Origin of the sequence: Actinomadura chibensis NBRC 106107, from assembly GCF_001552135.1 — a bacterium.
GTDB lineage: Bacteria > Actinomycetota > Actinomycetes > Streptosporangiales > Streptosporangiaceae > Spirillospora > Spirillospora chibensis.
Genome location: NZ_BCQP01000051.1, coordinates 57672 through 107341, shown reverse-complemented (window position 1 = coordinate 107341; position 49670 = coordinate 57672). Strand labels below are relative to the sequence as shown.

The following is a 49670-nucleotide window of genomic DNA, read 5'->3' as shown; positions in this document are numbered from 1 at the left end:
GGCGCGTCCCGCCCGCCGGGCGGGCCACGAGCACTGATGGGAGATGACGAGGAGATGAGCAGGAGATGAGCCCATGCTTCGGATGAGGCGACCGACACGAACCAGGGGATGGCAGTCCACGTTCTCCGGCCTGACCGGGCTCGGGCTGATCGCGCCCTTCCTCGTCGTCGCCGCCGTGTTCATCCTCTACCCGTTCGTCGAGCTGCTGCGGACGGCGTTCGGCGAGCCCGACGGGTTCGGCAACTTCGGCGACTTCTTCCACAGCCCGGCCGCGCGCCGGACGCTGTGGACGACCTGCCTCACCTCGCTGATCGTCACGGTGATCGTGGTGGCGGTCGGCGCCGTGCTGGCCTGGTCGCTGCGCGCGACGAAGAGCCGGCTGACCCGGATGGTGATCGCGCTGGCGGTGTTCATGCCGCTGTGGATGGGCGCGGTGATGAAGATCTACGTCTTCACCGTCCTGTTCGAGCGGTTCGGGGTCGTGAACCGGACCCTGACCTGGCTCGGCGTCATCGACGAGCCGATGCACCTGCTGCGCACCCAGTTCGCCGTGGTGGCGGGCATGGTCTACCAGATGCTGCCGTACGCGGTGCTGCCGCTGTACGCGGTGTACGTGACGATCGACCTGAACCTGATCCAGGCGGCGGAGAGCATGGGCGCGTCGCGGACGCGGGCGCTGCGGGACGTCGTGGCCCCGCTGGCGCTGCCCGGCCTGCTCGCCTCCACGGTGATCGTCTACGTGATCTGCATCGGGTACTACCTCACGCCCGTCCTGCTCGGCGGCGCGACGGCGCCGTTCACCGCGAGCCTGATCGCCGACGACATCTTCAACCTGTTCGAGCCCGCGCAGGCCGCGGTCGCCTCGGTGCTGCTGCTGATCGTCGCCGGGCTGGTCATCCTCGGCGGGCTGCGGCTGGTCGGCAAGGAGCGGATGCGGAGGGCCATCGGATGACGACCGACACCCTCTCCTCGTCCGCCGCGCCGGAGGCGCCCGCGCGGGTCGTGCTCGACACGGCCGGACGCCGGGTCCTCGCCCGCGGCATGCGCACCGTCGACCTGGCCGTGCGCGGCCTCGCCGTGTTCTTCCTCGGCGTGCCGATCGTGTGCGTCGTCGTGCTGTCGTTCTCCAACGCCGAGGTGCTCCAGTTCCCGCCGAAGTCGTGGGGGCTGCGCCAGTACCGGTCGTTCCTCGGCTCGGACACCTGGATCGACGCGATGGTGCTGTCGTTCAAGCTGGCGACCGTGTCGGCGGCGATCGCGCTGCTGATCGGCATCCCGGCGGTGTTCGCGCTGCACCGGTCGCGGCTGCGGCTGAAGGGGCTGCTCCAGGCGATCGGGCTGAGCCCGCTGGTGATCCCCGGCGTCGCGTACGCGGTGGCGCTGTACACGCTGTTCGTGCAGTTCAGGCTGACCAGCAACATGGCGGCGCTGGTGCTGACGTACGCGGTGCACGGGCTGCCGTTCGTCCTGCTGATCCTCGGGTCGGCGATGGCGCGGCTGCCCGCCGAGACCGAGCTGGTCGCGATGACGCTCGGCGCGTCCCGGCCGCGCGCGATGGTCGGGATCACGCTGCGGCTGCTGCTGCCCGCGATCGGCGCGTCCTACATCTTCGCGTTCATCACGAGCTTCGACGAGGCGGTACTGATCAACTTCCTCGGCGGCCCCGGGACGGTCACCCTCCCGAAGGCCATCTTCGACAACGTCAAGACGGGACTCGATCCCAACATCACCGCGATCGCGACCCTGCTCATGGCGGGCACCGGTGTCGTCGGCTCGCTCGCATTCCTGCTGCGGAGGAAGGTATGAACGTCAGGGCACGCAAGGAGCCGCGGCCGGAGGTCGCGGCCGAGCCCGCGGCCGGCGCCGCCGCCCCGCCCGCGCGGGCCGGGCTGGAGCTGCGCGGGCTGGTCAAGCGGTTCGGCGGGACGGAGGCGCTGCGCGGCATCGACCTGGTCGCCGACCGGGGCAACTTCGTCACCGTGCTCGGGCCGAGCGGGTCCGGCAAGACGACGATCCTGCGGCTCGTCGCCGGGTTCCTCGCGCCGGACGAGGGCGAGATCCTCATCGACGGCCGGGACGTCACCCGCGTCCCGCCCGCGTCGCGCGAGATCGGGATGGTGTTCCAGAACTACGCGCTGTTCCCGCACATGACGGCCGCCGACAACATCGCCTACGGGCTGAAGATGCGCCGCTGGCCGAAGGCCGACCGCGCGCGCCGGGTGGCCGAGATGCTGGAGCTCGTCGGCCTCGGCGAGCTCGGCGGACGCCTCCCGCGCGAGCTGTCCGGCGGGCAGCAGCAGCGGGTCGCGGTGGCGCGGGCGCTGGCGTTCCGCCCGCAGCTCCTGCTGATGGACGAGCCGCTCGGCGCCCTCGACCGGGAGCTGCGCATGCGCATGGCGGTGGAGCTGCGGCGGCTGCACCAGGAGGCCGCCGCGACGACCGTCTACGTCACGCACGACCGCGAGGAGGCGCTCACCCTCTCGGACTGGATCGTCATCATGCACGACGGGCGCATCGACGCGGTCGGGACGGCCGAGGAGCTGTACACCCGTCCGCGCACCGGGTTCGTCGCGAGCTTCTTCGGCGGGCACAACGTCGCCGAGGCGGTCATGTCCGGGGTCAGCGGCGACCGGGCACGGGTCGCGTTCGCCGGGTGCGACATGGACGTCGTGTGCGGGCAGCCGCTGGAGCGGGCCGAGCGGGTCGGGCTCAGCATCCCCGAGGAGGCGCTGAGCCTCGTTCCGGCGGGGGCCGCGCCCGCCCGCCTTGAGCTGGAGGTGCTCGACGACCTGTACCTCGGCAACTCCGTCCGCGTCACGGTCCGCACGGCCGAGGGCGTGACGCTGCGCGCCACCCTCCCCCGCGACGCGCGCGAGTCGATCCGGCACGGCGGGACGCTGACCGCCTACCTCGACACGACCCAGGTCGCGGCGGTGCCCCATGAGCGGTGACGGCGGCGCGCGCGGTGACGGGACGTACCGCCAGCCCGCGCTGCACGACCTGCTGAACCCGAAGAGCGTGGTGATCGTCGGGCTGTCGGAGCGGCCGGGCTCGACCGGCGGCCGGATCCTCGCGAACCTGCGCCGGTCGGGGTTCGGCGGCGGCGTGTACGGCGTGCATCCGAGCGGGCGGGACGTCGACGGCGTCCCCGTCTACCCGGCGCTGGCCGACGTCCCCGACACCCCGTCGGTGGCGCTGGTCTGCACGCCCGCCGGGACGGTGGCCGACGTCGTCCGGCAGGCGGGCGAGAAGGGCTGCCGGGGCGCGGTCGTGTTCGCCTCGGGGTTCGAGGAGACCGCGGACGGCGCGGCGCGGGCCGCCGAGCTGCGCGAACTCGCCGCGCGGCACGGCATGAGCCTGGTCGGGCCGAACTGCCTGGGCGCGTTCAACCCGGGCCGCGACCTCTGGCTCACCGGCACCGACTTCGGGGCGGGCCTGCGCCCCGGCCCGGTCGCCGTCGTGTCGCAGTCGGGCTCCGGCTGCATCCTGCTCGCGGGCTCCGGACGGCTCGGGTTCTCCTACGTCGTGTCCAGCGGCAACGAGACCGTGACCGGGCTGGCCGACTACCTGGACTACTTCGTCCAGGACCCGTCGACCCGCGCGGTCGGGATCGTGGTCGAGGGCCTCAGCGACGCCGAAGGCGTCCTGGCGGCGGTGCGGAAGGGCCACGGCGACGGCGTCGCCGTGGTCGCGCTGAAGGTCGGCCGGACGGAGCTCGGCGCGCGGAACGTCGCGTCCCACACCGGCGCGATCGCCGGGGACGCGCGGGCCTACGCCGCGTTCTGCCGCCGCGCCGGGATCGTGCCGGTCGCCGACTTCGACGAGCTGACGGAGGCGCTCGTCGCGCTGTCGACCCTGCGCACGCGCCCGAAGGGCAACCGGGTCGCGTTCGTCGGCCTGTCCGGCGGCGAGATCGGCCTGGTCTCCGACATGGCCGCCGACTTCGGCGTCCACCGGGAGGACGGGGCGGTGCGGCTCGCCGACCTCGCGCCGGGCACCCGCGAGGAGCTCGCGGGGATCCTGCCGGACTTCGCGACGATCGCCAACCCGCTCGACGGCACCGGCCAGCTCGTCGGCGACCCCGACCGGTTCGGCCGCCTCGCGGCCGCCGTCGCCGGGGACCCGGGCGTCGACCTCGTCACGGTGATCCTGGACGCGCCGCCCGCGCTGGGCGACCGGCTCGCCACGTCCTACACCCGGCTGCTGGCGACACTGCCCGCCGTCCGGGAGCGCACCGGGACGCCGGTCGTGGTGCTGTCGAACTACGGCGGCGGGCTGCACCCGTTCGCCGCCGAGGCGCTCGCCGGGTCCGACATCCCCGTCGTGCACGGCACCCGCGCCGGGATGGCCGCGATCGCGGCCGTCACGGCCGCCGCCACCCACGCCCCCGTGACCGTGGCGGAGCCGCCGCGTCCCGACCCGGCGACGCTGCGGGACGTGCTGCCCGCGCTGGAGGCGACCGGCCAGGTCCCGCAGGACGTCCTCGCCGAACTGGCCGAACGGTACGACTTGCCGCTGCCGGAGCGGATCGCCGCGGACTCGGCGGACGAGGCGGTCGCGGCGGCGGAGTCGATCGGGTTCCCGGTCGTCGTGAAGACGGCGGCGCCGAAGGTCGTCCACAAGAGCGACGTCGGCGGGGTCGTGGTCGGGCCGTCCACTCCGGCCGAAGTGCGGGACGCGTACGCGGCGGTCACGGCGTCGGTGGCGCGCCACCTCGGCGAGCCCGCCCCGCAGGTCGTCGTGGAGGAGCTGGTCTCCGGCGGGGTGGAGGCGTTCGTCGGCTGCGTGCCCGACCCGGTGTTCGGGCAGGTCATCGCGCTCGGCGCGGGCGGGACGCTGGTCGAGCTCCAGCCCGACCCGGCCCTCGCGCTGCCGCCCGTGTCGCCGGACGACGTCCGCCGCATGGTCGCCGGGACGCCCCTCGCCCGCCTGTTCGCGGGCTACCGCGGCGCCCCGCCCGCCGACGCGGACGCGTTCGCCGACCTCGTCCCGCGCGTCGCGCGGCTCGCCGCCGACCTGCGCGAGGCGGCGGTGGAGATCGACCTGAACCCGGTCGCCGTCCTGCCCCGGGGGCGCGGCGTGCGGGTGCTCGACCTCCGGATCGTCGCCGCCTCGAACACCGTCCGGCTCCCCCGTCCGCAGACTCCGCAGACCCGTTAGGAACGCTCCATCGTGGATTACGCAACGATCCTGTACGAGGTGGACGACGCCGTCGCCACCATCACCCTCAACCGCCCGGAGGTCATGAACGCCCTGTCGGCCGACCTCGAACGGGAACTGCACGACGCGCTGCGCACCGCCGGGGCCGACCCGGACGTCCGCGCGATCGTCCTGACCGGCGCCGGGCGGGCGTTCTGCTCCGGCTACGACATGTCCGCGGTCGAGGGGGCGGCCGACCCGGCGTCCCAGTACCCGGAGGACGTGATCGGCGGGTGGTACGACCGCAACAGCGGCGAGCTCGACCACCTCCGGGAGATCTGGAGCCTGCCGAAGCCGGTGATCGCCGCGGTCAACGGCTGGTGCATGGGCGGCGGGTTCTGGTACAGCCTGGCCTGCGACATCACCATCGCCTCGGCCGACGCGGTGTTCGCGCAGCCCGAGGTGCGGATGACGTCCAGCTCCATCTTCCTGTTCGCCGCGCTGTGCGGGTGGAAGAACGCCAACCGCTACGCGCTCACCGGCGACCACTTCGACGCCGCCGAGGCGCTGCGCATCGGCGTGGTGAACGAGGTCGTCCCGGCCGACGGGCTGCTGGACGCGGCGCGGGCGCTCGGACGGCGCATCGCGCTCGTCCCGGCCGCCTCGGTGCGGCTGAACAAGGCGATCACGATGCAGGGCCTGCGCGCCGCCGGGATCGACAGCGGCCTGCTGCTGAACGGCGCGCTGAACGCGATGGCCCACTCCTCCTACGGGCCGGGCCGCGAACGGCTCAACGCGGCGAAGGCCGAGGGCGGGCTCCGCGCGTTCCTCGACGCCCGCGACGGGCCGTTCCGCCCCGAGCCGTTCGGCCCGCGGGCCGCGAAGCCGCGCGACGCCGAGCCCGGCGAATAGGCGGGCGTTCCCACGTGATCGGAGGAGAGTCGATGGCAAGGACGGCAGGAGCGCGGACGGTCAGGGCGCCCCACGGCGTCGAACTGACCTGCCGGGGCTGGGCGCAGGAGGCCGCCCTGCGCATGCTCATGAACAACCTGGACCCGGACGTCGCCGAACGTCCCGACGACCTCGTCGTCTACGGCGGCAACGGCCGGGCGGCACGGTCCTGGCAGGACTTCGACGCCATCGTCGCCACGCTGCGCGAGCTGGCGGACGACGAGACGATGCTCGTGCAGTCGGGCCGCCCGGTGGCGGTGTTCCGGACGCACGAGTGGGCGCCGCGCGTGCTGATCTCCAACGCGATGATCGTCCCGGAGTGGGCGACGCTGGAGGAGTTCCGCCGCCTGGAGGACGCGGGCCTCACCATGTTCGGCCAGATGACGGCGGGCTCGTGGGCCTACATCGGGTCGCAGGGCATCCTGCAGAGCACGTACGAGACGTTCTCGGCGGTGGCGTCCAAGCGGTTCGGCGGGACGCTCGCCGGGACCCTCACCGTCACGGCGGGGCTCGGCGGGATGGGCGGCGCGCAGCCGCTCGCGATCGCCATGAACGGCGGCGTCGCCCTGTGCCTGGAGGTCGACCAGGACAAGATCGACCGGCGGATGCGGCTCGGCTACCTCGACACCCAGGCCGAGGACCTCGACAGCGCCCTGTCGCTGGCGCTCGCCGCCAGGGAGCAGAAGCGCGCCCTGTCGATCGGGCTGCTCGCCAACGCCGCCGAGGTGCTCCCGCAGATCGTCGCCCGCGACGTCCCGGTCGACATCGCGACCGACCAGACCTCGGCGCACGACCCGCTCCTGTACGCGGTGCCCGACCTGTCTCCGGAGGACGCCGCCGACATGCGCGTCCACGACCCGAAGACCTACGTCCTGCACGCCCGCGCCGCCATGGCCGACCACGTCGAGGCGCTGTGCGCGCTGCTCGACCGGGGCGCGGAGGTGTTCGAGTACGGCAACGGGATCCGCGTCGAGGCCGACCTCGGCGGGTTCAAGCGGGCCCTGGACTTCCCCGGCTTCATCGTCGCCTACATCCGCCCGCTGTTCTGCGAGGCGAAGGGGCACTGCCGGTGGATCGCGCTGTCCGGCGACCCGGCCGACATCGCGACGATCGACGCCGCGATGCTGGAGGAGTTCGCCGACAACCGGTCGGTCACCCGGTGGCTGCGGCTCGCCGCGCGGCACGTCCGCGTGCAGGGGCTGCCCGCGCGGACCTGCATGCTCGGCTACGGGGAGCGCGCCCGGGCGGGCAAGCTGATCAACGACCTGGTCCGGGACGGCAAGGTCAGCGCGCCGGTCGCGATCGGGCGCGAGCACCTCGACTCGGGCTCGGTCGCGTCCCCGTACCGGGAGACCGAGGCCATGATCGACGGCAGCGACGCCATCGCCGACTGGCCGGTGCTGAACGCGATGCTGAACACCGCGAGCGGCGCGACCTGGGTGGGCGTGCAGCACGGCGGCGGGACGGGCGTCGGGCGGTCCGTCCACACCGGGATGGTCGTCGTCGCCGACGGGACGCCGCAGGCCGCGCTCCGCGTCGACCGGGTGATGACCAACGACCCGGGCTCGGGCGTCGTCCGCCACGCCGACGCGGGATACCAGCGGGCCGTCGAGTTCGCCGCCGAGCAGGGCATCCGCATGCCGAGCCTGGACGCCGCCGCGGCCCGCGAGGGCCACGGCACTGGAGAGGGGACCTGATGGACACCGCGCCCCTGAGCGACATCCGCGTGCTGGAGTTCGGGCACTACATCGCCGGGCCGTTCTGCGGCCAGATCCTCGCCGACCAGGGCGCGGACGTGATCAAGGTGGAGCCGCCGGAGGGCGACGCCAGCCGGGGCACCGAGACCCTGTCGTACAACGACGTCTACTTCCACGCGCTGAACCGCAACAAGCGCAGCGTCATGCTCGACCTGAAGACCGGCGCCGGGCAGGAGGCCCTCGTCACCCTGCTCCGCTCGGCGGACGTCGTGGTCACCAACTACGCGGTCGGCATCCCCGAACGGCTCGGCTTCGGGTACGAGCGGGTCAAGGAGGTCAATCCGGGGCTGGTGTACGTCCACGCCAGCGGGTTCGGCAACGACAGCCCGTACGCCAAGCGCCCGGCGTTCGACGGGATCATCCAGGCGATGTCGGGGCTCGTCCACCTCACCGGGGAGCCGGACGGGACGCCGATGCAGGCGGGCCTGTTCGTCCCCGACCACGTGACCGGCCTCTACGCGGCGCTCGCGGTGATGTTCGGGCTGAGCAGGCGGCGCGGCACGGGCGAGGGCTCGTTCACCGACCTGAGCATGCTCGACAGCATGATGTCGCTGCTCGGCCCGTGCCTGGCGGAGGTGCTCCAGCTCGGCGTCAGCCCGACGCGGGTCGGCAGCAAGGTGCGCCGGTCCTACGCCGGGACGTACCCGGCGGCGGACGGCCACGTCTACATGGCGCCGATGACCCTGCGGATGTGGACGGCCCTCGCGGGCGTCGTGGACGCCCCGGAGCTGCTCCCCTACTTCACCGGGACCGCCGCCGACACCCGCCTCGAGCACCGCGCCGACCTCGACCGCGTGATCGAGGCGTGGACCGGCGCGCACACGGTGGACGAGATCGTCGCGCGGATGGGCGAGGTCGGCGTCCCGTGCAGCCCGATCTTCAGCGTGGAGCGGCTGGTGGACGACCCGCACGTGCGGCATCGCCGCATGGTGCGGTCGATCCCGCTGGAGAGCGGTCCGGGCGAGGTGTTCGTGCCGGGGTCGCCGCTGCCGGTGGTCGAGAAGGCGTTCGCGGCCGGACCGCCGTCGATCGGCGAGCACACCGCGGAGATCCTCGACCCCGACCCGTCCGGGGCGACGTGACGGGGGCCGCCTGACCGGGTCAGACGTCGATGGTGCGCGGGCGGGCGTCCGGGTTGTCGGCGAGCCAGGGCAGCGTGACGCTGTTGCGCTGCACGACCGGCTTGTACAGCTCGTGGTAGGTGCGGTGCAGGATGTCGATCTCGTTCGCCGAGACCGCGGACGTGCGCCAGCGCAGCACCCGGTAGGAGTCGGTCGCGTGGCCGGACAGCGCGACGATCGTGATCCCCTCGCCGGGCTGCCAGGTCGGCGACGCGAGCGTGATCGCGAACCCGGCGGCGACGAACCCGACCGTGCTGCCGATGTCCATGCCCGCGTAGCGGAAGCGGGGCGTGTACCCGGCGGCCTCGCAGGCGGCGCGGAGCATGGCGGTGCCGCCGTCGTCGCCGCCCTGCGGCGGGATCCACGTCTCCCCGGCGAGGTCGGTCAGCGAGACGCGGCTCCGGCGGGCGAGCGGGTGGGAGGAGGCGAGCGCTATCCCGCAGGGCTCGACCGTGATCACCCGCTCGGTCGTCCCCGGCGGGCACGGCGGCGCGTGGTGGTCGGCGACGCGTCCCATGAACACGACGTCTACCAGGTCGTTGGCGAGCAACTGCGTCAGCACCGCGCCCGAGTAGTCGAGGCTCGCCGTCACCCCGCGGTGCGGCAGTTCGGTCTCCAGGCTGCGCAGCCATTCGCCCAGCAGGATGTGCGGATGGGTGCCGAGCCGGATGCCGGACCGGGAGCCGCCGCCCGGCAGCGTCGCCAGCAGGTCGTCCATGTCGGCGAGGACGCCGCGCGCCCGCGCGAGGACGTGGCGTCCGAGCGGGGTCGGCGTGATGCCCGCCGCGCCGCGCACGAAGAGGGGCCCGCCGAACGCCTTCTCGATCCGCCGCAACTGGTTGCTCAGCGTCGGCTGGGACACGCCGAGGGTGGCCGCCGCGCGGGTGATGCTGCCCGTCTCGGCCAACTGGGTGAGCACCCGTAAATGCCGCAACTCAACTTGCATAGCCGGGAAGTTATGCCTGTTTGGGGGGAGCCGCAAGAGCGTTCCCGATGCCATTCTTCTCTGCGTCGGGCACCACGACGCACCACCCGGTGCGGGCTTCCGGACCTGGAGATCTCGTGCACCGCCTCCTCCGCGCCGGCTCGCACGGCGGACCGCTCCCGTCCGCGGTGGCCTCCGCGTCGACGTGCCCCGGGCCGTCCCGCCTCCCCGCGGGGCGGCCCGCCCGGCGGCAGGCGCGCCGCGGGGACGCTCTCGTCCGGGACGGCTCTCCCGTGGGTCCCGGACGAGAGGAGGCCCGGCCTTCCTCGGCGGGGGAGGCTGCCGGGCCCGCGCCGGTGCCGCACCGGCCGTGCCCCAGGCCGCCGGTGCGGTGCCGGCCCACTCCGGCCCCCGGCTCCCTCGCGGCGGCACCCCCGCCGGACTAGCCCGGCGGCAGCGCCACGCTCGCCTCCGCCGTGTGCACCATGAACGTGAGCGACTCCTGGAAGTAGAGCTGGACGCGCTCGGCGTCATGCGCGAGGTAGCCGATCGACAGGTCCTGGCCGAGGCGCAGTTCGAAGTCGCCGCCGCGGGTGGACACGAGGAGCGCGCCGTCCAGCGCGGGCGCCCAGATGATCCGCCCTTCCGGGACGAGCCGGACGAGGTGGTCCCACACCGGGTACCCGTGGTCGGTGCTCTCCGCGACCGCCGTGTACGAGGCGGCCGACAGCAGCAGGTCGTACGGCCCGCCGACGCCCTGCTCGCGCAGCGCCGTGCCCGCCCGCGCCACCGCCGCGGGCAGGTCGCGGACGTCGGCGGGCAGCGGCAGCGGGCTGTTGGAGCTGCTCGGCGCGAGCCCGGCGATGCCCGCGTCCGCCCAGCCGTGCAGGGCCGCGCGGTCCTCGGCGAACGCGATCTTCTTCGCGGCGTCCTTGACCGGCTGCCAGTCGGCGTCCTTCGCGCCGCGCTCGACCGAGTCCACGGCGCGCCGCTCCACCGAGAACGGCACCCGCAGCTCGATCAGGTGCTGCGCCTCCCGCCGGGACGCCAGCACCCCGTCGGCGGGCGGGTCCAGCGGGCGGACGTGCCCGGTGCCGACGGCGGCGAGCGTCGGACCGTCCGGTCCGGTCACGTCCACGACCCGGCGTCCCGCGACATAGCTCGTGAAGGTGCGCCGCGCCTCCGCCTCAAGGTCGGCCCACGCCGCGTCCGAGATCGGGGCCAGCTCGCGGTGGAGATTGTTCATGGTGCGGTGCTCCTGTTCAGGCTGCCGATGTGAAGGGAGTCGTCGCCGACCGGTGGCGGGGCGGGCTCGGCCTCGGGCGCGGGCGCCGGGACGTCGGCGGCGAGCACGCCGCGCGCGGGCGGGTCGTCGAGGAAGTCCGCCGTGGGAACGAAGAAGAGGGAGCCGGTCACCGCCGTGGAGAAGTCGAGAATGCGGTCGTAATTGCCTGGAGGGTTGCCGATGAACATGTTGCGGAGCATCCGCTCGGTCACGTCGGGCGTGGCGGAATAGCCGATGAAATAGGTGCCGAACTCGGCCGAGCCGAACGTCCCGAACGGGCGGTTGTCGCGGACGATCTTCCGCTCCGTGCCGTCCGGGTCGACGATCGTGGTCTGCGCGACGTGCGAGTTCGTCGGCTTGACGGCGTCGGGCATCTCGATGTCGGACAGCTTCGTCCGGCCGATGACGCGCTCCTGCTCCTCGACCGGCAGCGCGTCCCACGCCTTGAGGTCGTGCAGGTACTTCTGGACGATGACGTAGCTCCCGCCCGCGAACCCCGGGTCCTCGTCGCCGACGCACACCGCCGCCTCGGCCGCCGCGCCGTCCGGGTTCTCGGTGCCGTCGACGAAGCCGAGCAGGTCGCGCTCGTCGAAGTACTTGAAGCCGTGGACCTCGTCGGCCACGTCGGCCCAGCCGTCCAGCCGCTCCATCAGCCGGGCGGCCAGCTCGAAGCACAGGTCCATCCGGCAGGCCCGCAGGTGGAACAGCAGGTCGCCGGGGGTGGACACGGCGGTGTGCGTCGCGCCGGCCAGTTCCCGGAACGGATGCAGCCCGGCGGGGCGGGGACCGTCGAACATCCGGTCCCAGAGCCCGGAGCCGATCCCGGTCACGCAGCTCAGCTCGCCGTCCGGGACGCGGAAGCCGACCGAGCGGGTCAGCCCCGCGATGTCGGCGAACAGCTCCCGGACGGCCTCCTCCGCGCCCGCCCGCACCGTCACGACGAGGAAGATCGCCGCCTGCGCGGGCGGCATCAGCACCCGCTGCGACTCGCCGCGTCCCGCCACCGGTCACCTCCGTCCCCCGCGTCCCGCTGGACGCCCCCAGGGGAGATGCCCCGTCGGAGATCGTCCGCAACATGATCGCGGAAAACCGTGCGGCGGCACTGGGGCAAAACGGCGGGGTCAGGACGGTGGAGGCTCGTCCAGCCGGGCGACGAGGGCGCGCAGGGCCGCTATCTCCAGGTCGAGTTCCTTGGCCCCCGCACCGGTCAGCGTCACCCAGGTGCGCGGGCGCCGCCCGTGGTAGCCCTTGTGGATCTCGATGTAACCGGCCTCCTCCAAGGTGCGCAGGTGGCGGGACAGGTTCCCGTCGCTGAGCGACAGCGCGTCGCGGAGATAGCCGAACTCCGCCCGGTCCACCTCGCGGAGGACGGCGAGGATGCCGAGCCTGCTCCGGTGGTGGACGGTGTCGTTCAGCCCCTGCGTCGGATGGGGAGCGCCCTCGCTCATGCCCTGGAAGCCTTTCGCCTGCGTGCGGCCGTGCGTAGTTGCAGTATGGCGGCCCCGGCGAGCAGCACCGACGTGAGGATCAGCAGGTTGTAGCCGGGGGCCATGAGCTGGTCGATCGAACCGCCCTGCGGCGGGATGATCCAGGACGGCTGCTCGCCGAGCGGATACATGCTCATCGTCGCCGCCAGCACCCCGTACAGGACGGCGACGACGCCGGTGCCCCAACTGCGTTCGACCCACGCCAGCCCGAGCAGGCCGAGGGCGATGGCGAGCAGCGGGCTGAGGGCCATCATCGGCGGATGGTCCACCAGGTTCCCGTGGTACTCGTCGGGACCGTCCTCCCGGAGGACGAGCAGGAGCACCATGAGGCCCATCAGCCCGGCGCCCGCGTACAGCCAGGGCCGCCAGCGCAGCGCCAGGCCGATGTTCTCGGCGCGCCGCCGGTACCACAGCGCGCAGCCCGCGTAGCACAGCGGCGCCACGACCAGCCAGAACAGGATCGACAGGGCGGCGGACCAGTCGGCCCAGTAGAGCCCGGCGTAGCCGCTGACCGGGCCGGGGTCGACCGCGAAGCCCCCGCCCGCGTCCCCCCGGACGAAGAACGGGTCGCGGTTGAAGTCGAGCGTCCCGCCCTCCGGCGGCATGTGGAAGAACGGGTGCCGGTAGAGCAGCGCCGAGGCGAGGGTGAGCGCGGCGAACACGACGAGCGGGACCGCCGCGCCGTGGACCCGCGCCCGGGTGAGCCGCCGCAGCCGTCCGATCTCGTCGAGCACGGCGGCAGGGGATTCCTGCATGTCTTCTCCGATTCTCTTGGCTATGGAGATTACTTTGCGGTTGCGAGTACTCTCCTGTCAAGAGTCCGGGTGAGCGCCGCGCCCGGGCATGCGAAACCCCCGCAGTCAGGGGCCTGCGGGGGTTCGCGTGCGGAAGGGGGGCGCCGGTCAGCCGAGGGCGATGGCGTTCAGGTACCAGCTCGTGTGGGGGAGCCACTGCTCGCCCCAGCGCCAGTCGTCGTCCTTGCCGGTCTTGGCGTAGCCCTCGTCCCAGGCGATGCCGCTGCCGTCCACGTTCTTGCCGGTGATGCCGTTGACGATCCCGCCCGCCGTCTGGAGGAACTGCCACGACCCGAGCCAGAGGTACTGCGGATTGTTGCGCCCGGAGCCGTCCAGCATGCAGACGTCGTAGGGGTTGACGCCGAGGATCCAGTTGAGCTGGTCCGCCGCGTACGAGCGCAGCTTCGCGGCGAACGCGCGGTCGGCGGAGAACTGCCGCGCGGCGAGGCGGGCCGCGGTCGCGAGCGAGGCGATGCGCGCGTTCTCGCCCTGCCACCACTGGTCCTTCGTCCGCGGGGTCACGTTGTGCGGGAAGAAGAACCGGCTGGCCCGGGTGCCGGTCGCGTCCTGGACGAGCTGCCGCGCGTACCCGAACGGGTTGCGGACCTCGGCGGTGACCGCCAGCTCGAACGTCATCGACCGGCGCACCGCGTCGAGCGCCCGCTGCTTGGCGCTCCCGTCCGCGATGCCCGCGTAGGTGAGCAGCGCGACGACCGGGAGCCCGGCGTCGGACGGGTGGAAGTACGGGCGGTCCGCGTCGTCCGCCCGCCAGTAGTCGCGGTAGCCGCGCCAGGAGACGAGCCGGGCGGAGAGGTTCGCGGCGCGCTTGTCGGCGGCCTTCCTGTAGGTGTCGTCCCCGGTCGCGCGATACAGTTCGACGGCCGCGAGGAGGGCGTTGTAGTCGTCCTGGATATTCTCTTTTCCGTCGTTGGTGAGGCGGACGTTGTTGGCGTCGAGATAGGCGAACGCGTCCTTGGCGGCCGCCAGGTAGTCCGAGCTCTCGTAGTCGCCGGAGACGTCCTGCGTGCTCGCGATGGCGAGCGCGGCGATCGCGACGCCGCCGCCCTCGCGGAAGTTGACCTGCGCGGTGCCGAGGGTGCGCTTGACCGGGTCCTTCGGCGGTCCCGGCTGGCCCACCGAACTGTAGAAGGACTGGCCGGGGACGTGGACGCGGCGGATGTAGTCCGCGCCGAAGAGGCCCTCGTCCTGGAGCCAGGTGCGCAGTTGGGTGAAGTTGTCGTTCTTGCGGGCGGTCAGTTCGCGATGGGAGATCAGCAGCGACCACGCGGTCAACGGAATCTGCAGCGTGTTGAAATAGGAGAGCGCCGACAATTGCGTGAAATGTTTGCCGAAATCGCCGGTCGCGTCGTACCATCCGCCGTGCGCGTCGAAGGTCTTGCCGGTGTTGCCGAGCGGCAGATGGTGGTCGAACTTGTCGTACTGGCCCGAACACCGCCAGCCCTTGAAGTGGCGGACGACGTGCGCGAGCGTGTAGCGCTCAAGCACGGTCGCCTCGATCTTGAACTGCGCCGACCGGGCCGAGCCCACCGCCAGGTAGTAGTCGCCGGGCCGGTCCACCCGCGAGAAGTCGGCCGTCCAGTAGGCGGTGTCGTCCCAGTCGGCGACGTTGCCCGCGTGCTGGAGCCTGCCGCTGTGGACGGTCTGCCCGGTGACGGCGTCCACCAGCCGGAACCGTCCGGGCGACCGGCGCCCGGTCACCACGGCGCGCTTCGGGGCGGCGGGGTCGTACCCGACGTTGTTGGCGAAGACCCGCGTCGTCGCGTCGCCGTGCTCCGGCGGCGCCGCGGCCTCCGCGGGGGCCCCGACGACCGAGGCCGCCGTGTACCCGGCGCCGACCGCCGCCGCGCCGATCAGGAACCGCCGCCGCCCGCTCCCCGCGCCGGTCTCGTGCTCCGCGCCCGTCTTCGGCGCCGCGCCCGCTTCGGTCCCGCTGCCGTTCGAGTGCCGTGTGCGCATGCCTCGCACCATCCTTGTGCCGTTGGGAACCCCGATGCGTCCGACCTTCAGGTGTAATTTGGTTAAGAACGTTGCAATATTCTGTGATCTCGGGGCGAAGGTCAAGAGGGGGACGACCAGATGATCGACGGCGGCGGCGGACCGGCCCTGCTCCGGCGCATCAACGAGAGCACGGTGCTGGCCCGGCTGCACCGGGCCGGGCCGCTGCGGCTGGGCGACCTGAGCGACCGGACGGAGCTGTCCCGGCAGACGATCGCGCAGGTCGTCGCGTCACTCGTGGCCGACGGCCTGGTCGAGTACGTCGAGGACGACCAGTCGGGGCGGCGCTCCCCCGGCCGTCCGGCGCGGCTCGTCCGGCTGCGCCCGGACGCGGCGCACGTCGTCGGCATCGACATCGGCCCGCACCGCACCCTCGCCGTCGTCGCCGACCTCACCGGCCGCATCGTCGCCGAGGACCGCGGCGACAGCAGCCGCCTGCACAGCAGCGACGAGATGCTCGCCCACGTCCGCGCGCAGGTGCGCGAGACGCTCGCGCGCGGCGGCGTCGACCCGGGAACGGTCCGCGCGGTCGCGGTCGGCACGCCCGGCATCGTCGAGGCCGAGCACGGCGTCGTCGTCAAGGCGCCCGACATGCCCGGCTGGACGTCGATCGACCTCGCCGACCGGCTCCGTCCGGCGTTCGGCTGCCCGGTCATGGTGGAGAACGACGTGAACCTCGCCGTCCTCGCCGAGCGCTGGCGCGGCGGGGGCCCCGACGCGGGGATCGTCGTCGCCGTGCAGTGGGGCGGCCGGGTCGGCGCCGGGATCCTCGTCGGCGACCGGCTGCTGCGCGGCGCGCACGGCGCGGCGGGCGAGGTCGGCTTCCTGCCCGGCGCGCAGGGCCCGCCGATCGGCGCGGCGACCCTCGGCCCGTTCGAGCGCCGGGTCGGCACGACCGCGATCGCGGAACTCGCCAACGACGACGCCACCCCCGACGACCCGGCCAGCGCGACGCTGACCGCCGCCCGCGCGGGCGACCCCACCGCGCTGCGGGTCATCGACACGGTCGCCGCCCGGTTCGTGGAGGGGCTGGCGCCGCTGATCCTGATCCTCGACCCGGACCTCGTCGTCATCGGCGGGGGCGTCGTCCGCGCCGGGCCGCCGCTGCTGGAGGCCATCGAACGGCACCTGGGCGGGCGGACGCTCGTCCGTCCGACGCTGGCGCTGTCGACGCTGGGCGATCACGCGGTGGCGCTCGGCGCCGCCCGCCTCGCCCTGGACGAGGTCGAGCGGCAGCTCTTCACCGTCCGCTAGAGGCCGGTCGCGGTCCGGACGAGCCCGGCGAGCGCGAGCGACCGGCTGTGCGGCGGCCACGCGATCACCGTCGTGACCCGCGGCGCGTCCACGACGGGAACGACGGCGAGGTCGTCGCGCAGCAGCGGGCGGACCGAGTCGGGCAGCACGGCCGAGGCCCGTCCGAGCGCGATGAGCTGGAGCAGCTGCGCGTGATCCCGGACGGCCGGGCCCGGCCCCTCCGGATACGTGCCGTCGGGACAGGGCCAGCGCGGCATCGGCAGGCCGGGCAGGTCGGCGACGTCCGCCATCCGCACCCGCGCCTCGACGGTGAGCGGATGCCCGGCGGGCAGGACGGCGACCTGCCCCTCCGTGGCCAGCTCCTCGGTGTCGAACCCGGCCGTCGAGTCGTACGGGCGGTGCAGCAGCGCGACGTCGGCCCGCCCGTCCCGCAGCAGCCGCTCCTGCTCGCCGGGCCCGCACAACTGCACGTCCACGGTGACCGCGCCGGGCTCGGCGGCATAGGCGTCGAGCAGCTTCGCCAGCAGCTCGCTGGACGCCCCCGCCTTCGTGACCAGCACCAGGCTCGGCCGCCCGGCGGCGGCGCGCCGGGTGCGGCGGGCGGCGGCGTCGACCGCGTCCAGCGCCGCCAGCCCCTCGCGGAGCAGGACGGCCCCGGCCTCGGTCAGCACGACGCCGCGGCTCGTCCGCTCCAGCAGCGTCACCCCGAGCCGCCGCTCAAGCTGCCCGATCGCCCGCGACAGCGGCGGCTGCGCGATCCCGAGCCGCCGCGCCGCCCGCCCGAAGTGCAGCTCCTCGGCAACAGCCACGAAATACCGCAACTCCCGCGTCTCCACCCCGCCCACGGTACCCGCCGGGCGGGACGGCGGAGGGTGTGACGTGGGGTGATACCTGGGGGGTATCAGGGAGGACCTAGACGGTGTTGGAGGTTCGGCGGGGGTGCGCGGCAGGGTCGAGACATGAGTGGAGAGAAGATCGCGCTGGTCACCGGCGCGAACAAGGGGATCGGGTTCGAGATCGCGGCCGGGCTCGGTGGGCTCGGGTGGAGTGTCGGGGTCGGTGCGCGGGACGAGGGCAAGCGGGAGCTTGCCGTAGGGAAGTTGCGGGCGGACGGGGTGGACGCCTTCGGGGTCCCCCTCGACGTCACCGACGACGCGAGCGTGGAGGCCGCCGCGAGGTTGGTCGAGGAGCGGGGCGGGCGGCTCGACGTGCTCGTCAACAACGCGGGTGTGACCGGCGGCATGCCGCAGGAGCCGACCACCGTCGACCTCGCGGCTGTCCGGACGGCTGTCGAGACGAACGTGATCGGGGTCATCCGGGTCACGAACGCGATGCTGCCGCTGCTGCGCCGGTCGGCGTCGCCGCGGATCGTGAACATGTCCAGCGGCGTCGGGTCGCTGGCGCGGCAGAGCGAGCAGGGCGCCGCGCCCGACGTCACGGGGCCGTTGTCGGCCGCCTATTCGCCGTCCAAGACCTTCCTGAACGCCGTCACCGTCCAGTACGCCAAGGAACTGCGCGACACGAACGTCCTGATCAACCTGGGGTGCCCGGGATTCTGCGCGACGGACCTCAACGGGTTCCGCGGCGTCCGCACCGCGCGGCAGGGCGCCCAGATCGCGATCCGGCTCGCGACGCTCCCGGACGGCGGCCCCACCGGCGGGTTCTTCGAGGACGCCGGGGTCGTCCCTTGGTGACCGGCGGAATTCCGGGATAACGTCCGGCATGAGCGAAGACGACGGCACCGAAATGGTCCGGCGCGGATACGACGTCCTTTCACGCCATTATCGGGACGACGACGCGGGCGACGACCAATACGCGCCCTGGCTGGCCTCCCTCAAGGACCGGATTCCCGCGAACGGGCCGGTGCTCGACCTCGGGTGCGGGTGCGGCGTGCCGGTGGCCCGGTCGCTCGCCGCGGCCGGGCACCGCGTCACCGGCGTGGACATCAGCGAGGTGCAGATCGAACGCGCCCGCCGGCTGGTGCCCGCCGCGACGTTCCGGCGCGCGGACGCGACGCGGGTCGGCTTCCCGCCGGACTCGTTCGATGCCGTCGTCTGCCTCTACGCCCTCATCCACATGCCGCTGGAGGAGCAGCCCCGGCTCCTCCAGCGGATCGCCGGATGGCTGCGTCCCTCCGGCTGGCTGCTCGCCACCACGGGCTGGGACGCCTGGACCGGCACCGAGGACGGCTGGCTCGGCGGACCGGCCGCGATGTGGTGGAGCCAGGCGGACGCCGACACCTACGACGCCTGGCTCCGGGACGCGGGCCTCGACGTCGTCTCGCGGGAGTTCGTCCCGGAGGGCGACGGCGGGCACGCGCTGTTCTGGGCGCGGCGTCCGGCCTGACGGCGGCTCAGCGGGCCAGTTCGCCGGGCGCGAGCGCCGGGCCGTGGTCGAAGGTGTGGCGCGGTCCGGGCAGGCCGCTCGGCCCGCCGCGCGAGCGCGCCGCGGACCGCCGTTCGCCGAGCACGCCCGCGACCTGGTCGCGCAGGTCGGGCAGCAGCGCGTAGAGGGCGTCGCCGGGGCAGGACGTCTGGTTGTAGTCGCGATGCCCGACGATCGCCTCGTGCGGGCCGAGGCCGTAGGCGTCGCACAGCCACGCGCACGTCTGGACGAGTTTCGCCCACAGCGCGTCGGTGGGCGCCTCCGTCATGTAGGTGCCCTCGTTCTCGATGCCGATCGTGTGGTCGTTCTGGCCGAAGGTGTGCGCCCCGACCACGTGCCGCCGGGCGCGGACGGCCTCCAGGGTGCGGTTGCGTCCCTCCATGAGGTGGCCGCCCCGGCTGATGGTGAACTGCTGCCCCGAGTCGGCCCACCCGTTGGTGTCCATGTGGAAGTTCTGGATCGACCGGGACAGGGCGAACGCCTGCTCCAGCGAAGGGTCGACGGTGTTCGCCGACGCGGTGTGGTGGACGACGATGTGGTCGGGGGCGCGGTCGAGCACGGTCGCCGCGACCTTGGGCGGGCGCGCCTCCCAGTCGGCGCGCGGGTACGCGCGGGGCGCGGCCTGCGCCGACGCGGCGCCGCGCGGGCCGGACAGCGGGCCGAGCAGCGCCCCGCCGACCACGGCGGCGGTCCCCCCGATCAGGCCCCTGCGAGTGAGCCGAACCTCTCCCGGCATGGCGGTTCCTTCCAGACGACGAGATGATCAGGCCGGGGGTTGATCACGAAGATAACCGAGGGCGGCCCGCCGGGAAAGCGCGCCCCCGTCCAACCCGTTCGAGGCACGGCCGCCGGGGTCAGGCCGTCCAGGACGCTTCGCGGGCGCGGACGAGGGCGGTCAGCGTGGCGTTGACCGGGGCGTCGCGTCCGGCCTTCGCCGCCTCGCGCGGGACCGCGCCGTTGATGAACGCGATCTCGCTGACCCGTCCGGCCTCGTGGTCGAGCAGCGCGGACGGCTTCGCGGCGGGCATCCGGGCGCCGAAGTCGCGGACGAACTCGATGGGGTCCGTGACGGAGATGCCGACGCCGCGGGCGCGCGCCACCTGCCACGCCTCCTCGGCGGCGGCGCGGCTGACCGGGCCGAGGTGCTCGTCGTCCATGACCTCGCCGACCGTCAGGCCGGTGAGCGCGCACGGGGCGCTGTAGGCGACGTTGCAGATCAGCTTCTCCCACTGCATCGCCGCGATGTCGGACACCGCCTCGGCGTCGAACCCGCCGAGCCGCCAGGCGCGGGCGACCCGCTCGACCTCGGACGGGCCGAGCGTCGCGTACCCGCCGAACCGCATCGCGCGCATCGCGTTGTGGTGGACCTCCCCCGCCCGCCGCACGGACGCGCCGAAGCCGCTCGCGACACCGACGGCGAGCCGGTCCGCGCCGAGTTCGGCGGCGGCGACGTCGGCGGAGCCGAGCCCGTTCTGGATCGTGAGGACGACCGTGCCCGGCCCGAGCAGCGGACGGGCCTGCGCCGTGGCGGACGCGACGTCCGCCGCCTTCACCGCGAGGACGACGAGGTCCACCCGCTCGCTCGGCGGCTCGGTGTACGCGCGCACCGGGACGCGCAGTTCGCCGTCCGGCCCGGCCACCAGCAGGCCGTTCGCGGCGATGGCCGCCATGTGGTCGGCCCACCGGTCGACGACGAGGACGTCGTGCCCCGCCGAGGCGAGGCGCCCGGCGTAGACCGAGCCCATCGCGCCGCAGCCGACGACGGCGATCTTCATGGTCTCCATCGGTTCCGGAGCCTCCATCAGCTCACCAGCTTCGCGATCTGCTCCGCCAGGCCCGGTTTCGCTTCGAGGCCGAAGCCGGGGTCGTCGGCGGGGTGGATCCGGCCGTCCGCGAGGCGGCAGCCGGGGGCGTAGCCGCCGAACGGCTGGAACACCCCCGGATAGGCCTCGCAGCCGCCGAGCCCGAGCCCGGTGACGATGTGCAGGTTGATCATGTGCCCGCCGTGCGGGAACGCCGCGCCGCGGTCGATGCCGCGCTCCTCCATCAGCGCGATCATTCGCGCGTATTCGGTCAGGCCGTAGCTGAGGCCCGCGTCCATTTGGAAGACGTCCCGGTCGGCGCGGACGCCGCCGAAGTTCAGCAGGTTCTTCACGTCCTGGACGGAGAAGAGGTTCTCACCCGTCGCGATCGGGCCGGGATAGGCCTCCGTGAGGCGCCGGTTGAGGTCGAAGTCGAGCGGGTCCGTCGCCTCCTCGTACCAGCGGAGGCCGTAGCCGGACATCGCCTTCGCGTAGTCGAGCGCCTGCGTCCAGTCGAACCGTCCGTTCGCGTCGACGGCGATCGCGCCGCCGTCGCCCATCACCGCGATCGCGGCCTCGATCCGGCGGAGGTCCTCGTCGAGCGGCGCGCCGCCGATCTTGATCTTCGCGACCGGGTATCCGTCGTCCTGGTAGCCGCGCAGTTCGGCCTTCAACTCCGCGATCCCCCCGCCCGGACGGTAGTAGCCGCCCGCCGCGTAGACGGGGGCGCCGGTCAGACCGGGCGCGCGGCCGTGCGCCTTGGCGATCACGGCGTGGGCGGGCTCTTCCGCGTGCTTGGCGAGCAGGTCCCAGCAGGCGAGTTCGAGGGCGGCGGCCGCGGCGGCGCGGTCGCCGTGGCCGCCGGGCTTCTCGTCCTTCATGGCACGTTCCAGCACGCGGGCGGGATCGAGCAGCCCGGTGTCCGGCGCGAGGAGGGAGTCCGGGTCGGCGCCGAGGACGCGCGGGATCATCCGGTCGCGGAGGATGCCGCCCTGCGCGAACCGTCCGATGGAGTCGAACGCCACCCCGACGAGCGGACGGCCGTTCCGGCGCACGTCGCTGATCACCGCGACCAGCGAGACCGTGTGCCCGGCGAAACTGACGACGGAATTGGTGACGTTCCCCTCAAGCGGAACGGCCATTTCCCGGATGTCGACGATCTGCATTGTCCTCCTTAAACCCGCTCATACCGCGCCGGACGGCTCCCGGAGCCGACGTTTCAGCACCTTTCCGCTCGGCGTGCGGGGCAGCTCGCCGACGATGTCGACCCGGGTCGGGCACTTGTAGTGCGCGAGCCGCTCGCGGCAGAACGCGATCAGCTCGGGCCCGGCGGGCGCCGTCCCCGGCCGCGCGACGACCAGCGCGACGACCGTCTCGCCCCAGCGCTCGTGCGGGGCGCCGACGACGGCGACCTCCGCCACGTCCGGATGGTCGGCGAGGACGTTCTCGACCTCCACCGGGTACACGTTCTCGCCGCCGGTGATGATCATGTCGGTGACGCGGTCGGTGAGGAACAGGTAGCCGCCGTCGTCCAGGTGCCCGGCGTCGCCGGTGCGGAACCAGCCGTCCGCACCGAACGCGCGGGCGTCGTCGGCGTCGTCGCCGAGGTAGCCGGGGGTGAGCAGGGCGCTGCGCATCCAGACCTCGCCGGTCGTCCCGGCGGGCACGTCCGCGCCGGTCGCGGGGTCGCGGACGCTGATCTCGACGCCGTCGGCGGCGCGTCCGGCGGAGGCGAGCCGGGGCCCGCCGCGGCGGTGGTCGGCGGCGTCGAGGAACGTGATGGGCCCGCACGCCTCCGTCATGCCGTAGCTCTGGACGAGGTCGCAGCCGAGCGCCGCCGCCGCTTCCCTGATCACGGCGGGCGGCATCGGGGACCCGCCGTAGATGAGGGTCTTGAGGCTGCTCAGGTCGGCGTCGGCCACGGCCGGGCTCTGGACCAGCGTCTGGACGACCGCCGGGACGCTCAGCATGTGCGTGGCCCGGACGTCGGCGAGCACCCGCAGCACCCCTTCGGGCGACGCGTCGGTGAGGAACACCGACCGGGCGCCCCGGCCGAGGCAGTAGAAGAGCCAGCCCGTCCCGGAGACGTGGAAGAGCGGGGTGGGGACGCACACCACCGACCCCGGGCCCACCTCCCACGGCGCGGACGACGCCAGATTCGCCGCGATATTTCCGTTGGTCAGTCGCACGCCCTTCGGGCGGCCCGACGTCCCGGACGTGTAGACGAGAAGGGCCGTGGCGCCGGGGTCGGCAGGACGCGACTCGAAAGTGGTGGGACGCCCGCTGAGCCAGGAGTCGTATTCGCCGACGAAATCCAGGTCGCCATTCAGCACGACGACCTTTTCCTCGGATTCCCTTTCCCGCCCCAGGGAAGGGAGAAAGGCGGCGTCGCTCACCACCACCGAGGGCCGCGCGTGTTCGAGGACGCGCGCCAGTTCGGCGGGCGCGAGCCGCCAATTGAGCGGGACGGCCGGAACGCCGCGCCTGCTCGCGCCGACCATCGTCTCGGCCCACACGGCCGAGTCGCGGCCGAGATAGGCCACCGGCCCGGCGGCGGCGCCGAGCGCGTCCGCGACCTGCGCGGACCGGTCCGCCAGCGCGCCGAAGTCGAGCCGCCTGCCGCCCGCGTTGCCGGTCGCCGGACGGCCCGGCGCGACCCGCGCCCAGTGGTCGGCCATGTCCGCCAATGAGCCGGTGAAACCGCGGTCTCCCATGAAAACGCCTCCGGTCACAAAGTCTGATGTGGATATCACGGCCGTCAGCGGAAGTCGAGCCGTGCCAGCCCGCGTTCGGCGATCGCGCGGACCTCGCCGGCGAGGTCGCCGAACTCCTGGCCCGCCATCGCGCCCGCCTCCGCGCGGGCGGCGACGCCCTGGGTGATGACGGCGCATTTGAAATGCGCGAGCGCCTCGTAGAAGGCGAGGTCGGCCAATTCGACGTCCGCCTGGCTGGCATAGCGGGCGGCGATCTCGGCCCGGCCCGGGAAACCCGGAAGCGCGGTGACGGCCGGGGTCAGTCGCAATCCGGGTTCGCCGGGTTCCTGCCAATAGAAGAGCAGCAGGGCGAGATCGGTCAGCGGGTCGCCGAGCGTGGACATCTCCCAGTCGAGAACGGCGCGGACCCGTCCCGGGTCGTCCGCGTCCATCATGCAGTTGTCGAGCCGGAAGTCCCCGTGGACGATCGACGCGCGCCCCGATTCCGGAATCATTTCCGAGAGGCGGCGCCCCAGTTCCTCGACCGGGGCGACGGGCCCGTTCCGGGACCGCCGCCATTGGTCGTTCCAGCGGCGGACCTGCCTGGCGACGAAGCCGTCCGGCCTGCCGTAGCCGTCCAGTCCGACCGCCTGCGGGTCGACCCGGTGAAGGGCGGCCAGCACGTCTACCAGCGCGAACGCCAGCTTCGCCCGCTCGTCGGGCCCGTCGGCGTACCCGCCGGGCAGTTCGTCGCGGATGACGCGGCCCTCGACGCGCTCCATCACGTAGAAGGGCGCGCCGATGATCGAACCGTCATCGCTCAGCACGACCCGCGGCACCGGGACCGCGGACGGCGCGAGCGCCCGCTGCACCCGCGCCTCCCGTCCCATGTCGTGCGCGCTCGGCAGCAGTTCCCCGGACGGCGGGCGCCGCAATACGAGTTCGCCCGCGGAACTGCTCAGCGAGAACGTCAGGTTCGATTTCCCGCCCGCCACCAGGGTCGCGGTCAACGCGGTCCAGCCGGCGTCGCCGGTGGCGTCCGCCAAGGCCGGGCCGAGCCGATCCGGGCGCACGAGCGCGTCCCATCCGGCGTCCCGCTCGATCGTCACGACGAACCTCCCATCGCCCCATCCGCGTGATCGTCGTTCACGACCCGAAATCCCAGCCGTCGCCGCGCTGGAACTCGCGGAGCAGCCGCCGCGCGACGTTGACGACGTGGACCTCGTCCGGGCCGTCGTAGATCCGCCCGGCGCGGGCCGCGCGGTACATCCGGCTCAGCGGGGTGTCGTCGGTCAGCCCGGCCGCGCCGTGCACCTGGACGGCCCGGTCGATGACGTCGTGCAGCATCCGCGCCCCGACCACCTTGATCGCGCCGATCTCGACCCGCGCGTCCCCGCCCCGGTCGATCCTGCTCGCCGCGTCCAGGGTGAGGAGGCGGCAGGACTGGATCTGCGCCCAGCTCTCGAACACGTGCCGCTGCATCAACTGCCGCTCGCCGAGCGGCGCGCCGCGCAGCGTCCGGGTGTTCAGCCGCTCGCACATCAGCTCGAACGCCCGCTGCGCCTGGCCGAGCCAGCGCATGCAGTGGAAGATGCGCCCCGGCCCGAGCCGCTCCTGCGCGATCGCGAACCCGGCGCCGCGCTCGCCGAGCAGGTACCCGGCGGGGACGCGGACGTCGTCGAAGGCCAGCTCGTAGTGCCCGCTCGCGATGCCGAGCACGGGCGTCTCGCGGACGATCCGGTACCCGGGCGTGTCGGTCGGGACGACGATCAGCGAGAACGCGCGGTGCGGCGGCGCGTCGTCCGGCTCCGTCCGGCACAGGACGGTGGTGAAGGCCGCGTCCCCGGCCCCGGTGATGAACCATTTCCGGCCGTTCAGCACCCATTCCCCGCCGTCCAGCCGGGCGGACGTCGTGAGCCGCGTCGGGTCGGACGAGGCGACGTCCGGCTCGGTCATCGCGAAGCTCGGCCACACCTTTCCCTGGACGAGCGGGCCGAGGAACCGGTCGCGGCATTCGCCGGTCGCGTGGCGGCTCAGCATCAGCGAGTCCTGGAGCGTCCAGGTGCCGAGCGCGTACTGCCCGAAATCGGAGCGGCCCTGGATCTCGTTGACGTAGACGTAGTCGAGGAACGGCATTCCGCCGCCGCCGATCTCCGCCGGATGCCCGAGCGCCCACAGCCCTTCCCGCTTGGCCTGGGACTGCAGTTCCGAGAGCAGTTCGCGGGAGTCGTCGCTCCGGAAATCGAGCGCGTGCTCGACGGGTTCGACGCGCTCGGTCAGGAACCGGTGCACGGCCTTCCGCACCGGCACCACGTGCTCGGGGACCGAGAACGCACTCGTTGGCGGCGTCATTTCACCATCGACTTGTGCTGGCTGTGGTCGACGTCGTCCAGGGTGGCGGTGAGCAGGCGGTGCGCCTCCGCCGGGTCGGCCTCGAAGCCGGGCGTGTCGACGCACAGCTCGACCATGATGCCGTTCGGGTCGATGTAGTAAAGGGAGTGCAGGTAGTCGTGGTCCACTTCCATGTAGGGCTTCACTCCGGCGTCCTGCATCCGCGCCCGCACTTCGTCCACCTTTCCGGTGGTGACGTTGAAGGCGATGTGGTTCACCCAGCGGGGCAGTTTGTTGCCGGTGGAGATCTCCGAACTCCAGCCCTCCCGCTCCCCCGCCTCGTGGAGGTCGAAGAAGGCGATGCAACTGCCGTCGCCGGTGTCGTGGAAGGTGTGGCGGAAGAACCCGCCGCTGGGCCCCGCCGCGACCTCGGTGTGGACGAGCGGAAAGCCCATCAGGTCTTCGTAGAAACGCGTGGTCGCCTCAAGGTCGCGGCAAGCGTAGGCGACGTGGTGGATTCCGGGAGCGGGCACGGGCGTACCTCCATGTCGAAAATGGGCCGGGCGCGGTTCAGCGGCGGCCGGTGAAAACTGGGTCTCGTCGTTCGGTGAAGGCGCGCAGTCCTTCGTGGAAATCGGACGTGCCGTGCAGCAGCGCCTGGTCGCTCGCCTCCTGGCGCAGCACGGCGTCCAGGTCCCGGGGTCCGGCGGCGAGCACCGCCTTGGTGAAGCCCACCGCCAGCGGCGGCTGCGCGGCCAGCCTGCGGGCCACGTCCATGGCGATCTCCAACGCCTCGCCGGGCGCCGACCGGTAGTCGGCGAGGCCGATGTCGGCGGCCTCGGTTCCGCGCACGGGCTCGTCCAGCAGGAGCATCCGGCGGGCCATGCCGTGCCCGACCCGCTGCGGCAGGGACCAGAGCAGCCCCAGGTCGGCCATCAGGCCGAGGCGCGGGAAGGCGCAGCGGAGCGTCGCGTCCTCGGCGGCGACCACCAGGTCGCAGGCCAGCGCGAGGGACAGCCCCGCCCCGACCGCGTGCCCCTCCACCGCCGCGACCGCCGGTTTCGGGCCCGCCGCGAGGGTGCGGACCGTCCGGTGGAGCGCGACCAGGTTGGCGTGGGTTCCGGCGACGGTCGCGCCTTGCAGGACGGCGACGTCGACCCCGGCGCAGAACGTCCCGGCCGAGCCGGTGAGGACGAACGCGCGGACGCCCGGGTCGGCGATCCCCTCCTCCAGCCGGTCCTGCAACGCGGCCATGGATTCGAGGGTGAACGCGTTCCGCTTCTCCGGACGGTCGAACGTGAGGATCCGGACGGCGCCCGCGTCCTCGGCGAGTACGCCCGTCATACCGCCGTCCAGCCGCCGTCGACGGAGAGCGTGCTGCCGGTGACGTAGCTGGACGCGTCCGACAGCAGGTAGACGAGCGCGCCGTCCAGTTCGTCGGCGCGCCCGCCCCGCCCCATCGGAATGGTGCGGCGGATATAGGCGCGGCCCTCGTCGGTGGAGAACAGCTCCTGGCTCATCTCCGACTCGAAATAGCCGGGCGCGATGGCGTTCACGCGCACGCCCGTCCGCGCCCATTGCGAGGCCAGCTCGCGGGTGAGGTTGACGGCCCCGGCCTTGCTGGCGCAATAGCCCGCGTGCGGGATGCGCTTCGAGCCGACCAGTCCGAGCGCGGACGCGATGTTGACGATGCTGCCCCCGCCCTGCTCGACCATCGCCAGCCCGGCGTAGCGAGCGCAGGTGTAAAGGCCGACGAGATTGACGTCCAGGAGGCGGCGGAAATCCTCGGTCGTCTCCTCGGCGACGGTTTTCACATGGGTCGTTCCGGCGTTGTTGACGAGGGCGTCCAGGCGGCCGGTCCATTCCCGGGCGCGGGCGACGAGGGCGCGCACGTCGTCCTCGACCGTCACGTCGGCCGTCACCGGCAGGACGCGGTCCCCGCCCAGCTCGCGCGCCAGTTCTTCGAGCTCCGCGGTGCGCCGCGCGGCGGCGACCACGCGGGCGCCGCGCCCGGCCAGGCACCGGACGAACCGCCTCCCCAGCCCGGACGAGGCGCCGGTCACGACCACCCCGCGCCCGGTGAGATCGAACAGATCGGGCTCCGCCACACGACTCTCCGTTTCGTGATTCACGCGCTGTCCGCCTGAGCGCCGCTGCCGAGATAGGCGGCGAGGACGTCGGGATTGGCGCCGATCTCGGCGGGCGTCCCCACGGCGACGAGGCGTCCGAAGTCGAGCACGGCGATCCGGTCGCAGATGTCCATGACCACGCCCATGTTGTGCTCGATCAGCACCACCGTGAGACCGAGCCGCTCATTGGCGTCGAGAATGGCGGACACCATCGACTCGACCTCGTCGTGCGTCATTCCGGCGACGGGCTCGTCCAGCAGGAGGACGTCGGGTTCGGCGGCCAGGGCCCGGCACAGTTCGACCTGGCGCTGCGTCCCGCCCGGAAGCTCGCCCACCCGCGTGTCGCGGAGCGCGCCGAGGCCGAACATCTCCAGCACCTCTTCGGCCTTCGCCCGGCTCTCGCGCTCCTCGCGCGCCGCCCACCCGTACCAGAGCATGCCGCGCAGCACGCCCACGCGCTGCTTGCCGATCCGCCCGAGCAGGACGCTGTCGAGCACGGTCATGGTGGGGAAGGACTCGACGTTCTGGAACGTCCGGCCGATGCCGAGCGCGTTGACGCGGTCCGGCCGCGCGCCGCGGATCTCCCGGCCGCGGTGCCGGATCGACCCCTGCTGCGGCCGGTAGACCCCCGACACGCAGTTGAACAGGGACGACTTGCCCGCGCCGTTCGGCCCGATGATGCCGAACACCTCCCCCTCGCGGACGTCGAGCGAGACGCCGTCGAGGGACCTGACCCCGCTGAAGTTCAGGGTGACGTCCGCGAGTTCGAGGACCGTGGTGGCGGTCATCGGCCCGTCCTCTCCGCCGTCCGCCGGGCGCGGCGGCCGCTCATGTCCTGGCCGCCCAGGTAGTAGTGGGCGACGCGCTCGTCCCCGGCCAGGTCGGCGGCCGGGCCGCCGAACATGACGCGCCCGCCCTCCAGCACGTAGCCGTACTCGGCGATCCGGAACGCCAGCAGCGCGTTCTGCTCGACCAGCAGGACGGTGGTGCCCTTCGCGTTGATGGCCTGGACGACCCCGCTGATCTCCTCCACGATGCGGGGCGCGAGGCCGAGGCTCGGCTCGTCCAGGACGAGCAGGCGCGGCTGCGTCATCAGCGCCCGCCCGATCGCGAGCATCTGCTGCTCGCCGCCGGACAGGAACCCGGCCCGCTGCCCGAGCCGCCGCCGCAGCACGCCGAACAGGTCGAGGATCTCCTCGAACGTCGCGTGCCGCCGCGGGTCGTCGCGGCGCAGCGTGTGCGCGCCGGTCAGCAGGTTCTCCCGGACGGTGAGGTTCGGGAACACCTGGCGCCCTTCGAGCACCTGCGCGAGCCCGCGCCGGACGACGGCGGACGCGTCCGCGCCCGTGATGGCGTCGCCGTCCAGCACGACCCGGCCCTTGTGGATCACGCCCTGGTGGGATCTGAGCAGGCCGGACACCGCGCGCAGCAGCGACGTCTTCCCGGCGCCGTTCGGCCCGACCAGCGCGACGATCTGCCCGGCGGGCACCGTCAGCGACACGTCCGCCAGGACGACGCCGCCCGTCCGGTAGCCCACCGTGAGCCCCTCGACGGCGAGGCTCGCCGCCACCGAAGCCTCCTTCTCAGGCATGTGACCGCCCCTTCCGGCGCGCCGCCGCGACGACCCGCTCGGAGATCCCGGCGAGTCCGCGCGGCTCGAAGACCAGCACGGCGACGATGGCGAGCCCGTACAGGCAGTTCGCGAGGACGTCCACCGACACCCCGCCGCCCGCCGACGGCGTCGTGCTGATCCCCGGCACGACCTTCGCGATGAGCGTCACGACCTGCGGGATCGCGGTCACGAACACCGCGCCCGCGATCGCCCCGCGCAGCGAACCGACCCCGCCGATGACGATCATGGCGAGGTACTCGACCGACAGCATCAGGTCCCACTGGTCGGGGACCGCGTACGTCTGGTACGAGACGAGCAGCGCCCCGGCGATCCCCGCGTACCCGGCCGCGACCGCGAAGGCCGCGCTCTTCATCCGCGCGACCGGGACGCCGACGACGCCCGCGGTGAGGTCCCGGTCGCGGATCGCCGCGAAGCCGCGGCCGGGCCGCGTCCGGGCGAGGTTGCGGGCCGCGACCGCCGCCACCGCGAGGACGGCGCAGGCCAGGTAGAAGAACTGCTGGTCGCCGGTCAGCATGAACGGGCCCGCGATCACGTCGTCCAGCAGGTCGTGGCCGAACAGGACGACCGGCTGCGCGGCGCGTCCCTTCGTGCCGCCGGTGACGCCGTCCCAGAGGTCCCACAGGTACTCGGCGACGAACAGGACCGCCAGCGTGACGACCGCGAGGTACAGCCCGCGCAGCCGCGCCGCGAACGGGACGACGAGCAGCCCCACCGCCGCGCTGACGAGGCCCGCCGCGGGCAGCCACAGCCAGATCGGCAGGCCCTTGTCGGCGCCCAGCCAGATCGCGGTGTAGCCGCCCGCCGCGACGAACGCCGAGTGCCCGAGCGACACCTGCCCGGCGAGCCCGGTGAGGACGTGCAGCCCGAGCGCGGCGATCGCGGACACCGCCGCGAACACGGCGATGGCCTGCCACTGCGGCGTGCTGACCAGCGGGACGGCCAGCAGCGCGACGATCACGACGACGTGCGCGGCGCGGGACGTCCACCCGGACCCGGCCGGGCCCTTGGCGGCGACGACGCCCTCGCCCGGAGGCGCGTTCACGATCGACGCCATCAGATCCGCTCCGCCTCGTGGTGCCCGAACAGCCCGGACGGCCGCAGCGTCAGGACCAGCAGCATCGCCACGTACGGCAGGACGACGTGCACGCCCCCGTACTCGGCGAGGTAGCCGGAGCCGAGCACGAGCAGCAGCCCGACGCTCATCCCGCCGACGACCGCGCCCGCCAGCGAGCCGAACCCGCCGATGACGAGCGCGGGCAGCGCGCCGAGCGCGGTGTCGACCATGTCCGGGGAGACGCGGCGCGGGAACGCGCCGAGGAACACCCCGGCGGCGACCGCCAGCACCCCGGCGATCCCCCACGAGATCGTCTGGACCCAGCGCATGTTGATGCCCTGCGCGAGCGCCGCCTCGTGGTGGTCGGCGGCGGCGCGCAGCGCGAGGCCGTACCGGGTCTTCTGGAAGAACAGCCAGAGCACGGCCAGCAGGACGAGCGACACGGTGATGATCCACACGCCCGTCCAGGGGAGGGCGACGCCGCCGACGCGCAGGACGCCGCGTCCCATCGGCCCCTCGGTGGACCCGCGCGGGTTGACGCCCCACGCCATCGCGACCACCGCCTGGCCCATCACCGACAGGCCGAGCGTCGCCATGATCACGACGTAGAGGGAGCGTCCGGCGAGCCGCCGCAGGATGACCTTCTCGCACACGATCGCGAGCGCGGCCATGCACACGAGCGCGACCAGGACGCCCCAGCCGAACCCGTGCGGGACGAGCGCCGCCACGATGTACGCGCTGATCATCACGAACACCGGGTGCGCGAAGTTGAACACGCCGGAGCTCTTGAACACCATGACGAAGCCCAGGCCGATCAGCGCGTAGACGCACCCGAGGGCCATGCCCTGGAAGGTGAGCTGGAGGAAGTTGTCCATGACCGCCTCGGTGCCCGTCAGCCCTGCGCGCCGTCGGCGAGCCGCCACCTGGCGGCGAGGTCGGTCGTGCCGAAGCCGGTGACCGGCGCCAGCACACCGCTCTTGAGGTCGATCTTGTTGACCCGGGTCTCGCGGGACGGGATGCGGGTGTCGGCGTCGCCCGTCCCGTACTTGAGGTCGGGGCTGAGCCCGTCCGTCGTGACGGTCAGCCCGGACATCGCGGCCACGACGCCCTTCTGCGTGAGGTCCTTCTCCTTGCACGCCTTCTCCAGCGCGGCGACCGCGACGGAGGCGTCCACCCAGCCCGCGATGACGAGCTGGTCCGGCTTGGTGCCGGGCGCGACCTTCTCGACGTTCTGCTTCACCTCGGCCATCGCCGGGACGTTCTCGGTGTACAGGACGCTGCTCGTCACCACGTGCAGCTTGTCGAGCAGGCGGCCGAGCTGCGGCGCGAGGCTCGTCTCGTAGCCGGAGTCGACCGTCAGCCACTGGGGCGCGAAGTCGAGCTGCGACGCCTGGCTGAGGATCGGCGCGGTCTTCGAGGCGATGCCGTGGATCCAGACGCTCTCCGCGCCCGCCTTCTTCATCTTCAGGACCTGCGCGGTGAAGTCCTCGGCCTTGACGTCGTACCCGGCTTCGGCGACGACCTTGACGTCCGGGTCGTTCTTCGCGACGAACCGGACCGCGTTGCGGCCCTCCTGCCCGAACGCGTCGTCCTGGTAGATGACGCCGACCTTGAGCTTGCCGTCCGACCCGGCCTGCTCCTTCTTCGCCCAGTCCAGCCCGTTGATCACGTACATCGGGAACGGGGTGGTGAACAGGTAGACGTTCTCCAGCTTGATCACTTCGGCGGCGCTGGTCGCGGCGAGCGTGGCGATGTCGTCGCGGGCGATCTGCTGGCTCAGCCCGTAGATGCTCGTCGCGCCGAGCAGCTGCCCGATCATGACGATGTCCTTGACGTTCGCGCGGTAGGCCTGGACGGCGACGGCCGGGTCGTACTTGGTGTCGGCGCGGACCGAGGTGAGCTTGCGCCCGCAGACGCCGCCCGCCGCGTTCGCCTTGGCGAGCCGGGCGTCGAAGCCCGCGGCGCCCGCGATGGCCCCGGCGGCGACGGGCCCGGTGTAGCCGTTGAAGAGGCCGATCTTGATCTGGTCGTCGGTGACTCCGGCGTCGACCCGCACGCCGTCCTTGCTCGTGGACGTGCCCGCGTTGGCGCAGCCGCCGGCGAGCGCGGCGGCGAGCACCACGGAGATGCAAGCGAATCGTGTTTTCAAGGCGGTACCTCGTCATTCGCGCTGAAGGCTGCCAGGGGGTGGAATGTGATGCTGACCTCAGGTTCGTATAGCTTTTACGAACCTGAGGTCAGTGTCAAGAGTTGGCCGGACGCTCTTCGCGGGAACCGGCGGAGGTCGGCGGGGTCGCCGCGCGCCGCTGCGCGGCGCGGCGGGCCAGGGTCGCGGCGACGCCGACGACGACCACGGCCAGCAGGAGGAACGTCACGCGGAGGTCGAGCACGCCGAGCCCGGCGAGATGGTCGATCGAGATCCGTCCGGGCCCGGTGAAGAGCAGGCCGAGGGCGGCGGCCGCGAACAGGACGGGCAACTCGACGCCCTTGCGGCTCTCCCACAGCCCGTTCGGGACGTGCAGCGAGCAGGCCACGAGCATCACGCCGACGGCGGTCGCCGCGGCGGCGGGGGCGGCGAGCCCGGCGGCCAGCGCCAGCCCGCACCCGGTCTCCAGCGTCCCGGCGACGGCCGCCATGGGACGTCCCGGACGGAACCCGCCCCGCTCGAACGCCTGCGCGGTCGCGGCCGGCCCCGGCCCGCCGAGGAGGCCGAACTTCTGGAGTCCGTGACCGGCGAGGTACAGCCCGAAGACGAGCCGGAGCGCGAGCAGCCCGAGGTCGGCCGACGTGCCGGTCATGCCAGGCGCGCCGTCGTCCAGGCGACGACCAGGTCGGCCAGCTCCGCGCGGGCCGCGTCGCCGTCGTCGCCGTCCCGGCGGAAGTAGTGGTCGCCGTCGATGACGTGGGACTCCTTGTCCGCCGAGCCGAGGGCGTTCAGGATCGCGTCGGCGTCGCTGGGGAAGACGCCGGTGTCCATGTCGGCGTTCACGACGAGGGACGGTTCCTTGATGCGGGCGAGGTGCGGCGTGGCGCGGGTCTGGGAGTCGTCCAGGCTCCAGAGGGAGAGCCAGGTCCGCAGGGTGCAACTGGACGCGATGCCGAAGACGGACGCGTTGGCGCGGGCCGGGTCACCCGCGTAGCAGTAGTTGGGCTTGCGCTTGGTGGGCTCGATAGTGGGGTCCACCATGCGGGGGTCGGCCCAGGTGCGGTGGACGTTGAACATGCGGTCGCTGAAGCCCGCCTCCTTGAGCCGGACGAGTTCGCCCTTGGCCCATCGCGTGATGCGGCGGTTGCGTGCCGTCTGGGCCTCGCGGTAGCGGGCGAGGAACTCGTCCGAGTAGGGCGCGGGGTTTCCGGGGTCGAACAAGCTCAGCGACGGGTCGGTCGAGACGGGGTCGGACTCGTCCACGACCGACGGGTCCATCCAGGCCGTGAGCACCTCGGGACGGCCGAGGTGCGCCGCCGTGGAGATGTAGGCGGACGCCGCCGGGAGCTCGTCCACCCCGCGCGCGGGACGCATCCCGGCCAGGGGCGTGACGTTCGGCTCCGTCGCCTGCGACTGGTAGGCCGCCATCAGCGACCCGCCGCCCGAGTTGCCCAGCAGGACGACGTGCTCGACGCCCGCCTCCTCCAGCAGCCACCGGACGCCCCGGCCGATGTCGACCAGCGCGTGGTCGAGCAGGAAGTGGCTCTCGGCTCCCCTGAACCGCGTGTTCCAGCCGAGGAACCCGAGCCCGCGCTCGGCGACGAAGTCCGCGAGGTAGTGCTCGGAGAAGTCGACCGAGTAGTGCGTCGCGATCAACGCGATCTTCGGGGACCGGCCGGCCGGGCGGTGGTACACCCCCTGACACGGGTGTCCCCCGGCGCCGGCGCGGGCCGCCGTGGGGGAGTCGAGGCCGACGAAGAGGCGCTCCACCGCCATGGTGATCTCCCATACATAAATCTGACGTCGGATTCGGACCTTAGCCGCCGGCCAAGGGGATGTCCATACGTCGACCTGGGGAGATCAAAGCCGGGCCGTCCGCGACGACCCGGCGTTCGGGGAGCGCTCAGTCCTCGTCGGCGCGCCAGTAGATCGCGCGGTACCAGATCTCGGCGAGGGTGCGGACGGCCGCCTCGTCGTCGATGTCGGCGTCCTCCCCCGCCCCGGCGAGGAGGTCGTAGCAGAACTGGTTGAGCATCGCGACGATGGCGCGGGCGGTGAGCTCGGGGTCGGCGCCGGGGCAGTAGCCCTCGCGCTGCGCGCGGCGGACGCCGTCGGCGATGCTCTGCACGGCGTCGTCGCACAGCTCGCGCCAGTGCCCGGCGAACTCGTCGTTGATCATGGCGAGCTGGAACACGCCGACCATCTCGGCGAGCCGCTCGCGGTAGGTCTCCCAGTGGGCGCGCGCCGACTCCTGGACGCGCTCGCGGTGCGGCACCCCGTGCTTGTAGGCGGCCAGGGCGCGACCCTTGGCCTCCGCGCGGAAGTCGTCGGCCCAGTGGGCGAGCAGGTCCTCCTTGGAGTCGTAGTAGTTGTAGAAGGAGGCGGGCGAGCGCCCGGCCTCCTGCGCTATGTCCGCGACCGTCATCGTGAGGAAGCCCTTGCGGGCGATGATCCGGCGGGCCGCGGCCTCGATGGCGGCGAGCGTCTTGCGCCCGCGCTGCGTCGGACGGGGGGTCTGCACCTTCTCCACACCTGAACCTAACATCGCGAGGCAGATATGAATCTGATGTTAGCATCGAATATTATCCCCGAACCCCCGAGGAGCTGATCATGGGCAACGAGGAGCCGGCCTTCCGCGTCCGCGGCTTCAACCACGTCGCGCTCGTGTGCTCGGACATGCGGCGCACCGTCGACTTCTACAGCGGCGTCCTCGGCCTGCCGCTGATCAAGACCATCGACCTGCCGGACGGCATGGGCCAGCACTTCTTCTTCGACGCGGGCGGCGGCAACTCGCTCGCGTTCTTCTGGTTCCCCGACTCCCCCGAGGCCGCGCCGGGCGTCGCCGCGCCGGTGGCCGTCCCCGGCTTCGGCGAGTGGATCAGCGCGATCGGCTCGCTCAACCACGTGGCCTTCGACGTCCCGGCCGACAAGTTCGAGGAGTACCGGGCGCGGCTGAAGGCGCGGGGCGTCAAGGTCGCGCCGATCGTCAACCACGACGACAGCGAGACGCAGGTCGCCGAGCACATGCACCCCGGCGTCTACGTCCGCTCGTTCTACTTCCAGGACCCGGACGGCATCCTGCTGGAGTTCGCGTGCTGGCTGCGCGAGTTCACGCCGGAGGACGTCCGGCACGCGCCGCGCACCGCCGCCGACCGGCGCGCCCCCGTCTCCTGAGCCGGGTCACAGGCCGCAGTCGAAGTCCGACGTGCCGGGGTTGGCGTCGGCGAGCCGGTTGAGCGCGTCGGCCACCCGGCGCAGGTCGGCGGGGCTCACATGGTCGGCGAAGTACGTCGCGACGACGGCGTCGACCACCGGGCGGGATTCTTCGAGCGCCCGCCGTCCGGCCGGGGCCAGCTCCGCCCAGGTCGCCCGCCGGTCGGACGCGGACAGGCTGCGCCGCACCCACCCGTCCTTGCCCTCCAGCTTCGTGACGAGCCGCGTCGCGCCGCTGCGGGAGATCATCAGCTCCTCGGCGAGCGCGGCCATCCGCAGCCGCCCGCCCGCGCGCTCCAGGGCCTCCAGCACCTCGCGCTCGAAGTAGGTCATCCCGGCCTTGTCCCGCAGCAGGTTGTTGAGGTGCGCGAACAGCAGCGAGTCGGCGCGGTACAGCGCGCGCCAGGCGGTGAGCTGGTCCTCGGTCGCGCGGGCGGGCTCGGTCGTCATGGCCCTGGAGTTTAGTCGGCAACGGTTGACGTGTGAATCGTCTCGCGCATATCGTGCACAAGTCAATGATTCACCTGTCAACCGTTGGAGTGAGCGTGCGGATCGACGTGTACGCCGACGTGCTCTGCCCGTGGTGCTACATCGGGAAGCGGCGGCTCGCCGCCGCGCTCGACGGGCTCGCCGGCCCGGAACCGGTGGACGTCCGGTGGCGCGCCTACGAGCTCGGGCCCGACCTGCCCCGCGTCCCCGGCCGGAGCGCCGCCGCGCAGATGGCCGACCCGTCGTGGTGGGGGGCGGAGGCGCCGTCGCGGATCGACCGCATCCGGGCGCTCGGCGCCGCCGAGGGGCTGACCCTCGACCTGCACCGCGCCCGGCCGGTGAACACCTTCGACGCGCACCGGCTGATCCGGTTCGGGCACGAGCGCGGCCTCGGCGACGCGACGGCGGAGCGGCTCCTGCTCGCCTACCACTCCGAGGGCGCGAACGTCGCGGACCACGGCGTCCTCGAGCGGCTGGGCACGGAGGCCGGGCTCGACGACGCCGAGGTCCGCGCCGTTCTGGCCGGGGACGCCCACGCCGCCGACGTCAGGGCGGACGAGCGGCGGGCCGCCCGGTCGGGCGTCACCGGGGTGCCGTCGCTGGTGATCGACGGCGGGCGGCCGGTGCCGGGCGTCCAGCCCGCGCACGTCCTCCGGCGACTGCTCTCGGACGCGCCGCCCGCCGCGTCCCGCCCCTAGGAAGGTTCACACATGGACATCGGCATCGGCCTCCCCGGCCACGGCCCCTGGACGGACGGCCGCCTGCTCATCGAGTGGGCGCGCCGCGCGGAGGCGCGCGGCTTCGCCGGGCTCGCGACCAGCGACCGGCTGCTGTGGCCGACGCCCGAGCCGCTCACGACGCTGGCTGCCGCGGCCGGGGCGACGTCCCGGATCAGGCTGCTGACCAGCGTCGTGCTGGCGCCGCTGCGCACCAACCACCTGCTGTTCGCCAAGTCCGCGATCACGCTGGACCGGCTCGCGGGCCCGCACCGGCTGCGGCTCGGGCTCGTCGCCGGGTTCCGCGAGGACGACTTCGCCGAGAGCGGCGTCGACTACGCGACGCGGGGCAAGCGGTTCACCGCCCTGCTCGACGAGCTGGAGGCGGCCGGGCGCGACGACACCCGCACCGGCCTGACCCCCGCCACGCCCGGCGGCCCGGAACTGCTGTTCGGCGGGACGTCGGCCGCCGCCCTCGACCGCATCGCGGCCCGCGGCTCCGGCTGGGTCGCCGGAACCAGCTCGGTGGAGGACATCGCCGAGTTCACCCCGCGCCTGCGCGAAGCCTGGGACGCCGCCGGACGGACCGGCGCCCCGAAGGTCGTCGTCTCCGCGATGTTCGCACTCGGCCCGAACGCCCGGACCGCCGTGGCCGACGCGATCGGGCCTTACTACGCGTTCGCCGGGGCCGAGTGGGCCGAGCACGGGATCGCCACCGCGCTGACCACGCCCGAGCAGGTCCGCGAGGCCGTCGCGGACTTCCGCCGGGCGGGCTGCGACGAGCTGGTCTTCACCGGCAACGACCCCGACCCGGCCCAGGTGGACCTGCTGGCCGACGCGCTCTCCACCGAGCTCGGCGGCTAGGGGCTAGGGCTAGGCGGCCGACGTCCGCAGGTAGGCGGCGAGGCCGTCCAGGAGGAAGGTGCTGCACTGAATTCTCCGGCGACGGTCCGTGACCTAATACCTACTAATCAGGTAGGCAATTAGATATATTCGGGTCGGACGCCGATGCCCGAGCCCTGGAGGTCCAACGATGAGCGTCACCGACGAACTGCTCGCCAACGCCGAGCGCTACGCGGCCGAGCACGACAAGGGCGACCTGCCGCTGCCCCCGGCGAGGGGCGTCGCGGTGCTGGCCTGCATGGACGCGCGGCTCAACCCCTACGGCCTGCTCGGCCTCAGCGAGGGCGACGCGCACGTGATCCGGAACGCGGGCGGCGTCGTCACCGCCGACGAGCGGCGCAGCCTCGCGATCAGCCAGCGGCTGCTCGGCACGACCGAGATCATCCTGATCCACCACACCGACTGCGGGATGCTCACCTTCACCGACGACGCGTTCCGGCGGGAGATCCAGGAGGAGACCGGCGTGAAGCCCGACTGGGCGGCGGAGGCGTTCGACGACCTCGACACCGACGTCCGCCAGTCCATCGCGCGCATCAAGGCCGACCCGTTCATCCCGCACACCGACCAGGTCAGGGGCTTCGTCTACGACGTGAAGACGGGCCGCCTGCGCGAAGTCCTCCCCTAGGGGCCGCGGACGGCCGCCGGATCGAGCACGGGCACGGCCTTCAGCAGGCTCCGCGTGTAGGCGTGCGCCGGGGAGCCGAAGACCGTGTCCGTGTCGGCCAGCTCGACGATCCGGCCGTCCCGCATGACCGCGACCCGGTCGCTGACCTGCCGGACGACGGCCAGGTCGTGCGAGACGAAGATCAGCGTGAGGTCGAGCTCGTCCTGCAGGTCGGCGAGCAGCGCGAGGATCGCGGCCTGGGTCGAGACGTCGAGGGCCGTGACCGGCTCGTCGCAGACCAGCAGGCGCGGGCGCAGCGCGAGCGCGCGGGCGATCCCGATCCGCTGCCGCTGGCCGCCGGAGAACTCGTGCGGGTGGTCGTCGTAGCGCGCCGGGTCCAGCCCGACGCGGGCGAGCAGCGCGCGGGCGGCCTTCGCCGGGGCGGGCTCGCCCTGGACGCGCAGCGGGTCGGCGACGCTCTCGCCCACCGAGCGGCGCGGGTTCAGCGACGACCCGGGGTCCTGGAAGACCATCTGGAGGTCGCGGCGGAGGCGCCGCAGCCGCCGCTCCGGCATGCCGGACAGGTCGTGCCCGTCGAACTCGATCCGGCCGGACGTCGGTTGCAGCAGCCGCACGACCAGCCGCGCCAGCGTGCTCTTGCCCGAGCCCGACTCGCCCACGACGCCGAGGGTCTCGCCGCGCCGGACGTCGAACGTGACGCCGTCCACGGCCCGGACCGTCCGGCGGCGCAGCGGCGGCCCGGACACGAAGTCGCGCCGCAGGTCCGTCACGCGCAGCAGCGGTTCACCGCGCGGGGACGGGCGGGGCGGGCGCGGCGCGTCGATCCGCGGCACCGCCGCCAGCAGCTCGCGCGTGTAGGGGGCCTTCGGCTCGCGGAGCACCTCGCCCACCGGGCCGTGCTCGACCGCCTCGCCCTCGTGCAGCACGAGCACCTCGTCCGCGCTTCCCGCGATCACGCCGAAGTCATGGCTGACCAGCAGCAGCGCCGTCCCGGTCTCGGCGCGCAGGTCGTTCAGCAGGGCGAGGATCTGCGCCTGGACGGTGACGTCGAGCGCGGTCGTCGGCTCGTCCGCGACGAGGACGCGCGGCTCCAGCGCGAGCGCCATCGCGATCAGCGCGCGCTGGCGCATGCCGCCGGAGAACTCGTGCGGGTGGGCGCGGGCGCGGCGGGCGGCGTCCGGGACGCCGACCCGGTCGAGCACCTCGACCGCCTTGGCCCGCGCCGCCGCGCGGGACGCGCCCGTGTGCGCCCGGTAGACCTCGGCGATCTGGTCGCCGACGCGCAGGTACGGGTCGAGGGACGACAGCGGGTCCTGGAAGACCATCGCGACCCGGCCGCCGCGCAGCCGCCGCAGCTCCGGTTCCGGGGCGGTGAGGACGTCCGTCCCGGCGACGGTGATCTCGCCGGTGACGTCCGCGCCCTCGGCCAGCCGGAGCAGTGACGCGGCGAGGGTGCTCTTGCCGGAGCCCGACTCGCCGACGACGCCGAGCGCGCGGCCCGGTTCGAGGTCGAACGAGACGCCCTTGACCGCCGCGAACCCGCCGTAGGACACGCGCAGGTCGCGCACCCGCAGGACGGCGCTCACGCGGGCCTCGCCCGCGGGTCGGCCGCCGCGTGCAGCAGGTCGGCGACGGTGTTGGCGAGGACGACGACCGTCCCGGCGAGCACGGTCACCCCGACCACGACCGGCAGGTCGACCGAGTTGACCGACTCGACGGTGAGCTTGCCGACGCCGGGCAGCCCGAACATCGTCTCGGTGAGCACGGCGGCCGTCATGACCTGCGCGACCTCCACGGCGGTGAGGGTGACGAGCGGGGCCAGCGCGCCGCGCAGCGCGTGCCGTCCGATCACCTGGCGCTCCCGCAGCCCGTAGGCGCGGAAGGTGCGGATGTGGTCCTCCACGAGGGTCTCCAGCGCGCCCGCGCGGGTGATGCGCGCGTAGACCGCCGCCTGGATGAGGGCGAGCGCGAGCCACGGCAGGACAAGGTTGCGCGCCCACTCCCCCGGGTTCTGCGTCAGCGGCACGTACGCCGGGAACGGCAGCCATTGCAGATAAGCGCAGAACACCAGCAGTAGGACGAGCCCGATGAGGAAGACGGGCGTCGAGTATCCGAGCAGGGTCACGCCGGTCAGGATCCGCTCGGCGGGACGTCCCCGGCGCAGCGCGGACAGCAGCCCCGCCGAGACGCCGAGCAGCAGCGCCATCGCCTCCGCGCCGAAGGCGAGGGACGCCGACACGGGCAGCCGCTCCATCAGCATCGCCGTGACGGGCCGGTCGGTCTGGAAGGAGTAGCCGAGGCACGGCGCGGCGCAGTGGTCGACGTCCGGGCCCGCCGAATAGTCGCGGCCCGCGACGAGACCTTCGAGGAAATGCCAGTACTGGACGTAGATGGGATCGTCCAGGCCGAGTTTCTGCTGGGTCTGCGCGAGGCGCTCGGCGTTGCAGCCGCGCCCGCAGGCGAGCACGGACGGGTCGCCGGGCGTCAGGTAGAACAGCGCGTACACGATCGCGGACAGCGCGAGCAGGACGACGACGGCCGCGCCCACCCGGCGCAGCAGGAACCAGATCATGACCGGCCGCCCCACCGCGGGTCCATCGCCCGCCGCACCCCTTCGGCGAGGACGGTGCAGGCCAGCAGCGTCAGGAACAGCAGCCCGCCCGGGACGATCACATACGTCGGGTCGGCCCTGAACCAGGTCGTCGCCGTGGACAGCATCTGCCCCCAGGACGGCGTCGGCGGCCGCACGCCCGCGCCGAGGAACGACAGCCCGGCCTCGCTGACCATGTTGAGCGGCACCTTGAGCGCGGCGAGCACGAGCAGCGGCGCGGTCAGCCCCGGCAGCACCTCCCGGACGGCGATCCGGCTCGGCCGCGCGCCGCTCAGCCGGGCCGCGTCCACATAGTCGCGGCCGCGCAGCGACAGCGCCTGGCCGCGCGTGACGCGGGCGACGTTCCCCCAGCTCACGGCCGTGATGACGCAGGCGAGCAGGAGCGGGCGCGGCATCGACTGCGGGACGATCGCCATCAGCGCCAGCGCCAGCAGGAACGACGGGAACGCCAGCGACAGCTCGATCAGCCGGCTGAGGACGGCGTCGGCCCGGCGCCCGCCGAGCCCGGCGCCGAGCCCGACCGCGATGCCGACCAGCAGCTCCAGCACGGTCGCGCCCAGCGCGACGCCGAGCGAGACGCGGGCGCCGTGCACGACGCGCGCGAACACGTCCCGGCCGGTGGCGGGTTCGACGCCGAGCCAGTGGTCCGCGCTCACGCCGCCGAACGAGCCGTGCGGCACGCCGCCGCGCGCCGAGTCGAGCAGGCCGCTGTGGAACGTCGTCGGGTCCTGCCCTTCGAGCGCGCACAGCAGCGGCGCGGCGAGCGCGACCGCGACCATCAGCGCGACGGTCGCGAGCCCGGCCATCGCGGGACGGTCCGCGCGCAGCCGCCGCCACACGTGCCGCCCCCGGGGCGGAGCGTCCCGAACCGGCTCCGCCCCGGGGGCGACGTCCGTCTCCAGCACCGTCACGGCCGGAGGGTCACTTCACCGAGACCGCGGCCACGTCGTACCAGCCGCGCCATTGGTCGACGTAGGCGTTCTTGACGTCCTTGCCGTACAGGACGACGGCCTTCGGGTGGTACAGCGGGACGATCAGCGCCTTCTTGCCGATCTCGGCGTCCAGCGCGCCCCAGCGCGGCGCGGCGGCCGCCGGGTCGGTCAGCTCGCTGATCGCGTCGATCTCCTTGTTGACGGCCGGGTCGTCGAGCTGCGCGAGGTTGAAGTTGCCGCCGTCGCGGAGGATCTGCCGGCCGTCGAAGATCGGGATGAGGAACGGGCCGCCCGCCGGCCAGTCCGCGCCCCACGACTGGAGGGTGAGCGGCGGCTGGGTCGCGGGCTTGCCGATGACCGTCCGGTAGTCCTCCTCGCCGAGCGGCTTCTGCTTGACGGTGACGCCCGCCTGCTTGAGCGCGTCCTGCACCGCCGCCGCGACCTTGGGCCCGTAGCCCTCGGCGTCGGAGTTCGGGAACGCCAGCTCGACCGTCAGGCCGTTCGCGTGCCCGGCCTGTGCGAGGAGCTCCTTCGCCTTGCCCGGATTCCCCGTCTGCCCCGCCGGGAAATGGTCGTAGGGCTGCTGGCCGAACGCCTTGCCCTCGGGCAGGAAGGTCGTCGCGGGGGTGGCGAGCGCGCTGCCGCCGACCGCGTTGACGACCGACTGCCGGTTGATCGCGTACGCGAACGCCTGCCGCACGCGCGGGTCGTCGAACGGCTTCTTGGTCGCGTCGAAGGCGAGGTACTTCGTCTCGCCGAAGACGCCGCGCGCGACGCGCTTCGCGAGGTTCGGGTCGCTGCCGAGCTGGGCGAGCTGCTCGGGGCCGACGGTCGCGTCCGTGGTGATCGCCTTGGCGTCCGCGCCCGCCCCGCTCACGAGCCGCTGGTTGATGACCGTCTTGTCGAGTCCGGAGGTGACCTCGATGCGGTCGGGGCAGGCGAGGCGCTGGTCGTCGACGGTCCGCGACCAGTGCGGGTTGCGGGTGAGGATCAGCTTCCGGCCCGGCTCGTACTTGTCGACCTTGTACGGGCCGCTGGAGACGGGCGCGTTCTTGTACTTGGTGCCCGTGTCCTTGGCCTTCGGCACCGGCGCGAATTGGGTCGCGGTCGCCAGGTAGGAGAAGTCGCCGTGCGGCTGCCGGAGCCTGAACACGATCGTCTTCGGGTCGGGCGTCTCGATCGACTTCAGCTCGCCGCCGCCGTTGTAGGGGCCCTTGTAGGCGGTGCCGCCGACCAGCCAGTCGTGCAGGTAGGGGGCGCCGCCGGGCAGGTCGGGCGAGAACGAGCGCTCGATGCCGTACTTGACGTCGGCGGACGTGATGGGCGTGCCGTCGTCGAACCTCAGGCCGTCCTTGAGCGTGAACTTCCAGGTCTTGGCGTTGTCGCTCGGCGTGCCGAGGTCGGTGGCGAGGTCGGGGACGGGCTTCGTCCCGGCCTCGCCCGCGACGCGCTGGCGGGTGGTCAGCGTCCGGTAGACGAGGGTCGGCAGCGCGCCGCCGCCGGACGTGTAGAGGCGGGCCGGGTCGAACTCGTCCAGGCCGCCCTGGTTGAGGACGGTGAGCGTCCCGCCCTGGCACGTCCCGGGGTCGAACGCGGACGTTCCGCCGCCGTCCGATCCGCCGCCGCACGCCGCCGCGCCCGCCGCGATCGCGAGCGCGGCGGCGGCGAGCGGGACGGCCGTTCTCTTCACCATGGGGGGAGCCTCTTCTCGGTCTCTTTCGGGACGGTCAGGACGGGTAGGGCAGCAGTTCGGCGGCGACCTTCTCCCAGGCCGAGCGCAGCTCGGCGAGCAGGGCGGGCTGGTGGGCCGCGAGGTTGGCGCGCTCGCGCGGGTCGTCGGCGAGGTTGTGCAGCGTCTCGCCGGACGACGTGCGCAGGTACTTCCAGTCGCCGCGGCGCAGGGCGCGCTCCTGCCGCGTCCGCCAGAACAGGTCGTGCTTCGGCGGGCGGGCGCCGTCGAGGAGGTACGGCAGGAGGCTGCGGCCGTCGAGCGGATGCGCGGGGCCCGGCTTCACGCCGACGGCCTCCAGCAGCGTCGCCGTCCAGTCGTGGGTGATGACGGGCACGTGGCTGACCTGGCCGCCGCGGATCGCGGCGGGCCAGCGCAGGATGTTCGGGACGCGGATGCCGCCCTCGTTCAGCCCGCCCTTCCCGCCCGACAGCGGCCACTGGTACGACCAGCGCTCGCCGCCGTTGTCGCTGCTGAACAGGACGATCGTGTCCTTCTCCCGGCCGCTCGCGCGCAGCGCGGCGAGGACGCGCCCGATCCCGGCGTCCAGGGCCTCGACCATCCTCCGGTAGGTGTCGAGCGAGCCGCCGTCGTCGTGCCAGAGCGCGCGGGAGTCGCCCGCCTTGGCCCGCGCGGTGATGCGGGCGCTCACGTCCCGGTCGCCGGGCGCCTCCCACGGCCAGTGCGGCGCGGTGAAGTTGAGGTTCAGCAGCCACGGGCGGCCGTGGTCGCGCCGGACGAACGCGGCGGCGCGGTCGGCGATCGTGTCGGTGTAGTAGTCGAGCGACTCGACCGGCACCTCGCCCTCGTAGAGGTCGGCGGTGGTGCCCGAGACCTTGGAGTAGTAGTCCACGGCGCCGGACAGGTTGCCGAAGAAGGTGTCCCAGCCGGACTTCAGCGGGCTGTACCAGGGCAGGAAGCCGCAGTGCCACTTGCCGAACATGGCGGTGGCGTATCCGGCGGACTTCAGCAGGGACGCCAGCGTCGGGTGCGCGGGCGGGATGCCGACGAGCTCGTCGGGCCGCGCGATCGGCTCCTCCAGGCCGCCGCGCAGGCGTCCCGGGTAACGGCCGGTGTAGAGCGCGAAACGGGTGGGCGAGCAGACGGCGGCGGCGGAGTACGCCTGGGTGAAGCGAACTCCCTGGCGGGCGAGGCGGTCCAGGTTGGGCGTCCGGATGTTCGGCGAGCCGTAGCTGCCGAGGTCGGCCCAGCCGAGGTCGTCGCCGAGGATGACCAGGACGTTCGGGCGCGCCGGACGCCGTCCGCCGGGCGCGGCCCGGAACTCCCGCTCGGCCGCCGTGGTCGTCGCCGCCCCGGCCGTCCCGCCGGGCAGCGCCGCGCTCGCGGCGAGCCCGCCCGCGACCGCCGCCCCGGCCCCGGCCAGTTCCCGCCTGCTCAGCCCGCCGCCGTCCCGGGGCCCGCGTCCGTCCGCCATCCGTGTGCCTCTCGCTCAATATCAACTAAATCCGACTGGAATAGTATGGAATCTGGCGGTCTTCGTCCATACCCAGGTCGGGCCCAGGTCAGGGCGCGAACACTCCGTTCGGGACGCATTACAGAACGTCCACATCGAGGTTTCCGGACAGTGTGATCTGTGTAACCTTCGGAGCCGTCCGCGCGCGGTGTCCGCGACCGGCATATTCCCTGGTAAATCGGTAGGTTTTACATGCTTTGTCCGGCCGCGGAGACGTCTCCGCAGGTCGAGCGGGCTTTTCCCGGGGCTTCACAGCGGCCGGTCCGGCATGCATCCTGAACGACATGAACGCGACGGCGGCACTGGTGGCGAGGCGCCACATCGACCTGCTTCGCGTGTGCAGCGCGTCCTGTTGACCCGCACCTCCGCAGCTCGCGGCCGCTGACCGGCCGCCCATCCCCCGTCCCGGCATCGGCGCCGGACGACCCCTGCCCCGCTGGACGACCCCTGCCCGCCGGACGACTCCTGCCCTTCTTCTCTCGCACCTCCGGAGGTGACGCATGTCCGCCGACCTGCTCGACCCGCCCCGTTCCGCCCTCCCCGGCCGCGCCGAACCGGCGCCCGCCGCGCGTCCCGGCCCGGCCCCGCTCCGCGCCGCCGCGCTCGCGCCGCTGCGCCGGGCCCGCAAGGTCAGCGGGCTCGTCGCCGTCCTCGCGCTGTGGGAGATCGCCGCCCGCGCGGGCTGGCTCGGCAGCACGACGCCGCCGCTCAGCGACGTCGCCGTGCGCGGCTGGGAGATGGCGTCGTCGGGCGAGCTGTTCGAGAACCTCGGCGTCTCGCTGCTGCGCGTGCTGAAGGGGCTCGCGATCGGGCTGCCGCTCGGGCTGGTGCTCGGCCTGCTGTCCGGGCTGTTCCGGATCAGCGAGGACGTCATCGACGCGCCCGTCCAGGCCGTCCGGATGCTGCCGCACCTGGCGCTCGTCCCGCTGTTCATCATCTGGTTCGGGATCGGCGAGACGTCCAAGGTCGGGCTGATCGCGGTCGGCGTCGTGTTCCCGCTCTACATCAACGTGTTCCACGGGATCAGGGGCGTGGACGAGCGGCTCGTCGAGTCCGCGCGCACCTGCGGCCTCGGACGGCTCGCGCTGGTCAGGAAGGTCGTGCTGCCGGGGGCGCTGCCGCAGATCCTCGTCGGGCTGCGGCTGTCGCTCGGCGTCGCGTGGCTGACGCTCGTCGTCGTCGAGCAGTCGGCGACCGCGAGCGGGATCGGCTTCGTCATCAACCAGGCCACCCAGTTCCTCCAGATGGACACGGTCTTCCTGGTGCTCGTCGTCTACGCGCTGCTCGGCGTGTCGACCGACCTGCTCGTCCGCCTCATCGAACGCCGCGCGCTCGCGTGGCGGAGAGGGCTGGTGGCCCGATGACGACCGCCGTGCGGAACCAGGTGCGGGTTCGGGGGCTGCGGCGGGTGTTCGGGGAGCGGGCCGTCCTGGACGGCGTGGACCTCGACATCGCGCCCGGCGAGTTCGTCGCGCTGCTCGGCGCGAGCGGCTCCGGCAAGAGCACGCTGCTGCGGGCGCTCGCCGGGCTGGACGGCGAGGGCGGCGGCGAGATCGACGTCCCGGACAGGCGCGCCGTCGTCTACCAGGAGCACCGGCTGCTGCCGTGGAGCCGGGTGTGGAACAACGTCGTCCTCGGTCTGCAAGGCCGGGACCTGCGCAAACGCGCCGAGGCGGCGCTCGGCGAGGTCGGTCTCGCGGCGCACGCGGACGCCTGGCCGCTCACCCTGTCGGGCGGCGAGTCGCAGCGCGTCGCGCTCGCCCGGGCCCTCGTCCGCACGCCCGACCTGCTGCTGCTCGACGAGCCGTTCGGCGCGCTGGACGCGCTGACCAGGCTCACCGCCCAGGCGCTCGTCGCCGACCTGTGGGCCGAGCACCGGCCCGCCGTCCTGCTCGTCACCCACGACGTCGAGGAGGCGCTCCTGCTCGCCGACCGCGCGCTGCTGCTCGCGGACGGCCGGATCGCGCGGGAGTACGCCGTCGACCTGCCCCGGCCCCGGTCGCTGGACGACCCCCGGTTCATCGCGCTGCGGCGCGACCTGCTCGACGGGCTCGGCGTCCGCGCCGTCGCGACATCACGAACCGTCACTGCCAAGGAGGCACGATGACCGATCTGACCACCGATGTGCTCGTCGCGGGCGGCGGGCCCGCCGGGGCGTGGGCCGCGATCAAGGCGGCGGAGGCGGGCGCGAGCGTCGTCCTCGCCGACAAGGGCTACCTCGGGACGAGCGGCGCGACCGCGTCCGGCGGCACCGGCGTCTGGTACGTCGAGCCGGATCCGGCGGCCCGGGAGAAGGCGATGGCCAGCCGGGAGGGGCTCGGCGGCTACCTCGCCGACCGGGACTGGATGGCCCGCGTCCTCGACCAGACCTACGCGAACATGCACGAGCTGGCCGAGATCTCCAAGTACCCGTTCCCGGTGGACGCCGACGGACGCCAGATCCGGCGCGGCCTGCAGGGCCCCGAGTACATGCGGCGGATGCGCGTGCGGGTGCGGCGCGCGGGCGTGCGCGTCCTCGACCACAGCCCGATCACCGAGCTGCTCGCGGACGGGTCGGGCGCCGTCGCCGGAGCCGCCGGGCACCACCTGCGCGACGACCGCCCGTTCCAGGTCAAGGCCGGCGCGGTGGTGCTCGCGACCGGCGGCTGCGCGTTCCTCAGCAAGGCGCTCGGCTGCGACGTCAACACCGGCGACGGCGCGCTGTTCGCCGCCGAGGCGGGCGCCGAGCTGTCCGGGATGGAGTTCTCCAACGCCTACGCGATCGCCCCGGCGTTCACGTCCGTGACGAAGACGGCGTTCTACTCGTTCGCCACCTTCTACCACGCGGACGGGACGGTCCTGGAGGGCGCGGGCAGCCAGCGCGGCCGGTCCGTCATCGCGCGGACGCTGCTCACCGAGCCCGTCCTCTGCCGCATCGACCGGGCGACGCCGGAGGAGCAGCTCGCGATGCGGCTCGCGCAGGCGAACTTCTTCCTTCCGTTCGACCGGCAGGGCATCGACCCGTTCCACGACATGTTCCCGGTGACGCTGCTCGCGGAGGGGACCGTGCGCGGCACCGGCGGCATCCGGATCACCGGGCCGGACTGCTCGACGACCGTCCCCGGCCTGTTCGCGGCGGGCGACGCCGCGACCCGCGAGCTGATCTGCGGCGGGTTCACCGGCGGCGGCAGCCACAACTCGGCGTGGGCGATGTCGTCCGGGACGTGGGCCGGGCAGGGCGCGGCGCGGCACGCCGCCGCGCTCGGCGGACGGGCCGGGCGCCGGCCCGTGCGGCCGCTCGGCGAGGCGGGAATCCGCCCGGCCGGACGTCCGGCGGGCGGGCACGCCGAGTACGTCGCCGCCGTCCAGGCCGAGGTGCTGCCGTACGAGAAGAACCTGCTGCGGCACGGCGACCGCCTCGCGCCCGCGCTGGAGTCGCTCAACGGGACGTGGCTCGACCTGCGCGAATCCCTCCGCGCGGACAGCGCGGGGACGGTCCGCGCCCGGTCGGCCGCCGCGATGACCGCGCACGCCCGCTGGATGTACACCGCCGCCCTCGCCCGGACCGAGACGCGCGGCATGCACAAGCGCCAGGACCTCCCCGACCAGGACCCGGCGCAGCACCACCGCCTCGTCACCGGCGGCCTCGACGACGTCTGGACCCGCCCGGAGACCGCCGACGCGGCACCCGCCGCGCGGGCGGAGGCGCTGGCGGTGGCGTCGTGATCGAGATCGTCTCGCGGGAGCGGTGCATCGCCTGCGACAAGTGCGTCGAGGTGTGCCCGACGAACGTGTTCGACCGGGGCGCCGACGGCATCCCGGTGATCGACCGGCAGAGCGACTGCCAGACCTGCTTCATGTGCGAGGCGTACTGCCCGGTCGACGCCCTGTTCGTCGACCCGCGCTCGCATCCGCTGCCCGAGCCGCCGGACGAGGCGGACCTCGCCGCGGACGGCCTGCTCGGCAGCTACCGCAAGCAGATCGGCTGGGGCCGGGGCCGCGTCCCCGGCGCGAAACTCGCGATCGGCCCGTCCCTGGACCGGGCCGCCCGCGCGCCCCTCACCTCCTGACACCCCCTTCGAGAGAGGCATCACCGT

General features: G+C 73.2%; 49 protein-coding genes (1 of these 49 only partly in view). 19 read left to right on the top strand and 30 right to left on the bottom strand.

The genetic code is table 11. The annotated features are described in order from the left end of the window. The first annotated feature begins 82 nt into the window (after positions 1 to 82). From ACH01S_RS28785 to ACH01S_RS28755, 7 genes are read left to right on the top strand one after another with little or no spacing between them, the layout of a single operon-like run. Positions 83 to 952, top strand: a complete 870-nt coding sequence (locus tag ACH01S_RS28785) for an ABC transporter permease (protein ID WP_067898362.1) — start codon at positions 83 to 85, stop codon at positions 950 to 952. Beyond that, positions 949 to 1806, top strand: a complete 858-nt coding sequence (locus ACH01S_RS28780) for an ABC transporter permease (protein ID WP_083981248.1) — start codon at positions 949 to 951, stop codon at positions 1804 to 1806. The genes ACH01S_RS28785 and ACH01S_RS28780 overlap by 4 nt, the downstream gene beginning before the upstream one ends. Beyond that, entirely contained in the window at positions 1803 to 2951 is a 1149-nt protein-coding gene (locus tag ACH01S_RS28775; RefSeq protein ID WP_067898359.1) for an ABC transporter ATP-binding protein, read from the top strand. Before ACH01S_RS28780 ends, ACH01S_RS28775 begins: the two co-directional genes overlap by 4 nt. Then, a complete protein-coding gene (locus ACH01S_RS28770; RefSeq protein ID WP_067898356.1) occupies positions 2941 to 5160 on the top strand; it encodes an acetate--CoA ligase family protein in 2220 nt (739 codons plus the stop codon). The genes ACH01S_RS28775 and ACH01S_RS28770 overlap by 11 nt, the downstream gene beginning before the upstream one ends. Before the next feature lie 12 nt (positions 5161 to 5172). Continuing rightward, on the top strand, positions 5173 to 6051 hold the full coding sequence (locus tag ACH01S_RS28765) for an enoyl-CoA hydratase/isomerase family protein (RefSeq protein ID WP_067898353.1): 879 nt from the start codon (positions 5173 to 5175) through the stop codon (positions 6049 to 6051). A 32-nt stretch (positions 6052 to 6083) separates the two neighbouring features. Then, positions 6084 to 7787, top strand: coding sequence for a urocanate hydratase (gene hutU, locus ACH01S_RS28760; RefSeq protein ID WP_067898350.1), 1704 nt, complete (start codon positions 6084 to 6086; stop codon positions 7785 to 7787). Next, positions 7787 to 8929 carry a CaiB/BaiF CoA transferase family protein gene (locus ACH01S_RS28755; protein ID WP_067898347.1) on the top strand — a complete coding sequence of 381 codons (1143 nt, stop codon included), beginning with the start codon at positions 7787 to 7789 and terminating at the stop codon, positions 8927 to 8929. Before hutU ends, ACH01S_RS28755 begins: the two co-directional genes overlap by 1 nt. Positions 8930 to 8948: 19 nt before the next feature. On the opposite strand, the gene ACH01S_RS28750 is transcribed toward ACH01S_RS28755, so the two are convergent. From ACH01S_RS28750 to ACH01S_RS28725, 6 genes are all read right to left on the bottom strand, one after another. After that, a complete protein-coding gene (locus tag ACH01S_RS28750) occupies positions 8949 to 9914 on the bottom strand; it encodes a LysR family transcriptional regulator (RefSeq protein WP_187414051.1) in 966 nt (321 codons plus the stop codon). Positions 9915 to 10335: 421 nt separating this feature from the next. Next, complete coding sequence (locus ACH01S_RS28745) at positions 10336 to 11139, bottom strand: family 1 encapsulin nanocompartment shell protein (RefSeq protein ID WP_067898340.1); 804 nt, start codon at positions 11137 to 11139, stop codon at positions 10336 to 10338. Further along, positions 11136 to 12182: a Dyp-type peroxidase gene (locus tag ACH01S_RS28740; RefSeq protein ID WP_246236713.1), complete on the bottom strand. Its 1047-nt coding sequence runs from the start codon at positions 12180 to 12182 to the stop codon at positions 11136 to 11138. The genes ACH01S_RS28745 and ACH01S_RS28740 overlap by 4 nt, the downstream gene beginning before the upstream one ends. A gap of 117 nt (positions 12183 to 12299) precedes the next feature. Then, a complete protein-coding gene (locus ACH01S_RS28735; protein WP_067898336.1) occupies positions 12300 to 12626 on the bottom strand; it encodes a winged helix-turn-helix domain-containing protein in 327 nt (108 codons plus the stop codon). Continuing rightward, complete coding sequence (locus tag ACH01S_RS28730) at positions 12623 to 13420, bottom strand: hypothetical protein (protein WP_148344389.1); 798 nt, start codon at positions 13418 to 13420, stop codon at positions 12623 to 12625. The genes ACH01S_RS28735 and ACH01S_RS28730 overlap by 4 nt, the downstream gene beginning before the upstream one ends. Positions 13421 to 13567: 147 nt before the next feature. Continuing rightward, positions 13568 to 15436 carry a glycoside hydrolase family 9 protein gene (locus tag ACH01S_RS28725; RefSeq protein ID WP_083981246.1) on the bottom strand — a complete coding sequence of 623 codons (1869 nt, stop codon included), beginning with the start codon at positions 15434 to 15436 and terminating at the stop codon, positions 13568 to 13570. A 120-nt stretch (positions 15437 to 15556) separates the two neighbouring features. On the opposite strand from ACH01S_RS28725, the gene ACH01S_RS28720 reads away from it, so the two are divergent. Further along, a complete protein-coding gene (locus ACH01S_RS28720; RefSeq protein ID WP_067898330.1) occupies positions 15557 to 16729 on the top strand; it encodes an ROK family transcriptional regulator in 1173 nt (390 codons plus the stop codon). Here ACH01S_RS28720 and ACH01S_RS28715 read toward each other — a convergent pair. Further along, on the bottom strand, positions 16726 to 17565 hold the full coding sequence (locus tag ACH01S_RS28715) for a LysR family transcriptional regulator (RefSeq protein ID WP_067898327.1): 840 nt from the start codon (positions 17563 to 17565) through the stop codon (positions 16726 to 16728). The genes ACH01S_RS28720 and ACH01S_RS28715 overlap by 4 nt on opposite strands. Before the next feature lie 123 nt (positions 17566 to 17688). On the opposite strand from ACH01S_RS28715, the gene ACH01S_RS28710 reads away from it, so the two are divergent. Both ACH01S_RS28710 and ACH01S_RS28705 read left to right on the top strand, forming a co-directional pair. Then, a complete protein-coding gene (locus tag ACH01S_RS28710; RefSeq protein WP_067898324.1) occupies positions 17689 to 18423 on the top strand; it encodes an SDR family oxidoreductase in 735 nt (244 codons plus the stop codon). A gap of 28 nt (positions 18424 to 18451) precedes the next feature. After that, the gene (locus tag ACH01S_RS28705; RefSeq protein WP_067898320.1) at positions 18452 to 19075 is read left to right on the top strand and encodes a class I SAM-dependent methyltransferase; all 624 of its coding nucleotides are present in this window, start codon (positions 18452 to 18454) and stop codon (positions 19073 to 19075) included. A gap of 7 nt (positions 19076 to 19082) precedes the next feature. Here the strand turns inward: ACH01S_RS28705 and ACH01S_RS28700 are convergent, their stop codons facing one another. From ACH01S_RS28700 to ACH01S_RS28620, 17 genes are all read right to left on the bottom strand, one after another. Continuing rightward, positions 19083 to 19850 (bottom strand): peptidoglycan recognition protein family protein, encoded by a 768-nt coding sequence (locus tag ACH01S_RS28700; RefSeq protein ID WP_067898317.1) that lies wholly within the window; start codon positions 19848 to 19850, stop codon positions 19083 to 19085. A 118-nt stretch (positions 19851 to 19968) separates the two neighbouring features. After that, complete coding sequence (locus ACH01S_RS28695) at positions 19969 to 20916, bottom strand: ketopantoate reductase family protein (RefSeq protein WP_218010432.1); 948 nt, start codon at positions 20914 to 20916, stop codon at positions 19969 to 19971. Then, a complete protein-coding gene (locus ACH01S_RS28690) occupies positions 20916 to 22082 on the bottom strand; it encodes an enolase C-terminal domain-like protein (RefSeq protein WP_067898314.1) in 1167 nt (388 codons plus the stop codon). Before ACH01S_RS28690 ends, ACH01S_RS28695 begins: the two co-directional genes overlap by 1 nt. Positions 22083 to 22100: 18 nt before the next feature. After that, entirely contained in the window at positions 22101 to 23630 is a 1530-nt protein-coding gene (locus ACH01S_RS28685; RefSeq protein WP_067898311.1) for an AMP-binding protein, read from the bottom strand. 44 nt (positions 23631 to 23674) lie between these two features. Then, on the bottom strand, positions 23675 to 24718 hold the full coding sequence (locus ACH01S_RS28680) for a phosphotransferase family protein (RefSeq protein WP_067898308.1): 1044 nt from the start codon (positions 24716 to 24718) through the stop codon (positions 23675 to 23677). Between the two features lie 37 nt (positions 24719 to 24755). Next, positions 24756 to 25961, bottom strand: a complete 1206-nt coding sequence (locus tag ACH01S_RS28675; RefSeq protein ID WP_067898305.1) for an acyl-CoA dehydrogenase family protein — start codon at positions 25959 to 25961, stop codon at positions 24756 to 24758. Beyond that, a complete protein-coding gene (locus ACH01S_RS28670; protein WP_169809371.1) occupies positions 25958 to 26473 on the bottom strand; it encodes a VOC family protein in 516 nt (171 codons plus the stop codon). Before ACH01S_RS28670 ends, ACH01S_RS28675 begins: the two co-directional genes overlap by 4 nt. Before the next feature lie 37 nt (positions 26474 to 26510). Then, positions 26511 to 27284, bottom strand: a complete 774-nt coding sequence (locus tag ACH01S_RS28665; protein ID WP_067898303.1) for an enoyl-CoA hydratase/isomerase family protein — start codon at positions 27282 to 27284, stop codon at positions 26511 to 26513. Continuing rightward, entirely contained in the window at positions 27281 to 28048 is a 768-nt protein-coding gene (locus ACH01S_RS28660; protein ID WP_148344388.1) for an SDR family NAD(P)-dependent oxidoreductase, read from the bottom strand. The genes ACH01S_RS28665 and ACH01S_RS28660 overlap by 4 nt, the downstream gene beginning before the upstream one ends. Before the next feature lie 20 nt (positions 28049 to 28068). After that, complete coding sequence (locus ACH01S_RS28655; protein ID WP_067898297.1) at positions 28069 to 28857, bottom strand: ABC transporter ATP-binding protein; 789 nt, start codon at positions 28855 to 28857, stop codon at positions 28069 to 28071. After that, on the bottom strand, positions 28854 to 29660 hold the full coding sequence (locus ACH01S_RS28650; protein ID WP_067898294.1) for an ABC transporter ATP-binding protein: 807 nt from the start codon (positions 29658 to 29660) through the stop codon (positions 28854 to 28856). The genes ACH01S_RS28655 and ACH01S_RS28650 overlap by 4 nt, the downstream gene beginning before the upstream one ends. After that, on the bottom strand, positions 29653 to 30756 hold the full coding sequence (locus ACH01S_RS28645) for a branched-chain amino acid ABC transporter permease (protein WP_083981244.1): 1104 nt from the start codon (positions 30754 to 30756) through the stop codon (positions 29653 to 29655). The genes ACH01S_RS28650 and ACH01S_RS28645 overlap by 8 nt, the downstream gene beginning before the upstream one ends. Next, positions 30756 to 31631 carry a branched-chain amino acid ABC transporter permease gene (locus tag ACH01S_RS28640; RefSeq protein ID WP_148344387.1) on the bottom strand — a complete coding sequence of 292 codons (876 nt, stop codon included), beginning with the start codon at positions 31629 to 31631 and terminating at the stop codon, positions 30756 to 30758. Before ACH01S_RS28640 ends, ACH01S_RS28645 begins: the two co-directional genes overlap by 1 nt. Before the next feature lie 17 nt (positions 31632 to 31648). After that, positions 31649 to 32905, bottom strand: a complete 1257-nt coding sequence (locus tag ACH01S_RS28635; protein WP_083981243.1) for an ABC transporter substrate-binding protein — start codon at positions 32903 to 32905, stop codon at positions 31649 to 31651. A 94-nt stretch (positions 32906 to 32999) separates the two neighbouring features. Continuing rightward, positions 33000 to 33554, bottom strand: coding sequence for a DoxX family protein (locus ACH01S_RS28630; RefSeq protein ID WP_067898285.1), 555 nt, complete (start codon positions 33552 to 33554; stop codon positions 33000 to 33002). Further along, positions 33551 to 34678, bottom strand: a complete 1128-nt coding sequence (locus ACH01S_RS28625; protein WP_067898281.1) for an alpha/beta hydrolase — start codon at positions 34676 to 34678, stop codon at positions 33551 to 33553. Before ACH01S_RS28625 ends, ACH01S_RS28630 begins: the two co-directional genes overlap by 4 nt. Before the next feature lie 127 nt (positions 34679 to 34805). Further along, on the bottom strand, positions 34806 to 35432 hold the full coding sequence (locus ACH01S_RS28620; RefSeq protein WP_218010431.1) for a TetR/AcrR family transcriptional regulator: 627 nt from the start codon (positions 35430 to 35432) through the stop codon (positions 34806 to 34808). An 80-nt stretch (positions 35433 to 35512) separates the two neighbouring features. Between ACH01S_RS28620 and ACH01S_RS28615 the strand changes: the two genes are divergently transcribed. Continuing rightward, a complete protein-coding gene (locus tag ACH01S_RS28615; protein ID WP_067898275.1) occupies positions 35513 to 36076 on the top strand; it encodes a VOC family protein in 564 nt (187 codons plus the stop codon). 6 nt (positions 36077 to 36082) lie between these two features. Here ACH01S_RS28615 and ACH01S_RS28610 read toward each other — a convergent pair whose 3' ends face one another. After that, a complete protein-coding gene (locus tag ACH01S_RS28610) occupies positions 36083 to 36565 on the bottom strand; it encodes a MarR family winged helix-turn-helix transcriptional regulator (protein WP_067898272.1) in 483 nt (160 codons plus the stop codon). A gap of 95 nt (positions 36566 to 36660) precedes the next feature. Here ACH01S_RS28610 and ACH01S_RS28605 point away from each other — a divergent pair, with 95 nt between their 5' ends. The 3 genes from ACH01S_RS28605 (at position 36661) to ACH01S_RS28595 (ending at position 38848) form a co-directional block, all read left to right on the top strand. Beyond that, positions 36661 to 37302: a DsbA family oxidoreductase gene (locus ACH01S_RS28605; protein WP_218010430.1), complete on the top strand. Its 642-nt coding sequence runs from the start codon at positions 36661 to 36663 to the stop codon at positions 37300 to 37302. 12 nt (positions 37303 to 37314) lie between these two features. Beyond that, the gene (locus ACH01S_RS28600; protein ID WP_067898265.1) at positions 37315 to 38184 is read left to right on the top strand and encodes an LLM class flavin-dependent oxidoreductase; all 870 of its coding nucleotides are present in this window, start codon (positions 37315 to 37317) and stop codon (positions 38182 to 38184) included. Between the two features lie 169 nt (positions 38185 to 38353). After that, positions 38354 to 38848 carry a beta-class carbonic anhydrase gene (locus ACH01S_RS28595; protein WP_067898262.1) on the top strand — a complete coding sequence of 165 codons (495 nt, stop codon included), beginning with the start codon at positions 38354 to 38356 and terminating at the stop codon, positions 38846 to 38848. On the opposite strand, the gene ACH01S_RS28590 is transcribed toward ACH01S_RS28595, so the two are convergent. The 5 genes from ACH01S_RS28590 to ACH01S_RS28570 are packed head-to-tail and all read right to left on the bottom strand — an operon-like array spanning position 38845 to position 45555. Continuing rightward, positions 38845 to 40434, bottom strand: coding sequence for a dipeptide ABC transporter ATP-binding protein (locus ACH01S_RS28590; RefSeq protein ID WP_067898259.1), 1590 nt, complete (start codon positions 40432 to 40434; stop codon positions 38845 to 38847). The genes ACH01S_RS28595 and ACH01S_RS28590 overlap by 4 nt on opposite strands. Further along, the gene (locus tag ACH01S_RS45505) at positions 40431 to 41435 is read right to left on the bottom strand and encodes an ABC transporter permease (protein WP_218010429.1); all 1005 of its coding nucleotides are present in this window, start codon (positions 41433 to 41435) and stop codon (positions 40431 to 40433) included. The genes ACH01S_RS28590 and ACH01S_RS45505 overlap by 4 nt, the downstream gene beginning before the upstream one ends. Beyond that, positions 41417 to 42370: an ABC transporter permease gene (locus ACH01S_RS28580; protein ID WP_067898256.1), complete on the bottom strand. Its 954-nt coding sequence runs from the start codon at positions 42368 to 42370 to the stop codon at positions 41417 to 41419. Before ACH01S_RS28580 ends, ACH01S_RS45505 begins: the two co-directional genes overlap by 19 nt. A gap of 10 nt (positions 42371 to 42380) precedes the next feature. Continuing rightward, positions 42381 to 44084 carry an ABC transporter substrate-binding protein gene (locus ACH01S_RS28575; RefSeq protein WP_067898255.1) on the bottom strand — a complete coding sequence of 568 codons (1704 nt, stop codon included), beginning with the start codon at positions 44082 to 44084 and terminating at the stop codon, positions 42381 to 42383. Positions 44085 to 44118: 34 nt separating this feature from the next. Then, complete coding sequence (locus ACH01S_RS28570) at positions 44119 to 45555, bottom strand: sulfatase family protein (protein ID WP_083981241.1); 1437 nt, start codon at positions 45553 to 45555, stop codon at positions 44119 to 44121. A 539-nt stretch (positions 45556 to 46094) separates the two neighbouring features. On the opposite strand from ACH01S_RS28570, the gene ACH01S_RS28565 reads away from it, so the two are divergent. The 5 genes in view from ACH01S_RS28565 to ACH01S_RS28545 are tightly spaced (at most 25 nt apart) and all read left to right on the top strand, a layout consistent with a single transcriptional unit that may run on beyond the window. Then, a complete protein-coding gene (locus tag ACH01S_RS28565) occupies positions 46095 to 46958 on the top strand; it encodes an ABC transporter permease (RefSeq protein WP_067898252.1) in 864 nt (287 codons plus the stop codon). Further along, a complete protein-coding gene (locus ACH01S_RS28560) occupies positions 46955 to 47701 on the top strand; it encodes an ABC transporter ATP-binding protein (RefSeq protein ID WP_067898248.1) in 747 nt (248 codons plus the stop codon). The genes ACH01S_RS28565 and ACH01S_RS28560 overlap by 4 nt, the downstream gene beginning before the upstream one ends. Continuing rightward, entirely contained in the window at positions 47698 to 49299 is a 1602-nt protein-coding gene (locus ACH01S_RS28555; RefSeq protein WP_067898245.1) for an FAD-dependent oxidoreductase, read from the top strand. Before ACH01S_RS28560 ends, ACH01S_RS28555 begins: the two co-directional genes overlap by 4 nt. After that, positions 49296 to 49643 carry a 4Fe-4S dicluster domain-containing protein gene (locus ACH01S_RS28550; protein WP_067898242.1) on the top strand — a complete coding sequence of 116 codons (348 nt, stop codon included), beginning with the start codon at positions 49296 to 49298 and terminating at the stop codon, positions 49641 to 49643. The genes ACH01S_RS28555 and ACH01S_RS28550 overlap by 4 nt, the downstream gene beginning before the upstream one ends. A 25-nt stretch (positions 49644 to 49668) precedes the next feature. Beyond that, positions 49669 to 49670: a 2-nt sliver of an ABC transporter substrate-binding protein gene (locus ACH01S_RS28545; RefSeq protein ID WP_169809370.1), read on the top strand. The gene runs 979 nt beyond the window's last position; just 2 of its 981 coding nucleotides fall inside the window; the start codon is cut by the window's right edge — 2 of its three bases fall inside, at positions 49669 to 49670; the stop codon falls past the right edge of the window.

Bases quoted from the DNA above. Each gene is read 5' to 3' on its own strand.
- ACH01S_RS28785 (WP_067898362.1), top strand. From the start codon at position 83: ATGAGGCGACCGACACGAACCAGGGGATGGCAGTCCACGTTCTCCGGC.
- ACH01S_RS28780 (WP_083981248.1), top strand. From the start codon at position 949: ATGACGACCGACACCCTCTCCTCGTCCGCCGCGCCGGAGGCGCCCGCG.
- ACH01S_RS28775 (WP_067898359.1), top strand. From the start codon at position 1,803: ATGAACGTCAGGGCACGCAAGGAGCCGCGGCCGGAGGTCGCGGCCGAG.
- ACH01S_RS28770 (WP_067898356.1), top strand. From the start codon at position 2,941: ATGAGCGGTGACGGCGGCGCGCGCGGTGACGGGACGTACCGCCAGCCC.
- hutU (WP_067898350.1), top strand. From the start codon at position 6,084: ATGGCAAGGACGGCAGGAGCGCGGACGGTCAGGGCGCCCCACGGCGTC.
- ACH01S_RS28755 (WP_067898347.1), top strand. From the start codon at position 7,787: ATGGACACCGCGCCCCTGAGCGACATCCGCGTGCTGGAGTTCGGGCAC.
- ACH01S_RS28750 (WP_187414051.1), bottom strand. From the start codon at position 9,914: ATGCAAGTTGAGTTGCGGCATTTACGGGTGCTCACCCAGTTGGCCGAG.
- ACH01S_RS28745 (WP_067898340.1), bottom strand. From the start codon at position 11,139: ATGAACAATCTCCACCGCGAGCTGGCCCCGATCTCGGACGCGGCGTGG.
- ACH01S_RS28735 (WP_067898336.1), bottom strand. From the start codon at position 12,626: ATGAGCGAGGGCGCTCCCCATCCGACGCAGGGGCTGAACGACACCGTC.
- ACH01S_RS28730 (WP_148344389.1), bottom strand. From the start codon at position 13,420: ATGCAGGAATCCCCTGCCGCCGTGCTCGACGAGATCGGACGGCTGCGG.
- ACH01S_RS28725 (WP_083981246.1), bottom strand. From the start codon at position 15,436: ATGCGCACACGGCACTCGAACGGCAGCGGGACCGAAGCGGGCGCGGCG.
- ACH01S_RS28720 (WP_067898330.1), top strand. From the start codon at position 15,557: ATGATCGACGGCGGCGGCGGACCGGCCCTGCTCCGGCGCATCAACGAG.
- ACH01S_RS28710 (WP_067898324.1), top strand. From the start codon at position 17,689: ATGAGTGGAGAGAAGATCGCGCTGGTCACCGGCGCGAACAAGGGGATC.
- ACH01S_RS28705 (WP_067898320.1), top strand. From the start codon at position 18,452: ATGAGCGAAGACGACGGCACCGAAATGGTCCGGCGCGGATACGACGTC.
- ACH01S_RS28700 (WP_067898317.1), bottom strand. From the start codon at position 19,850: ATGCCGGGAGAGGTTCGGCTCACTCGCAGGGGCCTGATCGGGGGGACC.
- ACH01S_RS28695 (WP_218010432.1), bottom strand. From the start codon at position 20,916: ATGGAGGCTCCGGAACCGATGGAGACCATGAAGATCGCCGTCGTCGGC.
- ACH01S_RS28690 (WP_067898314.1), bottom strand. From the start codon at position 22,082: ATGCAGATCGTCGACATCCGGGAAATGGCCGTTCCGCTTGAGGGGAAC.
- ACH01S_RS28685 (WP_067898311.1), bottom strand. From the start codon at position 23,630: ATGGGAGACCGCGGTTTCACCGGCTCATTGGCGGACATGGCCGACCAC.
- ACH01S_RS28675 (WP_067898305.1), bottom strand. From the start codon at position 25,961: ATGACGCCGCCAACGAGTGCGTTCTCGGTCCCCGAGCACGTGGTGCCG.
- ACH01S_RS28665 (WP_067898303.1), bottom strand. From the start codon at position 27,284: ATGACGGGCGTACTCGCCGAGGACGCGGGCGCCGTCCGGATCCTCACG.
- ACH01S_RS28655 (WP_067898297.1), bottom strand. From the start codon at position 28,857: ATGACCGCCACCACGGTCCTCGAACTCGCGGACGTCACCCTGAACTTC.
- ACH01S_RS28650 (WP_067898294.1), bottom strand. From the start codon at position 29,660: ATGCCTGAGAAGGAGGCTTCGGTGGCGGCGAGCCTCGCCGTCGAGGGG.
- ACH01S_RS28645 (WP_083981244.1), bottom strand. From the start codon at position 30,756: ATGGCGTCGATCGTGAACGCGCCTCCGGGCGAGGGCGTCGTCGCCGCC.
- ACH01S_RS28640 (WP_148344387.1), bottom strand. From the start codon at position 31,631: ATGGACAACTTCCTCCAGCTCACCTTCCAGGGCATGGCCCTCGGGTGC.
- ACH01S_RS28630 (WP_067898285.1), bottom strand. From the start codon at position 33,554: ATGACCGGCACGTCGGCCGACCTCGGGCTGCTCGCGCTCCGGCTCGTC.
- ACH01S_RS28625 (WP_067898281.1), bottom strand. From the start codon at position 34,678: ATGGCGGTGGAGCGCCTCTTCGTCGGCCTCGACTCCCCCACGGCGGCC.
- ACH01S_RS28615 (WP_067898275.1), top strand. From the start codon at position 35,513: ATGGGCAACGAGGAGCCGGCCTTCCGCGTCCGCGGCTTCAACCACGTC.
- ACH01S_RS28610 (WP_067898272.1), bottom strand. From the start codon at position 36,565: ATGACGACCGAGCCCGCCCGCGCGACCGAGGACCAGCTCACCGCCTGG.
- ACH01S_RS28600 (WP_067898265.1), top strand. From the start codon at position 37,315: ATGGACATCGGCATCGGCCTCCCCGGCCACGGCCCCTGGACGGACGGC.
- ACH01S_RS28595 (WP_067898262.1), top strand. From the start codon at position 38,354: ATGAGCGTCACCGACGAACTGCTCGCCAACGCCGAGCGCTACGCGGCC.
- ACH01S_RS28575 (WP_067898255.1), bottom strand. From the start codon at position 44,084: ATGGTGAAGAGAACGGCCGTCCCGCTCGCCGCCGCCGCGCTCGCGATC.
- ACH01S_RS28570 (WP_083981241.1), bottom strand. From the start codon at position 45,555: ATGGCGGACGGACGCGGGCCCCGGGACGGCGGCGGGCTGAGCAGGCGG.
- ACH01S_RS28565 (WP_067898252.1), top strand. From the start codon at position 46,095: ATGTCCGCCGACCTGCTCGACCCGCCCCGTTCCGCCCTCCCCGGCCGC.
- ACH01S_RS28560 (WP_067898248.1), top strand. From the start codon at position 46,955: ATGACGACCGCCGTGCGGAACCAGGTGCGGGTTCGGGGGCTGCGGCGG.
- ACH01S_RS28555 (WP_067898245.1), top strand. From the start codon at position 47,698: ATGACCGATCTGACCACCGATGTGCTCGTCGCGGGCGGCGGGCCCGCC.